Here is a 43057-nt window from a genome sequence, read left to right on the forward strand (position 1 = left end):
GCGCTCAAGAGAAGGGTCTTGGGGGGATGCCGGCGTCCTGCTCACCCGCGGCCCGCAGCACGCCGGGGGTGGCGTGCGGGGCCGGTTCGCGGCGCCGGAGACATCCACAACGACCGGCTGCGCGGGATCATTCCCGGGCGCTGCCACCCGCGTTCGCGTGCTGCGGGGGTGCTGCTGCGGTCGTTCACCAGGTATAACGCCCCGGCCCCGCCCACGATTCCGCCGGGCGGGTGCCACCGACCACCCCGAAACCCGACACCCGCGTCGCCCGCCCATGTCGCGCCCGCCCGCGTCCCGCCCGCGTCCCGCCGCGTCGATCATGAACTTAGCGGCATCCTCTGTCCGGTTTGTCGCCGCCAACCTCATGATCGGCCCTGTGGGTGGGTCCGCGAGGGCGGGACTGGTGGGGCGAGCCCGGCCGGAGCGGGATGCCCGGTGTCGACCCACGCTCGGGGAGATCTTGGTACGAAAAGGCCCCCCAGAGGGGCCCAAACCTTCCAGGATCTCCACCGCCACGCACCTGAAGCCGGCGCGCGCGGCCCGGGCGTCGCCCCACGGGACGCTTTCCATTGGTCGATCATGAAGTTGGCCGGGATTGATGTCCGATTTGTCCAGGCCAACCCCATGATCGACGCCGAAGGGGGCGGAGGCGGGCCGGGAGCCGGGAGCGGCCGGGAACGGGCTGTCGTGGCGGGACGATCATCGGGGGACGTACCGCCTAGGGTGGTCTGCGTGGCGACCCTTCTGCTTCTGCGACACGGCCGGACCACCGCGAACGCCGACGGCGGCCTGGCCGGACGGCAACCGGTGGAGCTGGACGACACCGGCCGGGCGCAGGCCACGGCGGTCGGCGCGCGCCTCGCCGGGCTGCCGCTGGCGGCGGTGGTGACCAGCCCGCTCATCCGCTGCCGGCAGACCCTCGACCTGGCGCTTCCCGGCGCCGAGCCGGTGGTCGAGGACGGGCTGATCGAGTGCGGGTACGGCGACTGGGAGGGGCAGTCGCTGAAGAAGCTGGCGAAGGAGCCGCTCTGGCCGGTGGTGCAGCAGCACCCGAGCGCCGCCGCGTTCCCGCAGGGCGAGTCGATGGCGGCGATGTCCGCGCGCGCGGTCGCCGCAGTACGGGCGTGGGATGCGCGGGTCACCGCCGAGCACGGCCCGGAGGCCGTCTGGCTGGCGTGCAGCCACGGCGACGTGATCAAGGCGATCGTGGCGGATGCGCTCGGCGTACACCTTGATCTCTTCCAGCGGATCGTGGCCGACCCGGCGTCGGTGACGGCGGTCCGCTACACCCCGTTGCGGCCGTTCCTGGTCCGGCTCAACGACACCGGCGGCGATCTGTCGGCGCTGGTCCCGCCGCCGCGCAAGCGGCGCCGGCGACCGGCGCGGGCGGCCGAGTCCGACGCGGCGGTCGGCGGAGGCGCGGGTGCGGCCGGGTGAGACAGGCGTACGCGGCGCGTTCGCTCTGGGCGGATTCGGCGTCGGTGGGCTGCGCGGTGCTTCCACACGCCGGATAGGGTCGTGGGTATGACGCACCAGGTGCACGCCTTCGAGCCGCCGGAGCGGTTCGTCGCCGGTACGGTCGGCCCGCCGGGGGAGCGCACGTTCTTCCTCCAGGCGCGCGGCGGCGGCCGGCTGGTCAGCGTGTCGCTGGAGAAGGTCCAGGTGTCGTTGCTCGCCGAGAAGCTGGAGGAGCTGCTCGCTGAGGCGCAGCGCCGCTTCGGCGTGAAGCTGCCGGAGCCGGTGACCACGGTGACCGGTGACAACGAGCCGCTCGACACGCCTGTGGACGAGGAGTTCCGGGTCGGCACGCTGGGCCTGGCCTTCGACGTGGACACCGCCACGGTGGTGATCGAGGCGATCGCCGTCGGTGAGGCGGAGGTCGAGGTCGAGCTCGGCGACGCGGACGACGACGCCGACGAGGACCCGGACGAGCCGGACGACGACCTCGACCGCCTGCGGGTGCGGCTGACCCCGGAGGCGACCCGCGAGTTCATCGAACGGGCCAAGCGCGTCGTGAACGCCGGCCGGCCCCCCTGCCCGCTGTGCGGCCAGCCGCTCGACCCGGCCGGTCACCTCTGCCCCCGGCACAACGGCTATCACCGGTGACCTCGTCGGAACTGCAGCCCCGACAGGACGGCGCCGAGGCGCTGCGGCTGCTCGCCGACGGTGAGCTGACCCTGGAGGGGCGGCTCGTCGACGCCTCCAACGCGACGCTGCGCGGCGTCATCGCCCTCGGCGACGTGAGCGCGCACTGCGTCTACAAGCCGGTACGCGGGGAGCGCCCGCTCTGGGACTTCCCGGACGGCACGCTCGCCGGCCGGGAGGTGTCCGCCTACCTGGTGTCCCGGGCCACCGGCTGGGATCTGGTGCCCCCCACGGTGCTGCGCGACGGCCCGTTCGGTCCCGGCTCGTGCCAGCTCTGGATCGACGAGCCGGACGACGCCGAGCCGCTCGTCGGGTTCGTGCCGGCGCGGGAGATCCCGCCGCGCTGGTTCCCGGTGGCCGCGGCCCGCGACGACGACGGGGCGGCGTACGCGCTGGCGCACGCCGACGACCCCCGCCTGGCCCGGCTCGTCGTGCTCGACGCGATCATCAACAACGCCGACCGCAAGGGCGGGCACGTGCTCGTCGGCCCGGACGACCGGATCTACGGCGTCGACCACGGCGTGAGCTTCCACGTCGAGGAGAAGCTGCGTACGGTGCTGTGGGGCTGGGCCGGCCGCGAGCTGCCGCCGGACGCGGTGGAGATGCTCGACGGCCTGGCCGGGCAGCTGCGCGGGCCGCTCGGCGAGGAGTTGGCCGAGCACCTGACCATCGGTGAACTGGCCGCGCTGGCGGAACGGGTCGAACGGCTGGGCGACAGCGGCCGGTTCCCGCTGCCGCCGCAGGAGTGGCCGGCGATGCCCTGGCCACCCATGTGAGCTGCTGTCGCGTTGATCACCCGTAGGGCGGCACCCGAGCGTCTGACGGATCGTTAGGCTGGCGGTCATGGAGTCTTGGGCGGGACATGACGTGCCACGGCTGCCCGGCGAGGGCGTGTCGCTGAGGTTGTACGACTCGGCGCGGCAGGGCGCCCATCCCAGCCGGCCCGAGGGCGCGGCCTCGATGTACGTCTGCGGCATCACCCCGTACGACGCGACGCACCTCGGACACGCCGCCACCATGATCACGTTCGACCTCGTGCAGCGGATGTGGCGCGACGCCGGCCTGGACGTGCGGTACGTGCAGAACGTCACCGACATCGACGACCCGCTGCTGGAGCGCGCCGAGCGCGACGGCGAGGACTGGAAGGTCCTGGCCATGCGGGAGACCGCGCTGTTCCGCGAGGACATGGAGGCGCTGCGGATGATCCCGCCGGCGCACTACGTCGGCGCGGTCGAGTCGATCCCGGACATCGCCGAGAAGGTGCTGATGCTGCTCAAGGACGGTGCGGCGTACCGGCTCGACGACGGCACCGGCGATGTCTACTTCGACATCTCCGCCGCGCCCCGCTTCGGCTACGAGTCCAACCTGACCCGCGAGCAGATGATCGAGCTGTTCGCCGAGCGCGGCGGCGACCCGGAACGCGCCGGCAAGCGCGACCCGCTCGACCCGCTGCTGTGGCGCGGCGCCCGCGAGGGCGAGCCGTCCTGGCCCGGCGGCGACCTGGGCCCGGGCCGTCCCGGCTGGCACATCGAGTGCACGGTCATCGCGTTGAACCTGCTCGGCGACCGGATCGACGTGCAGGGCGGCGGCAACGACCTGATCTTCCCGCACCACGAGTGCTCCGCCGCGCACGCAGAGCGGCTGACCGGCGAGGCACCGTTCGCCGACCACTACGTGCACGCCGGCATGATCGGCCTGGACGGCGAGAAGATGTCGAAGTCCCAGGGCAACCTGGTCTTCGTGTCCCGGCTGCGGGCCGACAAGGTCGACCCGATGGCGGTCCGGCTGGCGCTGATGAGCGGGCACTACCGCAGCGACCGCTCCTGGACCGACGAACTGCTCACCGAGGCGCAGGAGCGGCTGGGCCGCTGGCGGCGGGCCGCCGCCGCGCCGGCCGGGCCGTCGGGGGCGGCGTTGCTGGCCGAGGTACGCGAGCGCCTGGCCGACGACCTGGACACGCCGGGTGCCCTGGCGGCAGCCGACCGCTGGGCCGAAGGCACCCTGACCGGCGTCACGGACGACCCGCAGGCCCCGGCGCTGTTCACCGACACGGTCGACGCCCTGCTGGGCATCGCCCTGTAGCTGTTGCGCCCTGCCGCCCTCGCACCCGTCCCTCGCTCACCCGTCCCCCGCGCCGCGCCCTCGCCTCGCGCCGCCTCGCCTCGCCTCCACGATCTTGCACTCGCGGCCCGCGTTCTCACCGTTTCGTCCGGGTTCGCGGGGTCCGAAACTGCAAGATCGCGTCGCTCGGCGGGCGGGTGGAACGTGGTGGGTGTCTCGAGGGCGGTTTGACACCCATCGTGTTCCACCCGGCACGGCCGGCCCGGGAGCTCCGCCCCGGCGTGGCCATTTGCTGGGCTGCGCCCGTTGCCCGGGCCGGGAGTTCCGCCGGGCGTGGCACTTCCGCGGGCCCGCGTGCGTGTGCGCCGGCTCTGCCGGCCCACCTCGACGATCTTGCATTTGCGGTCCCCATGGTGTCGCAAATGCCCCGTGCGTCCGGGCAGCAAGCGCAAGATCGCCGAGGCGGGCGTAGGTGCGTACGCGCGCGCGGGGCGGTCAGCCCAGGACCAGGCCGGGGTCGGGGTTCTGGTCGGGGGTGGGGGCGGGGATCTTGTACTCCTCGGTCAGCGTGGTCATCGGGCCAGGCCAGGTGGCCTGCGCGACCTCGATCGGCTTGTGCCGCTCGTCGTACGCGACGTGCAGCAGGTGCAGCACCGGCGTGTCCGGGCGGATCTGGAGGATCTCCGCCTCCTCCCGGCTGGGCTGACGCGCGCTGATCGTGTCGGTGGCGGTGACGTACCGACGGCCGGTGACCTCCTCCGCCTCCTGGTAGAGCGGCCGTCCGAACGCCTCGGCCCGCTCCAGCGACGTGCCGGCGGTGTCGGCGGGCAGGAACCACGACGCGCCGACCTCGACCGGGGAGTCGTCGGTGCGTACCAGGTGCCGCCGGCAGAGCAGCTCGGTGCCGTCGGTGACGCCGAACGCGTCGGCCACCTCGGCCGGGGCGGGGGAGTGGCCGACCGAGACGAGCTGCTGACGGTACCGGGCGGCCAGGTCGGTGTGGTAGCCGCGGAAGCCACCGTACCGGCCCCGGGACAGGCGGTTGAGGCGGCGCCGGGTGCCCCGGACGTACGTACCGGAGCCGGGTTTGGTGATCAGGATGCCCTCGACCCGCAGCTGGTCGACGGCGCGCTGCACGGTCTGCTTCGCGACGCCGAACATCTCGGCGATGGCCGGGATGGACGGCAGCCGCTCGCCCGGGCCCCAGTCGCCGCGGCGCACCTGGGCCTTGAGCTGCGCGGCGATCTGCCGGTGCGGGAACTCGGCCGCGCCCGGGTTGATCTGCATCCGGACCTCCTCAGAACAGCTAGGTTCCTAGGATGCCCTAGAGGGTGTGACGGCGCCACCCCGGACACGAAGAAGCCGGGCCCCGATCCGAGGCCCGGCTTCAGCAGATCGGGAGAACTACCAGGAACCCGCTGTCGGCCCGGCGGAACCACCGCGACGACGCAGGTACTTCTCGAACTCCTGGGCGATCTCGTCCCCGGTCAACGGGGTGATGCCGGCGTCGCCGACCCGTTCCTCCAGCTCACGCACGTACTCGCCGAGTTCGGCGTCCTGCTCGGCGGCGCTGCGCACCCGCTGCTCCCACTCGGCTGCCTCCTCGGCCAGGTCGGCCATCGGCACCGGCAGGTCGAGCACCTCCTCGACCCGGTGCAGCAGCGCGAGGGTGGCCTTCGGGCAGGGCGGGTTGTTGGCGTAGTGCGGCACGTGCACCCAGAACGACACCGCGTCGACCTCGGCCCGGGTGCACGCGTCGTGCAGCACGCCCACGATGCCGGTCGGCCCGTCGTACCGGGTGGGGGTGAGCTGGTAGCGCTTGGCCGCGTCGGCGTCCGACGCGCTGCCGCTGATCGGCAGCGGCCGGGTGTACGGCACGTCGGCCAGCAACGCGCCGAGCAGCACCACCCGCTCGACCTCCAGGCTGTGGCAGATCTCCAGCACCTGCTCGCAGAACGTCCGCCAGCGCATGCTCGGCTCGATGCCGCGGATCAGCACCACGTCGCGCTCGGTGCCCTCCGGACTGGCCACCATGAACCGCGTGGTGGGCCACTCGACGCGCCGGGTCTCACCGTCGGCCATGGTGATGGTCGGCCGGCTCACCTGGAAGTCGTAGAAGTCCTCCGGGTCCAGCTCGGTCACCTGCCGGGCCTGCCAGACCTGCTCCAGGTGTTCCACGGCGGCGGTGGAGGCGTCGGCGGCGTCGTTCCAGCCCTCGAAGGCCGCGATGGCGACCGGCGAGCGCAGTACCGGCAGCCCGTCGAACTCGGTCACGCCGTCACCTCACCCTGCTCGTCGGGCGCGGCGCCGCCCGGTCGCACTGTCGCACCCCTGTTGTCCTTCACGTCCGTCAGCCTACGTGCCCCCGCGAGGGCCGGCCCGTCGGCCGCGCCGGTCGCCGGGCCGGACCACCCGGGCGAACCGGCGGAAAGGGGTACGACGGCCCGGTGGGCAGAATGTGGGATGGCCCGGTTCGGGTGACTCTGCCGCACTCGGGCGCACTACCCTGGAGCATGTGTCTATCTCGTTGCGTGACCTGCTGGCGGATCGGATCCTGATCGCGGACGGCGCGATGGGGACGATGCTCCAGGCTGCCGACCTCACCCTCGACGACTTCGACGGCCTCGAAGGCTGCAACGAAATCCTCAACGTGACCAGGCCGGACGTGGTCCGCGGCGTGCACGACGCCTACCTAGCCGCCGGCGCGGACTGCGTGGAGACCAACACCTTCGGCGCCAACCTGCCCAACCTCGCCGAGTACGCCATCCCCGGCCGCATCCGGGAGCTGTCCGAGGCGGGCGCCCGGATCGCGCGGGAGGCGGCCGACGCGTACGCGACGCCGGAGCACCCCCGCTTCGTGCTCGGCTCGATGGGCCCGGGCACCAAGCTGCCCACACTCGGGCACGCGAGCTACGCCTCGCTGCGTGACGCGTACCAGGAGAACGCCGCCGGCCTGATCGCCGGCGGCGCGGACGCGCTGATCATCGAGACCTGCCAGGATCTGCTCCAGGTCAAGGCGGCGGTGGTCGGGTCGAAGCGGGCCCGCGCCGAGGCCGGCTGGGACGTGCCGATCATCTGCCAGGTCGCGGTGGAGACCACCGGCACCATGCTGCTTGGGAGTGAGATCGGCGCCGCGCTGACCGCGATCGAGCCGCTCGGTGTCGACCTGATCGGGCTGAACTGCTCCACCGGCCCGGCGGAGATGGGCGAGCACCTGCGTTACCTGGCGCAGCACTCGCGTATCCCAATCTCGGTGATGCCGAACGCGGGCCTGCCGGTGCTGACCGCCGACGGGGCGTACTTCCCGCTCAGCCCGGACGAGCTGGCCGACGCGCTGGAGCAGTTCGTCACCGACTACGGCGTGGCCCTGATCGGCGGCTGCTGCGGCACCACCCCGGAGCACATCCGGGTGCTGGTGGAGCGGCTGGGCGGGCGGGCGCCGGTGGCGCGGGAGCCGAAGCCGGAGGCCGGGGTCTCCTCGATCTACCACCATGTGCCGTTCGCCCAGGACGCCAGCATCCTGATGGTGGGGGAGCGGACCAACGCCAACGGTTCGAAGGCGTTCCGCGAGTCCATGCTCGCCGGTGACTGGCAGGCCTGCGTGGAGGTCGCCCGCAGCCAGGCCCGCGACGGCTCGCACCTGCTGGACCTCTGCGTCGACTACGTGGGCCGTGACGGTACGCAGGACATGCGGGAGCTGGCCGGCCGGTTCGCCACCGCCTCGACGCTGCCGATCGTGCTGGACTCCACCGAACCGGCGGTGATCGAGGCCGGGCTGGAGATGCTCGGCGGCCGGTGCGTGGTCAACTCGGTGAACTTCGAGGACGGCGACGGCCCCGACTCGCGCTACGCGCGGATCATGCCGGTGGTCCGGGAGCACGGCGCCGCCGTCGTGGCGCTGCTCATCGACGAGGAGGGCCAGGCCCGCACCCGCGAGTGGAAGGTACGCGTGGCCAGCCGGCTCATCGACGACCTGACCGGCCGGTGGGGGATGCGCCGGGAGGACATCCTCATCGACGCGCTGACGTTCCCGATCGCCACCGGGCAGGAGGAGACCCGCCGCGACGGCATCGAGACGATCGAGGCGATCCGGGAGATCGCCGCGCGCTACCCGGGCGTCAACTTCACCGCCGGCATCTCGAACGTGTCGTTCGGTCTCAACCCGGCGGCCCGGCAGGTGCTCAACTCGGTGTTCCTGCACGAGTGCGCCCAGGCCGGGCTGACCTCGGCGATCGTGCACGCCAGCAAGATCCTGCCGATGTCGCGGATCCCGGACGAGCAGCGCGAGGTGGCGCTCGACCTGGTGTACGACCGCCGTCGCGAGGGCTACGACCCGGTGCAGCGGTTCATCGAGGCCTTCGAGGGCGTGGACGCGGCGTCGGCACGCGCCACCCGGGCCGAGGAACTGGCCGCGCTGCCGCTGGACGAGCGGCTCAAGCGGCGGATCATCGACGGGGAGCGCAACGGCCTGGAGGCCGACCTGGACACCGCGATGGCGCAGGGGCGTACGCCGCTGTCCATCATCAACGACCTGCTCCTGGACGGCATGAAGGTGGTCGGCGAGCTGTTCGGCTCCGGCCAGATGCAGTTGCCGTTCGTGCTCCAGTCCGCCGAGGTGATGAAGACCGCGGTGGCCTACCTGGAGCCGCACATGGAGAAGACCGACGACGACGGCAAGGGCCGCATCGTGCTCGCCACGGTGAAGGGCGATGTGCACGACATCGGCAAGAACCTGGTCGACATCATCCTGTCCAACAACGGCTACGACGTGGTGAACATCGGCATCAAGCAGCCGATCAACGCGATCCTCGACGCCGCGGAGGAGCACCGGGCCGACGCGATCGGCATGTCCGGCCTGCTCGTCAAGAGCACAGTCATCATGAAGGAGAACCTGGCCGAGATGGCCTCCCGCGGCGTGGCCGAGCGCTGGCCGGTGCTGCTCGGCGGCGCGGCACTGACCCGCGCGTATGTGGAGGACGACCTGCGGTCGATCTACCCGGGCCAGGTGCACTACGCCCGCGACGCGTTCGAAGGGCTGTCCCTGATGGACCGTGTGATGGCGGCCAAGCGCGGCGGCGCGCCCGTGATCGACCCGGAGCGGGAGGCGGCGCTGGCGGCCCGCCGTGAGCGCCGCGAGCGGCAGCGGGCGCAGGTCCGCGAGGCGCTGCCCGAACTGGACGACGCGTCGGTCCGCTCCGACGTGGCGGTGGACGTGTCCGTGCCGAAGCCGCCGTTCTTCGGCACCCGCGTCGTCAAGGGCGTACCGCTGGCCGACTACGCGGCGCTGCTCGACGAGCGGGCCACGTTCCTGGGCCAGTGGGGGCTGCGCGGCGCACGCGGCGGCAAGGGACCGTCGTACGAGGAACTGGTCGAGACCGAGGGCCGGCCCCGGCTGCGGTACTGGCTGGACCGCCTGATCTCCGACCAGGTGCTGGAGGCGGCCGTGGTGTACGGCTACTTCCCGGCGTACTCCGAGGGCAACGACCTGGTGGTGCTGGACGAGAACGGGCACAGCGAGCGGGCCCGGTTCTCCTTCCCGCGGCAGCGGCAGGAGCGGCGGCTGTGCCTGGCCGACTTCTTCCGGCCCCAGGGCGACCAGCTCGACGTGGTGGCGTTGCAGCTGGTCACCGTCGGGCAGCCGATCAGCGAGTACACGGCGAAGATGTTCGCCGGCAACGAGTACCGCGACTACCTGGAGGTGCACGGCCTGTCCGTGCAGCTCACCGAGGCCCTCGCGGAGTACTGGCACCGGCGGATCCGGGCCGAGCTGGTGCTGCCCGGCGGCGGCACTGTGGCCGACGACGACCCGGCCGACCTGGCCGGCCTGCTGCGCACCGACTACCGGGGCTGCCGGTACGCGTTCGGCTACCCGGCCTGCCCGGACCTGGAGGACCGGGCGAAGATCGTGGAGCTGCTGGGCGCCGAGCGGATCGGGGTGCAGTTGTCCGAGGAGTTCCAGTTGGTGCCGGAGCAGGCCACCGACGCGATCGTGGTGCACCACCCGGAGGCGAACTACTTCAACGCCAAGTGACGCCGTAACCCTTCCTGAGCTGCGCAAACACTCTTCCGGCACCCGGCTAGGCCGTCGCCAGGCCGTCTCGGTCGGTTGGGCCGTGTCCGAACGCAGTGTCGATCGCCCGGCGGGTGCGGTCCTCGCTGGTCGGCAGCAGGTGGGTGTAGACGCGCAGCGTGAAGCCCGAGTCGGCGTGACCGAGGTACCGCAACAGCGCCTTAGTTTTCGCCCGCGTCGAGCAGTACCGAGGCGTACGTGTGGCGCAGGACGTACATGCCGTTCTGCCGGGTGTCCTCGACGCCTGCCGGCCAGATGCTCTTCTCCGCTGTCGACTCGTGAGGTGTGGGCCGACTGCGGACCCGAGCGCGGCGCTGACGCACGCGGGGACGGTGGCGAGGATCAGGACGACGGCGTCACCGGCGAAGCTGTGGTGGGGCGAGTTCAGCCATGTGCCGGCGTAGAAGCCGGCCAGCAGTGCAGGGCCGGCATGAACCACCTGCCGCCGTCCCGACGGCCCGACACCAAGCCGACCAACAGCCCGGCACTGCCGAGCCCGACCACCATCACGAGGAGGGCGGTGGGGGCGCGTTGTAGCGATCCGCCGGCGCCAGCCGAAAACCAACCCGAAGCCGATCCGAGCGCGATCGCCAACGCGGGTAACCATGAACGGCTGCCGAATCGCATAGCCGGACCGTAGCAACACGTGTGGCATTGCCCGTCGTGCCGCGAGGCCGGATGGATGTACCGTCCACGGCCATGAGCTATGACGTGATCTTCGTTCCTCGAGGCGGCGACCAGTCCTGGGAGGACGCTCTGGACGCGGCGGAAGGGTCCGACGGCGCGGAGCGTCCGAGCGGCGAGGTGTGGGCCCGACTGGTGGCCGCGTCCCGGCAGGTACTAGGTGAGGTCTCCGTCTTCGAGGGCGCCCACAACTACGAGCTGACCCACGAGCCGACCGGCATCCAGGTCAGCTACTACGCGGAAGAGGCCGGGATCACTGTGCCCTTCTGGTACCGGGGCGATGATGCCCGGTCGGTCGTCGCGGCGATGTACCAACTCGGCGAAGCGGTCCAGGCGGTCACGGGCCTGGCCGGGTACGACCCTCAACTGGAGCTGCCGTTGTCCGATGCTCTCGCGCAAACCGAGCTTGCCTGCGGTGTCTTCGACGAGGTCGCGGTGTCCTTCGCAAGACGCGGGATCTCCAGCCCCAGCAACGGCTGATCGGCGTCGTCCGCACCGAGGAGGTCACCACACGGAACGCCGGCCGTCGGTGACACTTGGGGCGTGCGGCGGTCTCTGGGCGACGGTTGGTCGATCGAGCTGTCCGGCTCCTGGACGCGGGAGACCACCGATGACGGTGTTACCAGGTGGCACGTGCCCGGCCGGGCGATGCGGGCCGGTCCAGGACCGTCGTGGCGGTGTGCCGACGGAGCCGACATCATCGCCTCGCTCGATGCCGAGCTGCCACCGAACCCGACAGCCAAAGTGGGGGAGGGCGGCAGAGACGGGGTGGGGCATCGCGCCGCCTGGCTCTACCACCGTGACGACGGTTTCGAGCTCTACGGCTTCACCTTCGTCGACGGCGCGTACCTGGAAACGGTCTTCGCCGGTGCGGACACGGCCGACCTCGACTGGGCCTTCCACGCCTGGCGTTCGGTGGCCCGGTCTGACGACGCGTGAGGGGACGACTCGTCCACCGTCGGCGCCCGCCGGTTACTCGTGTAGCCACTGACGAGCGCGGGGCGCCCGCCGGGATGGCGGACGCCCCGAAGGTAGGCGCGTCGGTCAGCCGATCAGCGTGACCGAGTAGTCGTACGTCGTCCCGGTCACCGAGTACGTAGCGGTCTGCCCGTTCTCGCAGTACGACACGAAGCTGCTCGGAGTGCGCTGTGCCCCGGCCACCGCGTCGACCACCGGCCGGACATCGGACCCGACGGGCAGCGCGGTGGTGGTGAGATCGATCGTCCGCGACTGGTTGATCGGGTAGGTGTCGGTGTTCGCCGTCTCCAGGCCGTTGCTCGCCTGAACGCTGAAGGACATCACGAAGGCGGCGTTGTTCACCACGGCGATGCGCTGCACGCAGGGTTCGGCCTGCGCGCTGGCCGCGGACGCCCCAGCCAGTGCCGATCCACCGGCGGCGAGCGTGCCTACGAGTGCGGCTCCGACGAGCCTGGCGCGGAAGGTCATGGTGTCACCTCTCGGTCGTACGGCGCCGGGCGCCGACTGGCGGCGCCCGGCGTATGGTCCGTATCGAAGTGCCCGAGTGTCTTGAATCGAACCCTGCAGATCGCAGGAGATTCTCCGGGACGGGCCCACAGCTTCCGGTCCGTCAGAATGAGGGATCGATTTCGATGGCGTGCGAGCGTCCCGGCGCGAGGAGTCCGATGTGGTGATTTCCGCCCTCTCCGCTGTCGTCCACGCGGTCGGAGCCGGCCCGCCACCGGTGGCGGGCTCGGATCTCGACCTCGGCGCGACCTACTCCACCTTCGTCGTCCTGTCCGGCATGTACTTCGCCCCCATTCTCATGTCCGGGTTCGGGTTTCTCTGCGCTGCGGGCATCGGGCTCAGCCGCCGGATCGGTAGGGCTGCCACGATCACGGTCGTCCTGTTCTACGCGTTGTCGCTGTTCGGCAGCGCCTTCACCTGGCCCGACCTGGAGCACCAGGGAGAACCGAGTGAGACGCTGTGGCTGATCGTGATCGGTTGCGGCGGCTTCCTGGTGTTGCCCTGGATCGTCGCGTTCGGCGGCACCAGGGTGGCCCTCCGCCGTCGCGGAGCCACGGCCGAGTAACCGGATGGTCCGCCTGACCACGGGTACACGTCGAGGGTGCAGCTACCCCCGGTCGCCCTTCCTGGGCCACGTGGCCAGCGCCGCCAGGACGGCGCACGGGAGCAGGCAGCCCAACAGGCCGCACAGCGCTACGACGGGCATCCAGAACAGACCCTCCACGGGTGGGGATGGTAGGCGTTCGATCGAAGCCGTCTCGTGGCGGGAAGCGCAGGGACAGCCGCACCTCCGGCTGGAGACAGCAGGTGTCCCGTAGCTGCGATTCGCCGCCGGAGGCGGAGCGTCAGCCGGTCCTCGCGCGCAGGCTCCGCGTCAGGGCGGGGATCATCACCGCCGCCGCGACCAGGTGCAGCCCGACCAGCGCGATCGTCGTGGCGGCGTCGCCTCCGGCGATCAACGGCGGGACCATCGACAGCGCGGTCAGCGACACCGCCGTCCACACGAACCGCCGCGCGGGACGCGCGCTGAACCGCAGCAGTGCGGCGGCGATGACGACGCCGACGAGCGAGAAGAAGCCGGTCACCACGGCGAACCCGCCCAGCGGGATGGTCTCGCCGTCGCCGTCGGGGATCTCGAAGTCCACACCGCCGGCCCGGGCGAGCGCCGCCGCGAGCGTGGTGACCACCATCGCGGCGATCGTGGCGACCAGACCGGTGACGGCGAGCCGCCGGAAGCCGTGCGTACGGCGAGAGACGACGCCGGTGTCGGTGCTGCTGATCATGTCGTTCCTCCAGGAGTCGGGGGTGAGGATCCGTACCGTCGCGGTGCGACGGCCGGGGTTGCGCAGCGCGCGTACGCCGGTGCCGCGCAGCCAGAAACCGGCGTCGCGGCCGAGGACCGGCCCGGGGGTGCCGTCGCGCAGCTCCAGCTGCACCCGGCCGCGCGTGACCACGCCGTACGCGTGATGCCACTGGGCCGCGACCACCGGAACGCGCGCGCCGCCGGGCAGCGCGAGCGTCCGCGCGGGCACTACGGCGTACGGTCGGCGGGCAGGCGCTCGGGCAGCCCGAGCCGCGGGAACCGGTCGGCGTGGAACGTGACGATCTCGGTGATCGCCCCGCCGGTGACGCGCAGGGCGTCGACGGTGAGCGGCAGGTACGCGCCGTCACTGTCCTGCCAGAGGTAGAACGCGACGGCGGGCTGCCGGTTCACGGCGGTGGGCACCGCTCGCAGACTGCCCAGGCTCTCGAAGCCGTCCGCGATCCAGTCGCTCACCACCGCGTCGCGGCCGATCTGCAGCCCCGGGGTGGGCGGCATCGAGCAGCGCACGTCGTCGCGCAGCATGGCGGCGAGCGCGCCGACGTCCTTGGCGACGGCGGCGTCGGTGAAGCGGCGTACCAGCTCGCGGGTCCGGGTGTCCGTCTCGTCGCCGGTCCAGTCCTGCCGCTGGGCGGGCAGGTGTTCCCGCATGCCGGCGCGGGCGCGCTGCAACGCGCTGTTGACCGAGTTGACCGAGTCGCCGAGCAGCTCCGCGACGTCCCTGGCGGGCCAGCCGAGCACGTCCCGCAGGATCAGCACGGCGCGCGGGCGCGGCGCCAGGTGCTGCACCGCGACCAGGTACGCCAGCTCGATCGTCTCCCGCGCCACCGCCACGGTCTCCGGCTCGTCCGCGCCGGCGGCGGGCAGCTCGTCGAGCAGCCGGTCCGGGTACGGCTGGAGCCACCGCACCTCACCGCCGGTCGCCGGCTCGGGCCGGCACTTGGCGAGGAGGTCCAGGCAGGCGTTGGTGGCGATCCGGTACAGCCAGGCCCGGAACGTCGACCGGCCCGCGAACGTCTCCCGCCGCCGCCAGGCCCGCAGGAACGTCTCCTGGACGGTGTCCTCGGCGTCCTCGAACGAGCCGAGCATCCGGTAGCAGTGCACGTGCAGCTCCCGCCGGTGCCGCTGCGCCAGCCCGGTGAACGCCGGTTCGTCGAACCCCGCCAGATCGCGTACGCCCGGCTCCGCCGGCCGCGTCTCCGCACCCATCACGTCATCCTCCCGCTTCGTCGTGTGCCGTCGTCTGTGTGACGGGTACGGGCGGGAGAACTCATCACCTGCGCTCGGCGCCGCCGTCAGCTCGCGCGCGGGGCGTACATGATGACCGCGACGCCGACCAGGCAGATGGCCGCGCCGACGAGGTCGTAGCGGTCGGGCCGGAACTTGTCGACGACAATGCCCCAGGCGAGCGACCCGGCGACGAAGACGCCGCCGTAGGCGGCGAGGATGCGGCCGAAGTTCGCGTCCGGCTGGAACGTGGCCACGAACCCGTAGGCGCCGAGCGCGATCACACCGGCGGCGATCCAGAGCAGACCGCGGTTCTCCCGCCAGCCCTGCCACACCAGCCAGGCGCCGCCGATCTCGGCGAGCGCGGCGAGCAGGAACAGCAGGATGGAACGCACGACCGTCATGCGTCAGACCGTAGCCGGGCCGTGGTCCGGACCGGTGAAGGGCAGGGGACAGTGCGGGCTTTCGGCGCAGGTGACCAGGTCGTCGCAGCCGGCCGAGACGGCGGCCCGGAGCGTGTCGCGGACGGCGGTGAGGTCCGCGAGCCGTCGCTCCACCTCGGCGAGCTTGTCGCGGGCCCGGGTCCGCAGGCCGGTGTCGTGCCGTCCGGCCGTCAGCAGGTCGGCGACCTCGGCGAGGGTGAAGCCGAGACGTTGCGCGGCCTTCACCACCCGCAGCAGGGTGACCGTCTCGGCCGGGTAGAGGCGATGCCCGCCCGGCGACCGCCGGGGCGCGGGCAGCAGCCCGCGCCGTTCGTAGTAGCGCAGCGTCTGCACGTTGACCCCGGCCGCGTCGGCGAGCCGGCCGCTGCGTAGCTCCGGCTCGCCCATCACCGGCCCCGCGCGGCCGTGGCCCGCAGGGCCAGGGCATCGAGTACGGCGACACGGGTCGCCGGAACGCGGATGTCGAGCGTCAGCGTGTCGCCGTCCGGGCGGGCGAGATCGAAGGTGAAGAAGGAGCAGCAGGCGGACTCGCGGGCGATCAGATCCCGGGCGAGCGCTTCGGCGCGGCCGTCGAGGTGCAGCCGCAGATGCCCGGCGGCCGGCCGGTCGGCGCCGCGCAGCGCGTCGTGGAACAGCCCGTCGAACTCGGCCAGCCGCAGCGGCCGTTCGGTGGTCGGCAGCGTGCAGGTGTCGGGCACCCAGGAATCGTCGGTCACCTCTCGACGGTAAGCCCGTACCGGGGTACCGGATGCAACCGCCGGTTCATCCCTTCGTGAATACAGCAGACGCTGTACAGTCACGGCATGCGGACGCTGCACCACTCCCAAGCGCTGTCCCGTTTCGGTCACGCGCTGTCCGACCCGCTGCGCGCGCGGCTGCTGCTGGCCCTGCGCGACGGGCCCGGCTACCCGGCCGAGCTGGCCGAGGCGCTCGGCACCAGCCGGCAGAACCTGTCCAACCACCTGGCCTGCCTGCGTGGCTGCGGCCTGGTCGTGGCCGTCCCGGAGGGGCGCCGCACCCGGTACGAACTGGCCGACGCCCGCCTCGCCCACGCGCTCGGCGACCTGGTCGGTGTCGTGCTCGCGGTCGACCCGGCCGCCTGCCCGGACGCTGCGGACGGATGCTGCTGATGAGCCTGCCGCTGATCCCGGCCACGCCCGCCGGCCCGGCGCCGGACCGCCGCGCGCTGCTCACCCGCCGGGTGCGCCTGCTGGTCGCCGCGACCATCACCTACAACGTCATCGAGGCGGTCGTGGCGATCAGCGCCGGCACCGTCGCGTCCTCGACCGCCCTGATCGGCTTCGGTCTGGACTCGGTGATCGAGGTGGCCTCCGCGGCGGCGGTGGCGTGGCAGTTCGCCGGTCCGGATCCGCGGGCCCGGGAACGGGTCGCGCTGCGCGTCATCGCGGTGTCGTTCTTCGCGCTCGCCGCGTACGTCTCCGTCGAGGCGGTCCGGGCGCTACTGGGCGGCGCCGAGGCCGCGCACTCACCGGTCGGGCTGGTGCTCGCCGGGCTCTCGGTGATCGTGATGCCGGTGCTGTCGGCAGCGCAGCGGCGCGCCGGGCGTGAACTGGGCTCCCGGTCGGCGGTGGCCGACTCGAAGCAGACGTTGCTGTGCACGTACCTCTCGGCGGTCCTGCTCGTCGGGCTGGCCCTCAACGGCCTGTTCGGATGGTCCTGGGCCGACCCGGTCGCGGCGCTGGTGATCGCCGTCGTCGCGGTCCGCGAGGGCCGTGACGCCTGGCGCGGCGACACCTGCTGCGCCACCTGCGGCCCGGTCGGCCCGCAGGCGTGATCACCGGCCGCTACCTGCGGCGACGTCGGGAATACGGCTGTGCTCGGCGGCCCGGCGGGCTACCGTCACCGGAGTACGGGCCGGCGTGGGTCAGGCGCGCCGCGTCCACGCCCGCGCCGTCGGAGTTGACGTGGCGGAAACGCCCGCGGACGAGCATGGGTACGACGAAAGGGGCGGACATGACCGACGAGGTGACGTCGCAGGTCCCGCCGGAGCCGGCTCCCGTGCTGACCACCACGCCCGCCGGCACGGGCCCGGTCGGGCCGCCGAGCAGCCTGGACCTGTGGGCGCGCGCCCAGGTGCTGCACCGCTGCTTCGGCGACGACGACGGCGAGCCGCACATCATGCGCGGCCTGGACTGACCGCCGCCCGGTCAGCGCACCGTCACGCCGGCCCGCGCCAGCACCTCCCACCAGGACGCGAGGTCGGGGACCGGCTCGGCGCGGGCCGTGTACTCCGCCAACCGCCGCCGCTGCTCCGCGCTCGGCGCCGGTGAGACGGTGGCGCCCACGCCGACCAGGGCGTACCGGTGGCCGCCGACGGTGAGCAGCATCGTGCCGACGATCGTTCCCCGGGCCTCGACCCGCCCGGCGGGCGCGGCGAACACCTCCGCGCCGCGCCGGTCGCAGGCGCGCAGCCGGCCCTCGTCGAGCGTCAGCAGCACCGGTACGCACCGCAGGCCGTTCCAGAGGCTGCGTCGCCAGTAGACGATTCCCGCGTACGACCGGCCCACGGCGCCGACCGTACCGTTTCCCGTGCGCCGGTGAACGATTCCCGGCGGTGGCGCGTGAGAGCCGGTGAGCATCACCGGCGGCCGCCGGGGGTACTGCTGCGGGACACGGGAACGAACAGCCGGGAGGTCATGGTGGGGGACAGGGCGGGACGTCAGGGGCGCGGGCCGATCGCCGGACTGGTGGTGGCCGCGCTGGTGGCGGCCGGCTGCATGGCCGGCGGCTACGACCAGGGCGAGCCGCAGCAGCCCGCACCCCCGCGCAGCGCGCAGCCCGAGTCGCAGACCACCCGCGCGGACGGCACGACGAGCGTGGCCGAGTTCAAGCAGGACATCCAGGACGCGGTGCGGCTGGCCGAACGCTACTGGGCGGAGCAGTTCCGCGCCTCCGGTGAGCGGTTCACCCCGATCCGACGGGTGGTGGCCTACAGCCGCGAGGGCGAGGTGGCCTGCGCCGGGCAGGGCCTGCCGCGCAACAACGCGGTCTACTGCTCGGCCGGCGACTTCATCGCCTACGACGTGAACTGGTCGGTGGCGGCGTTCCGCCAGATCGGCGACGCGTTCCTGTTCTACCTGCTCGGCCACGAGTACGCCCACGGCATGCAGGTGCGGCTGGGCATCCGCTACAACTTCACCATCCAGCAGGAACTGCAGGCCGACTGCATGGCCGGGGCGTACCTCGGTGACAGCGTGCGGTCCGGGGCGCTGGAACTGGAGGACGGTGACCTGGAGGAGTTCCGGGAAGGGCTGCTGGCGGTCGGCGACGACCCGGACCAGCCGTGGTTCGCCGAGGGCTCGCACGGCACCGCCGAGCAGCGCAGCGAGTCGTTCTTCCGGGGGTACGAGAAGTCGCTCGGCGCCTGCGGCCTCGGCTGATGCCGCGGGTCACCGGAGATCGGGGACGGTGACGGGCGCACCGGACGCGGCTGGCAGGATCGGCGGGGTACGCGTACCGAAGGAGGCCCCCGCTGAGCAGCAAGCACCCCGCCGCCGTGCTCTTCGACATGGACGGCACCCTGGTCGACAGCGAGAAACTGTGGGACGTCGCGTTGCAGGAACTGGCCGCCGTGTACGGCGGTGTCCTGTCCGAGGACGCCCGCCGCGCGATCGTCGGCACCGGGATGGCCGACGCGATGCGGATCGTGCACGACGACCTGGGCCAGCCGGGGCGGGACGTGCAGGAGAGTGCCGACTGGATCAGCGCCCGGATCCTGGAGCTGTTCCGTACCGGGCTGCAGTGGCGCCCGGGCGCGCTGGCGCTGCTGCGGGCGGTACGCGACGCCGGCATCCCCACCGCGCTGGTCACCTCCAGCGGCCGGTCCCTGGTCGAGGTGGCCCTGGACACGCTGGGCCGGGACAGTTTCGACGCGGTGGTCTGCGGCGACGAGGTGGACTCGGCGAAGCCGCACCCGGAGCCGTACCTGACCGCCGCGCGGCTGCTGGGCGTGCCGGTCGAGCGGTGCGTGGCGATCGAGGACTCACCGACCGGGGTGGCCAGCGCGCTCGCCGCCGGGGCGGCGGTGCTGGCCGTACCGGCCGAGGTGCCGCTGGCGCCCGCCGACGGCGTGCACCAGATGGAGAGCCTGCTCGGGGCGGACCTGGAGCTGCTCGCGGCCCTGCTCAACCGTTAGGAAGGGCCCCTTCTTATGCACGAGGCGTTAAGAAGGGGCCCTTCCTTTCACGTCAGTCGTGGGCGATGGCACCCAGGACGTTGATCCGCGCGGCCCGGATCGCCGGCAGTACCGCGGCGACCACACCGATGATCGCGGCCAGGATCAGGAACGTCACCATCTGACCCCACGGCAGGACCAGGTCGGTGATGCCCTCGTCCTTGAGCGCCTCGACGACCGCCGCGCCGAGACCCGTGCCGACCACCACGCCGAGCAGCGCGCCGAAGATGGAGATCACCACCGCCTCGACCGTGATCATGCGCATGGTCTGGGCGCGGCGCAGGCCGATCGCCCGCAGCAGACCCAGCTCGCGGGTCCGCTCCAGCACCGACAGCGCGAGTGTGTTGATGATGCCCAGCACCGCGATCACGATGGCCAGCGCCAGCAGGATCTGGATCATCTGGAGCAGGGAGTCCAGCTGACCGGTCTGCTGCTCGATGAACCCGGCCCGGTCGGCCACCGACACCTCGGGGCTGTCCGCCAGCAGCCGCTCGATCTGCGGCTGCACCGCGTCCACCGACGTGCCGGGGGCGAGCTGGAGGAAACCCTGGATCGGCTGCGGGATGGCGAAGTCCGCGGCGGCCTGCGGCGGCAGCGTCACCGGGTTGGTCAGCTGCGAGCTCTCGTAGATGCCGCTGACCGTGTAGGTGCGGGCGTCGCCGCGGGACAGCTGCACCGGCACCGTCGAACCGACGCTGAGGTTGCGTGCCTTCGCGGTGTCCGAGCTGACCAGCATCTGGTCCGGTGCCAGCTTGCTGATGTCACCGGCGGTGGCCTTCGCCCCGAAGATCTGCTGGAGCGCGGCCACGTTGCTCGACACGGCCACCCAGGTCCGCTCGCCGCCGACCACTGCCATGTCGCCGTACTCGCCGTCGACCATCCGCACGCCCGGGATCGCGGCGGCCTTCTCCAGCACCGCCGGGTCGAAGCTCGCCGGACGCGGCCCGGACGACGCCCCGGAGATCACCAGCTCCGCCTTGATGGTGTCCTCGGCCAGCGCGCCGATGCTGCCCTTGGCCGAGTCCAGGATCACCGTCACGCCGGTGACCAGGGCGATGCCCACCATCAGCGCGGCGGCCGTGATCGCGGTACGGCGCGGGTTGCGGCCCGAGTTGAGCCGGCCCAGCTTGCCCGGCACCGACCAGGAGAACATCGCGCCGAGCAGCGCGACCACCGGCCGGCTGATGATCGGCGTCAGCAGCGCCACGCCGATGAACGCGAACAGCACGCCGCCGAGGATGGTCGCCAGGGTGCTGTCGCCGGCGTGCCCGCCGAGACCGAGGAACAGCAGCACCGCGCCGATGCCGGTCACCACGGCGCCGCCGATCGTGACCTTCGTCAGCGGCCGGTCCGGCGTGGCGACGTCCTGCATCGCGGCGATCGGCGGGATGCGCGAGGCACGCAGCGCCGGCAGCAGCGCGGCGATCACCGTGATCAGCATGCCGACCGCGAACGCACCGATCACCGCCGAGGCCGGCACGCCCAGCCCGGCCAGGGTCAGACCCCCGGCGAGCTGACCGAACAGGTACGCCAGCAGCGCACCCACGCCGATGCCGGCGGCGAGCCCCAGCACCGAGGCGATCAGGCCGACAGCGAGCGCCTCCAGCACCACCGAGCCGATGACCTGCTTGCCGCTGGCCCCGATGGCCCGCATCAGGGCCAGCTCACGGGTGCGCTGGGCCACGATGATCGAGAACGTGTTGAGGATCAGGAACGTGCCGACCAGCAGCGCCACCGCGGCGAACCCGAGGAGGATCTTGTTGAAGAACGACAGCCCCTCCTTGAGGCCGGCCGAGGCGTCGGCGGCGAGCTGCTCGCCGGTCTTGACCTGGTAGTCGGCGCCCAGGGTGCGGGCCACCTCGTCGCGCAGCGCGTCCGGCGTGGTGCCGCCGGCGGCCTGGACGCTGACGTTGCTGAACACGTCCGGCTCGCCCAGCATCAGCTGCTGCGCCACCGGGGTGGTGAAATAGACCTCGTTGGCGCCACCGATCGAGTCCCGGCCACCGCTGTAGCCGAACACGCCGACGAGCGTGAACTCCTTCTTCGGGGCGAGCGTCAGCACGCCGACCCGGTCGCCGACCTTGACCTTGCCCGCCTCGGCCAGCGCGGCGTTGATCACGATCTCGTCGTCGGCCTGCGGCGCGCGGCCCTCGCGGATCTCCACCAGGTCGCTCTCACCGAGCCAGTTCTGGCCCAGCTGCGGCGGACCGAACGAGGTGACCACCTTGCCGTTGCTGCCGATCATGCGGGCGCCGTCGGCGGCCACCACACCCTTGGCGTCGGCGACGCCGGGCACCGCCTTGATCCGGTCGAGCACCGACGCCGGCATCGGGGTGCTCAGCGGCATGCCCTCCGCGGTGGAGACGTCGATCTTCGGTTTCGCCTCGACGCTGACGTCGACCTCGGCGTACGCGTCGGCGAAGACCGCGTCGAAGGACCGCCCGAGCGTGTCGGTGAGCACGAACGCGCCGGAGACGAACATGACACCGAGCACCACCGCCAGGCCGGACAGCAGCAGGCGCAGCTTGCGCGCCAGCAGGCTCTTGAGCGTTGCCCGCAGCATCAGTTGCCCACCTCGACCGGGGCGTCCAGCTTCTTCATCGTGTCCAGCACCGTCTCGGCGGTCGGCTCGATCAGCTCCGAGACGATCTGCCCGTCGGCGAGGAAGACCACCCGGTCGGCGTACGCGGCGGCGGTCGGGTCGTGCGTGACCATCACGATGGTCTGGCCGTGCTCGCGGACCGAGTTGCGCAGGAACTTCAGCACCTCGGCGCCGGAGCGGGAGTCCAGGTTGCCGGTCGGCTCGTCCGCGAAGATCACCTCGGGGCGGGCGACGAGCGCGCGGGCGCACGCCACGCGCTGCTGCTGGCCGCCGGAGAGCTGCGCCGGGCGGTGCCCGAGCCGCTCCCGCAGGCCGACCGTGTCGATCACCGTGTCGTACCAGGCCGGGTCGGGCTTACGCCCGGCGATCGACAGGGGCAGCAGGATGTTCTCCTGCGCGGTGAGCGTGGGCAGCAGGTTGAACTGCTGGAAGATGAAGCCGACCTTGTCCCGGCGCAGCTTCGTCAGACCCGCGTCGTTGAGACCGGTCACCGGCGTGTCGCCGATCATCACGGTGCCCTTCGTCACCGTGTCCAGACCGGCGAGGCAGTGCATCAGTGTGGACTTCCCGGAGCCCGACGGCCCCATGATCGCGGTGAACCGGCCGCGTTCGAACTCGGCCGTCACGCCCCGCAGCGCGGCGACCTGCGCCTCGCCGCTGCCGTACACCTTCCACACATCGTTCGCCCGGGCCGCGGCCTGCTCTCGGCCTACCGTCGCGGTCACGTCATCTACCTCTTCCGTATGGTCGTTCTCATGCCGCACCGCCCCCGCTGGCCGGTGCGGCGGAATCCATCCTCGGGGCCGCGAGGCCGAAAGCCCTCCGACCTGGGGTGGAATCCGCGCCGATCTTCCGGTGAGGGTCGCCCCCCATCCGGGCTCAGGGTGACCCCTGACCGGTCGGCGGCGCCGACGTTAGGGCCTCACCCGGCGTGATGGTCAACACATCGGCCCCACCGCTGGTCACGGTAGGTGAGCCGTACCACCTCAGCCGCCGGGACGGACCAGTCCCGTCTCGTACGCGAGCACGACCGCCTGGACCCGGTCGCGCAACCGTAGCTTCGTCAGCACATGGCCGACATGGGTTTTCACAGTCGTCTCGCTGACCGACAGCACCCGGGCGATCTCCGCGTTGGACAGTCCGCGCGCCATGTGGGTGAGCACCTCGCGCTCCCGGTCGGTCAGCGGGGCCAGCGCCCGCGCCGGCGCGGCAGCCGGGTCCGGCAGCACCTGGGCGAAGCGGTCCAGCAGCCGGCGCAGGACACGCGGGGACATCACCGCGCCCCCGGCGGCCACCGTGCGGATCGCGGCGACGAGATCCTCGGCCGGCACGTCCTTGGTGAGGAAGCCGCTCGCCCCGGCCCGCAGTGACCCGACGACGTGTTCGTCCTGCTCGAACGTGGTGAGCACGAGCACCCGTACCGGCAGCCGGGCCGACACGATCGCCCGGGTCGCGGCCACCCCGTCCAGGCGCGGCATCCGGACGTCCATCAGCACCACGTCGGGCAGCAGCCGCCGGGACAGGTCCACCGCCTCCGCGCCGTCGCCGGCCTCACCCACCACGTCCAGGTCGTCCTCCGCGCCGAGCACCATCCGGAATCCGGTACGCAGCAGCGGCTGGTCGTCGGCGAGCAGAACCCGCACCGGCCGGGACACGGCGTCCTCGGTCATGCGTCCCCCCTCGTCGTCCGGGCGGGTGGTCCGGCCGGGACCCGGGCACCGGCACGCGCCCGCGATCCGTCCGGGTGGAACCGGGCCGCCGCGAACCACCGTAGAGGGCGACGGCCGCCCGGCCGCCGATCAGGCCGCCCGATCCCGCGGGTTGGCCGGGCTCTGCGCGCCCGGCCAACACGGGATCGCGGGGCACCACGGTGACCCGGCGCCGCATTCGTCCGAGGGTGACCGGCATCCGATTCGCCCCGCGGTGACCTGCCACGGGACTCGCCCGGCTCGGGGAGCGCGGCGCGCCGGCTCGGCGAACCCGTCCCGGCCGGTGGTGCACGCCTCACACGCTCGATCGACTCCATTTCGCCGAGGTGGCTGCATCCCACCCCCGTCGACCCCGCCACCTCCCCGAGGTGGCGCGTCCCGCTCCCGTCGACACCGCCACCTCGGCGAAGTGGCCGCATGCGCCCAGGCGGCGGGAAGCGGGCGGTCAGGCGGGGGTGGTTTCCCAGCGGGATCGCGGGCGGCTTTGCGTGCTGGCCCTGCACGGGAGCGCCTGCCGATCCGGTGCCGCCCGGCCCGGCGTCAGCCCGGGCATCCTCCGGCGGGAACGGAGGTCACTCGTCGGCGCCGGGGGCCGCGGGGCGGGAGCGGGCGTCCACGAGCGGATCGGGCGCGGCGGCGGCCATCGGGAACGGCGGCGGCGTCCCGCCGTAGCTCGGGCACAGCGCCTGGTGGTTGCACCAGTCGCACAGGCGGCTCGGCCGGGGACGGAAGTCCTGCCGGGCGGTGGCCTGCTCGATCGCTCGCCACAGCGCCACCACGGTGCGCTCGAAGCGCACCAGCTCGTCGGCGTCCGGCGCGTAGTCGCAGACCTCGGCGTCCTTGAGGTAGAGCAGGCGCAGCACCCGCGGCACCACACCCCGGGTGCGCCACAGCACCAGGGCGTAGAACTTGAGCTGGAACAGCGCCCGTGCCTCGAACGCCTCGCGCGGCGCCCCGCCGGTCTTGTAGTCGACCACCCGCAGCGCGCCGTCCGGCGCGACGTCGAGCCGGTCGAGGTAACCCCGGATGAGCAGTTCGTCGTCCACCACCGCGGAGATCAGCGCCTCGCGCTCGGCCGGCTCCAGCCGGCGCGGATCCTCCACCGCGAAGTAGCCGTCCAGCAGCGCCGTCGCCGACCGGAGGAACTCCTGCGGCCCGACGGCGTCGCCGTCGGCGAACAGCGTGGCCAGCTCCGGCTCCTCGGTGAGCAGCCGGTCCCACTGCGGGGCGACCAGGTCGCCGGCCGACTCGGGAGTGCGCGCGGCGGCCGGCAGGTCGAACAGCCGCTCCAGCACGGCGTGCACGAGCGTGCCCCGGGCCTGCTCGACGGTCGGCCGCTCGGGCAGCCGGTCGATGCTGCGGAACCGGTAGAGCAGCGGACAGGTCTTGAAGTCGGCCGCCCGCGACGGCGACAACGAGGCCCGTACGGTGACCGGCGCCGCTGCCGCCGTCTGGTCGCCGGGACTGTCGATCATCGGTTCCGCCGTCATGCCCGGAAGGTTAGGGCACGCGTGTGACAGGGCCCCCGTCGCCGCACCGCAGCATGATCGGAACCGTGCGACCGCGGCGGCTCGCTCCCCGCGCTCACGTAGCATCGGGCCGGTGCAGCAGCGGAGCCGAGGATCCCGCCGGCCGGGCCTCAGCCTCGGCCGGGTGCTCGGGGTGCCGCTGCGCGTCGACGCCTCGATGCTGCTGCTCACGGTCGTGGTCACCGTGCTGTACGCGGCGCTGGCCCGCCGCCAGCTCGACCTCGGCCCGCTCGGCGGCTACCTGGTCGGGCTCGGGTTCGTGATCTCGCTGCTCGGCTCCGTGCTGCTGCACGAGCTGGGGCACGCGCTGACCGCTCGCCGGTACGGCATCGGTGTGCGGGGGATCACGCTGGAACTGCTCGGCGGGTACACCGAGATGGACCGCGACGCCCCCAGCCCCCGGGTCGAGCTGCTGATCTCCCTGGCCGGGCCGGCGGTCTCCGCGGTGCTCGGCGCGGGCGCGGTCGCCGCCACCCTCGCCCTGCCCGCCGGCACGCTCGGCCACCAGCTCGCCTTCCAGCTCGCGGTCAGCAACGTCGTGGTGGCGATCTTCAACAGCCTGCCCGGGCTGCCGCTGGACGGCGGCCGGGCGCTGCGCGCCGCCGTGTGGGCGCTCACCCGCGACCGGCACCGCGGAACCGAGGTGGCCGGCTGGGTGGGCCGGGCCGTCGCGCTGGGCACGCTGGCGCTGGTCGTGGTGCTCACCATGCGCCGGGCGCTGGCCCCGCTGGCCCTGCCGCTGCTGCTGCTCGTCGCGCTGACGCTGTGGCGCGGCGCCGGCCAGTCGATCCGGCTGGCCCGCATCGGCCGCCGGCTGCACCTGGTCGACCTGGCCCGGCTGGCCCGCCCGGTGCTGCCGGTGCCCGCCGGCACCCCGCTGGCCGAGGCGCAGCGCCGCCGCGACGAGGCGGGCACCCCCGACGCGGCGCTCGGCGTGGCCGACCCGGCCGGCCGTACCGTCGCCCTGGTCGACCCGGCGCGCGCCGCTCGCGTACCCCCGGAACGGAGGCCGTGGGTCGCGGTGGACGAGGTGGCCCGCGACCTGGCCGCCGTGCCGGCCCTGCCGCTCGGAGCCGACGGCGAGCGGGTGCTGGAGACGGTGCGCACCCACCCGGGCGCGCAGTACGTCGTGACGGCAGGCGAAGATGTGGTCGGCGTGCTGCACATCGCGGATCTCGCCCAGCTCCTGGAACCCGAACGGAAGACGAACACGTGACCGCAGAGATCTCCACCGTCCCGGCGTTGCCCCCGGTGCACCGTGGGCCGTTCCGGCCCGGCGACCGGGTCCAGCTGACCGACCCGAAGGGCCGGATGCACACCGTGACGCTGGAGCCCGGCAAGGAGTTCCACACCCACCGCGGGATCCTCAAGCACGACACCCTGATCGGCCTGCCCGACGGCAGCGTGGTCACCACCGCCGGCGGCGGCACCGCGTTCCTGGCGCTGCGGCCGCTGCTGTCGGACTACGTGCTGTCCATGCCGCGCGGCGCCCAGGTGATCTACCCGAAGGACTCGGCACAGATCGTCGCGATGGGCGACATCTTCCCCGGCGCCAAGGTGCTGGAGGCCGGCGCCGGATCCGGCGCGCTGTCCTGCTCGCTGCTGCGGGCCGTCGGCACCGAGGGCGAGCTGCACTCGTTCGAGGTACGCGACGACTTCGCCCAGATCGCCCGCCGCAACGTCGAGGCGTTCTTCAACGGCCCGCACCCGGCCTGGAACCTGCACGTCGGCGACGTCGCCGACTGCGCCGAGACCGGATTCGACCGGATCATCCTGGACATGCTCACCCCGTGGGAGATGCTCGACATGGTCGAGCGGGCGCTCGTGCCCGGCGGCGTGCTGATCGGCTACGTGGCCACCACCCCGCAGCTGTCCGAGCTGGTCGAGGCGCTGCGCGAGCGCGGCGGCTGGACCGAGCCGCGCGCCTGGGAGTCGCTCGTGCGCGACTGGCACGCCGAGGGGCTCGCCGTCCGCCCGGACCACCGGATGATCGCCCACACCGCGTTCCTGGTGTCCGCGCGCAAGCTCGCCCCCGGGGTCACCGCGCCGCCGCGCCGCCGCAAGCCGAGCAAGGGCGCCGAGGCGTACGCGCAGCGGCGCGACGCCCTGCGCGCCGCCGCCGCGGCCCGGGCGGCGCAGGAGCCGGAGGAGTCCTGACCCCCGCCGCGCGGGCGCGCGCGCACGGGCGGATCATGTGTGCCGGTGGGGACGACACCTGAGCGGGTGGAGACGGTGGCATGAGCGAGCGGATCGGGGCGCGCGTCGGGCGGCGCGCCCGTGCCGGTGACCGGAACCGATGGCGGCGCCGCGGCGCGCTCCGGCGGGAGGCGGCGTGAGCAACCCCGGCTACGGCAACGGCGACCTGCCCGCCGTCTTCCCGGACTGGTCGCCCTACACCGACCTGGAGTCCGCCGCCCGGGCGTACCTGCGCGACCCGGACATCGCGCTGGAGGCGCTCGACGGCGTGCTGCGCGGCGCGTCCGTGCTCGGCTTCACGCTGGAACGCTTCGTCAACGAGGTGAACGGGGTGTGGCAGGAGGTCGTCGTCTGCGACGGCAGCCGGCTGGTGCTCTGGCACGGCGAGGACGTGCCGCCGGGGGAGGGGCCGCCCGGCGCGATGACCTCCTCGCTGCGGGTGGTGCCGCTGTCCACCGTCACCGAGGTCGGCTGCCGGCGGCGGCTCATGCGCGCCGACAACGGCAGCGTCCGGGTCGACAGCATCGACGTATACCTGCTGCTCAGCTCGCTGGACGAGGCGCCGCCCAGCGACGAGGCGATCGGCGCGCCCCGGCACGACGCGCTGCGCTTCGGCAAGACGCTCGACGACGGCGGGGCCGGGCAGATCGCCCGGCTGGAGAAGTTCGCCCGGCTGGTCGCCTCGGTGGTCGGCCGGCCCCTGCTCTGAGGCGGACGCACGACGGGCCGGGGACGTGTCGTCCCCGGCCCGTCGTGTCCGTCTCCGCCTCAGTCGTCGGCCTCCGGGCCGGCCACCTCCACGCCGTCGCTGCCGCGCACCACGTGGATGCACTCGCCCGGGCACTCCTTCGCCGAGTCGATCACCTCGAGGCGCAGGTGCTCCGGCACGTCCACCCGGGCGCCCGGGGCCTGCCGCAGCTCGCCGTCCGGGCCCTTGACGTACGCCAGGCCGTCGACGTCGAACTCGAAGACCTCCGGCGCGTACTGCACGCAGAGCCCGTCACCGGTGCAGAGGTCCTGATCCACCCAGACCTGCAACTGGTCGGTCGCGACGTCGGTCACGAAGCACCCCCCATGTTCTCCCGTCCCACACTCCGACGGTACCCGAACGCCCGTACCCACCCCGCGACCAGCCCTTCGCGATCAAGCTTCGGTGACGAGCGCGTTGCTGTGGACCGAATCGGGCTCATAGCGGCTAGTGTTAGGTCAGAACGTTCAAGCCCCCCGGGGAGGTGGGACGTGGCACGCAGCGACGACGCGGACTCGCGCGCCGCACGGTGGGAAAAGGAAGCCCACGATCTCTCCACGCAGGTCGCGTTCCTGCAAGAGGAACTCGCTCTGGTGCGGCGCAAGTTGACCGAAAGCCCCCGACACGTCCGGCAGCTCGAAGAGCGGCTGGCGGCCACTCAGGCACAGTTGGCGCGGCTGACCGAGAACAACGAACGGCTCGTGAGCACCCTCAAGGAGGCTCGCGCGCAGATCGTGACGCTCAAGGAGGAGATCGACCGTCTCGCCCAGCCGCCGAGTGGCTACGGCGTCTTCCTGGCCAAGCACGACGACGGCACGGTGGACGTGTTCACCGGCGGGCGCAAGCTCCGGGTGGCCGTCTCGCCCTCGCTGGAGGTCGACGAGCTGCGCCGTGGCCAGGAGGTCCTGCTCAACGACGCGCTCAACATCGTCGACGCGTTCGGCTACGAGCGGGTCGGCGAGGTGGTGATGCTCAAGGAGATCCTGGCGGGCCCCGAGGGTGCTCCGGGTGACCGGGCGCTCGTGGTGTCGCACTCCGACGAGGAGCGCATCGTGCATCTCGCCGAGACCCTGATCGGCAGCGCGATCCGGGCCGGCGACTCGCTCATGATCGAGCCCCGCTCGGCGTACGCGTACGAGCGGATCCCGAAGAGCGAGGTCGAGGAACTGGTGCTGGAGGAGGTGCCCGACGTCAACTACGAGGACATCGGTGGCCTCCAGGCGCAGATCGAGCAGATCCGCGACGCGGTGGAACTGCCCTTCCTGCACTCCGACCTGTTCCGCGAGCACCAGCTCCGGCCGCCGAAGGGCATCCTGCTCTACGGCCCGCCCGGCTGCGGCAAGACGCTCATCGCCAAGGCGGTGGCGAACTCGCTGGCCAAGAAGATCGCCGAGCGGGAGGGCAAGGAGCGGCACACCAGCTTCTTCCTCAACATCAAGGGCCCCGAGCTGCTCAACAAGTACGTCGGCGAGACCGAGCGGCACATCCGGCTGATCTTCCAGCGGGCGCGGGAGAAGGCCGGCGAGGGCACTCCGGTGATCGTGTTCTTCGACGAGATGGACTCCGTGTTCCGCACCCGCGGCTCCGGCGTCTCCTCCGACGTGGAGAACACCATCGTCCCGCAGCTGCTCAGCGAGATCGACGGCGTCGAGGGCCTGGAGAACGTCATCGTCATCGGCGCCTCCAACCGGGAAGACATGATCGACCCGGCGATCCTGCGCCCCGGCCGGCTCGACGTGAAGATCAAGATTGAGCGGCCGGACGCCGAGGCGGCGAAGGACATCTTCTCCAAGTACATCCTCGCCGGCCTGCCGCTGCACGCCGACGACCTGGCCGAACACGGCGGCGACGCCCAGGCCACCGTCGCGGCGATGATCGACGCGGTGGTCCTGCGGATGTACTCCGAGACCGAGGAGAACCGCTTCCTCGAGGTCACCTACGCCAACGGCGACAAGGAAGTCCTCTACTTCAAGGACTTCAACTCCGGCGCGATGATCCAGAACATCGTCGACCGGGGCAAGAAGATGGCCATCAAGGAGTTTCTCACCTCCGGCCGCAAGGGTCTGCGGCTGCAGCACCTGCTCGACGCCTGCGTCGACGAGTTCCGCGAGAACGAGGATCTCCCCAACACCACGAACCCCGACGACTGGGCGCGCATCTCCGGCAAGAAGGGCGAGCGGATCGTCTACATCCGCACGCTCGTCTCCGGTGGCAAGGGCGCCGAGGCCGGACGGTCCATCGAGACCGCCAGCAACACCGGCCAGTACCTGTAGTCCGGCCCCCTCGACGAAGGCCCGTGGCGCGCACGCCACGGGCCTTCGCGCGTACCCGGGGAAGCCGCCACACCGGACCCGGCGCTGCCGCCACGCCCCCGGCGCGCGTGACGGCGACTACGCTCGACGTGACGGGGACCGGGACGGCGAGCGGAGCGGGCAGGTCGATGAGCGTTAGACGGATCATGGGCACCGAGGTCGAGTACGGCATCTCCGTGCCCGGTCAGGCCGGAGCCAACCCGATGGTCACCTCCTCCCAGGTGGTGAACGCCTACGGGGCGCGACCGGAACTCAACCGGGGCGGCCGGGCCCGCTGGGACTACGAGGAGGAGTCGCCACTGCGCGACGCCCGCGGCTTCACCTACTCCGGCGCCGCGTACGACCCGGCCGAGGCGCTCGCCGACGAGGACCTCGGGCTCGCAAACGTCATACTCACCAACGGCGCCCGCCTCTACGTCGACCACGCGCACCCGGAGTACTCCACGCCCGAGGTGACGAACCCCCTCGACGTGGTGCGGTGGGACAAGGCGGGGGAGCGGGTGATGGCCGAGGCGGCCCGCCGGGCCGCGACCATCCCGGGCACCCACCCGATCCACCTGTACAAGAACAACACCGACAACAAGGGCGCCAGCTACGGCGCGCACGAGAACTACCTGATGCGCCGGCAGACGCCGTTCGCCGACATCGTGGCGTACCTGACGCCGTTCTTCGTCACCCGGCAGATCGTCTGCGGCGCCGGGCGGGTCGGCATCGGCCAGGACGGCGGCCAGGCCGGTTTTCAGATCTCCCAGCGGGCCGACTTCTTCGAGGTCGAGGTGGGGCTGGAGACGACGCTCAAGCGGCCCATCATCAACACCCGGGACGAGCCGCACGCCGACGCCGACAAGTACCGCCGGCTGCACGTCATCATCGGCGACGCCAATCTCTCCGAGATCTCCACGTTCCTCAAGGTCGGCACCACCTCGCTGATCCTTGCCATGATCGAGGAGAAGGCGCTCGGCGCGGATCTGGGCATCGCCGACCCGGTTGCCGAGCTGCGCGCGGTCAGCCACGACCCGTCGCTCAAGCACCTGATGCGGATGCGCGACGGCCGCAAGCTCACCGCGCTGGACGTGCAGTGGGCATACCTGGAGCGGGTGACCTCCTTCGTGGACGACCGTTACGGCAAGGATGTGGACACGCAGACCGCCGACGTGCTGCGCCGCTGGGAGAGCGTGCTGGACCGGCTCGGCCGGGACGCGTTCGAGTGCGCCGACGAACTGGACTGGGTGGCCAAGCTGCGGCTGCTGGAGGGGTACCGGGAGCGGGAGAAGCTCGCCTGGGGCTCGCACAAGCTGCAACTGGTCGACCTGCAGTACTCCGACGTGCGGCCGGAGAAGGGCCTCTACCACCGCCTGGTGCAGCGCGGCTCGATGAAGACGCTGCTCACCGACGAGCAGACGCGCACCGCGATGACCGAGCCGCCGGAGGACACCCGGGCCTACTTCCGGGGCCGCTGCCTGGACCGGTACGCCTCCGAGGTGGTCGCCGCGAGCTGGGACTCGGTCATCTTCGACGTGGGCCGGGAGTCGCTGGTCCGGGTGCCGATGATGGAGCCCGAGCGGGGCACCCGCGCGCACGTCGGTGAGCTGTTCGACCGTTGTGAGAGCGCCAAGGATCTGCTGGAGACGCTCACCGGCGGGTGACCCCGATGCCGGAAGGCCCGCCGGGTGCCGGAAACGGGCACGCGACGGGCCTTTCGTCGCTCCCGCGAGGTAAGTTGATCGCAGGCGATCGTGGAGGAGGCACCACCATGGCGACGCAAGAGGGTGGGCAGACCCAGTCCGGCAAGTCCCGCGAGGAGGTCGAGGAGGTCACCGCTGAAGCCAACCCCGAGGTGGCCGAGCGGCACGCCGAGATCACCGAGGACGTGGACGACCTGCTCGACGAGATCGACTCCGTCCTGGAGGAGAACGCCGAAGAGTTCGTGAGAGGTTACGTACAAAAGGGAGGCCAGTGATCAAATCGGGTCGAAACGGACATGCCGCTTCCCCTTGATGATCACGACGGTCGACGTCGTTGCCGCGACTGCGGGGACTGGAAGCCGCTCGATGAGTTCTGTGCGAGCAGCAAGCGCCCCAGTGGCCGCGGCAGCTACTGCAAGCCCTGCTTCAATGCTCGGTCCAAGGCCAGCTACGCGAAGCGGGTGAAGCAGCGGTACGACCGCGAGGTGAAAACGCCCAGAGACGTTCCGGAGGGCCATCGCTTCTGTGCAGACTGCGGAAGTGTGAAGCCCGTGGGCGACTTCCCTCGTAACCGCTCCGACAGCACGGGCTACGCAACCTATTGCAAGCCGTGCCACAACCTTCGAACTCGTGAAACCAAGCAGCGGCTGTACGGCGGTAGCCGCGAGTACCACCTGCGTCGCCGTTACGGGGTCGGGGAGAAGGAGTTCCAGGAGCTCCTGGCCGAGCAGGGCGGCGTCTGCGCGGTCTGCCGGCGCCCCGATCCGGAACATCTGGACCACGATCATCGCACCGGATGGGTGCGCGGGATACTCTGCTTCAACTGCAACGGTGGTCTTGGTCAGTTCAAGGACAACCCCGACGTCCTGGCCAGGGCGATCACGTACCTGAGAGGAACCACGTGGCAGCGGGTTTTGATCCATCCGGGCGTCTTCCAGATGTGTTCACCAACGCGGGGACGTCCTCCTTCACAGCGTTCCTGAGCAAGGTGGCCCCCGAGATGCTGCCCGGCCGTCGGCCGCTGCCGCCCGGCATGGCCGCCGACATGGCGCCGCACGCCACCACCATCGTGGCCATCTCGGCCGCCGGCGGTGTGGTCATGGCCGGCGACCGGCGCGCCACGATGGGCAACCTGATCGCCCAGCGCGACATCGAGAAGGTGCACCCGGCCGACGCGTACTCGCTCGTCGGCATCGCGGGCACCGCCGGCATCGGCATCGAGCTGATGCGACTGTTCCAGGTGGAGCTGGAGCACTACGAGAAGATCGAGGGCGCGATGCTCTCGCTCGACGGCAAGGCCAACCGGCTGGCCTCGATGATCCGCGGCAACCTGGGCGCGGCCATGCAGGGCCTGGCCGTGATCCCGTTGTTCGCCGGCTTCGACCTGGCCGCGAGCGACCCGGCGCGGGCCGGGCGGATCTTCAGCTTCGACGTGACCGGCGGCCCGTACGAGGAGACCGGTTACGACGCCATCGGCTCCGGTTCGCTGTTCGCCAAGTCCGCGCTGAAGAAGCGGTTCCGGGCCGGCCTGTCGGTCGAGGACGCGACGCGGCTGGCGGTCGAGGCGCTCTACGACGCGGCGGACGACGACACCGCCACCGGCGGCCCCGACCTGACCCGGCGGATCTACCCGGTCGTGATGACCGCTACCGCCGAGGGCACCCACCGGCTCACCGACGCCGAGACGGCGGCGATCGCGGAGAGCGTGGTGTCCGGCCGGATGGAGAACCCCGGCGGCTGATGCCGCCCCGCACCGTCCACCGAGTCAGCAGTCCCGCAGAAGGAGAACCGCCGCCGTGGCCATGCAGTTCTACGCCTCGCCCGAGCAGATCATGCGCGACCGCTCCGAGCTGGCCCGCAAGGGCATCGCCCGGGGCCGCAGCGCGGTGGTCCTGAGCTACGCGGGCGGGGTGCTCTTCGTCGCCGAGAACCTGTCCAGCACGCTGCACAAGGTCAGCGAGATCTACGACCGGATCGGCTTCGCCGCTGTCGGCCGGTACAACGAGTTCGAGAACCTGCGTCGCGCGGGCGTGCGGATGGCCGACCTCAACGGGCTCAGCTACGACCGCCGGGACGTGACCGGCCTGGCGCTGGCGAACGCGTACGCGCAGACGCTGGGCGCGATCTTCACGGAGCAGTCGAAGCCGTTCGAGGTGGAGATCTGCGTGGCCGAGGTGGGCGCGACCGCCGAGGACGACTCCCTCTACCGGGTGACCTACGACGGCTCGGTGAACGACGAGCCGGGCCGGATGGCGATGGGTGGCCAGGCCGAGGCGATCAGCGGGGTGCTGAAGAACGAGCACCGGCCGGAGATGTCGCTGTCGGAGGCGGTCCGCGCCGCCATGAAGGCGCTGAGCAGCGTCGGCGGCGAGGGTGGTGCGGCCCGTACGATCGCCGCGAACCAGCTGGAGGTGGCGGTCCTGGACCGGCGCCGGGTGGGGCGTACGTTCCGGCGGGTGACCGGCGCCGCGCTGACCGCGCTGCTGGAGGGCGACGCCGAGGCCGACACCGCGCCGGCGCCGGGCCGGGCGAAGACGCCGACGGTGCCGACGGAGGAGGCGAAGAAGCCGACCACGTCGGCGGGTTCGGCCGATCTGGAGGGCAACGCGGAGGACAAGCCCGCCGAGTGAGATCCGCGCTCGCGGACCCCGCCACCTCGCCGAGGTGGCGGGGTCTTTCGTGTACGGAGCCCGCCACCTCCCCGATCCGGTGGGGGAGATCGCAAGCGGCGAGCGTCGGCGCTGCCCATCGGAGGCTCCGGGCGGCTAATGTCTCATCATGGAGCGGCGAATCTTCGGCCTCGAAACCGAGTACGGCGTCACCTGCACCTATCGCGGGCAACGCCGACTGTCCCCCGACGAGGTCGCGCGGTACCTGTTCCGGCGGGTGGTGTCGTGGGGCCGGTCGAGCAACGTGTTCCTCCGCAACGGCGCCCGCCTCTATCTCGACGTCGGTTCGCACCCGGAGTACGCGACTCCGGAGTGCGACTCGGTGACCGACCTGGTGGCACACGACCGGGCCGGTGAACGGATCCTGGAAGGGCTGCTCGTCGACGCGGAGAAGCGGCTGCACGACGAGGGCATCGCGGGCGAGATCTACCTGTTCAAGAACAACACCGACTCGGCCGGCAACTCGTACGGCTGCCACGAGAACTACCTGGTGTCCCGGCACGGCGAGTTCGGCCGGCTGGCCGACGTGCTCATCCCGTTCCTGGTCACCCGGCAGTTGATCTGCGGTGCGGGCAAGGTGCTGCAGACGCCGCGCGGCGCGGTCTACTGCCTGTCCCAGCGGGCCGAGCACATCTGGGAGGGCGTCTCGTCGGCGACCACCCGCAGCCGGCCGATCATCAACACCCGGGACGAGCCACACGCGGACGCGGAGCGCTACCGCCGGCTGCACGTGATCGTCGGTGACTCGAACATGAACGAGGTCACCACACTGCTGAAGGTCGGCACGGCCGACATCGTGCTGCGGATGATCGAGGCCGGCGTGGTGATGCGTGACCTGACGCTGGAGAACCCGATCCGGGCCATCCGCGAGGTGTCGCACGACATCACCGGCCGGCGCAAGGTGCGGCTGGCCTCCGGCAAGGAGGTCTCGGCGCTGGAGATCCAGCAGGAATACCTGGCCAAGGCCACGGAGTTCGTGGAGCGCCGGGGTGGCGACCAGACCGCGAAGCGGGTTGTCGACCTGTGGGGCCGGGTGCTGCGCGCGGTCGAGACCGGCGACCTGGACCCGGTGGCCCGGGAGATCGACTGGGTCACGAAGCTGAAGCTGATCGAGCGTTACCAGCGCAAGCACGATCTGCCGCTGTCGCACCCGCGGGTGGCGCAGATGGACCTGGCCTACCACGACCTGCGGCGCGGGCGTGGCCTGTACGGGCTGCTGGAGCGCCGCCGCGAGGTGGACCGGGTGGCGACCGATCCGGAGATCTTCGAGGCGAAGGAGACGCCGCCGCAGACGACCCGGGCGCGGCTGCGCGGCGAGTTCATCCGTCACGCCCAGGAGAAGCGGCGCGACTTCACGGTGGACTGGGTGCACCTGAAGCTGAACGACCAGGCGCAGCGCACGGTGCTGTGCAAGGATCCGTTCCGGGCCTACGACGAGCGGGTGGAACGGCTGATCGCCAGCATGTGATCGTGCGGGTGGCCGGTGCCCGGCACCGGCCACCCGTCCACGGGTACGCTGGCGTCGCGATGAACACTTCCGAATCCGCCGGTGGGCCCGGCCGCGAGACGTCCTCGGACCGTGACGGCACCGAGAAGCTCAACTGGATCGACCGCCGGCGGGAGAAGATCCGCGCCGAGATCGAACGCAACAGGCGCGGCGACTACACGGTGCCGACGTGGGTGCTGGCGGTGGCGCTGGCGCTGATCGTGGGCGCCTGGCTCGGGCTGATCCTCTTCCTCGGCTGAGCGCCGCGCCGGTCAGGTCAGCAGGCCTGCCGCGTACCGGCCGGCGGCGGCCGCGGCCAGGAAGTAGGCGTGGTCGGCGTCCAGGCCCCGGCCCATCGTGGACAGGCCGACCGGACTTGCCCGCAGCGCCGCGTCCAGGCCGTCGGTGGGCACGGTGACGATCCGGTGCCGGTCGGCCAGCGGCGTCAGCGCCGCGGCGACCTCAGCGGCCAGGCCGGAGTCGAGGCCGTCCGGCACGACCAGTTCCGCGGGGGCCAGCGCGACCCGGCCGTACGCGGTCAGGCTGTGGTGGGAGACGCCACGGTGCCGGGGCCGGGCGTCGGCGTCGGAGATGCGCAGCGAGCCGACCGGGCGCCCGCCCAGCGCGGCGATCGCGTTCACCGCCTCGCCGACGGCGACGCCGGAGAAGCCCCACCGGGTGCCGGTGCCGAGGTTGCCGGGCCCCTGGGCGACGATCGTCAGGTCCGCATCGAGCACGTGCCGGGCGGCGAGCAGACCGCTGTGCAGTGTGCTCGCCTCCAGGTCGCCGCCGAACGCCTGGCCCACGCTCACCGTGCCCACGAGGTGCCCGGCCAGCCCGGCCAGGGTGCGGGAGAACCAGGCCGGCAGCGCCCCGCCGTCGGTCAGCACGTATGCGACCCGGGCGTCGGGCGCGTCGGCGCGTACCCCTGCCAGGATCGCCGGCAGCGCGGAGTGCAGGTCGGCGGTGACCACCGGCATGCCGTCGACGGTGTCGGCGGCGGCGAGCCGGTCGTGGTGCGGTGAGGCCTCCTCGTCCACGCCGAGCAGGATCGGTTGCAGCGGCGTGTAACGGGCCTTGACCAGGTGCCCGGCGTCGCGGCTGTCGCCGGCCTGCGGCGGGTCCGGGGGCAGCCGGTCGGGCAGCGCCACGACCAGCGCGTAGCCGCCGGTGCCCAGGCCCATCAGCAGCGCGCCGGCGTTGAGCAGCACCCGGTCGCCGGGCTCCGGCTCGCCGACCAGGGCCGGGTAGGCCAGGGCGCGCATCCTGGTGCCGTCGGGCAGGTCGACGTCGAGTTCGACGGCGCCGGTCCACCGTCGCCGTACCATCGTGACCGTGCCGGACCGCCATCGCACCATGCGGTGCACGTTATCGGCCGCCACCGGGACGGGCGCCGGGCGGGTCAGGCGTCCGGGTCGTCGACCGGGCGGCCCGCCTCGTCCTGGGTGGTGCGGGCGGGCCGGCCGGCGGAGCGGGACCGGGTGGGGTCGAGGAAGACGTACGCGATCTCCGGGAAGTGCCCGGTGAGCCGGCGTTCGGCCTCGTCGGCGGCGGTCTCGATGTCGGCGCCGGTGGCGTCGTCGCGGAAGTCGACCTTGGCGGCGACGAGGATGTCGTCCGGGCCGAGGAACATGGTCATCAGCGTGTCGACCCGGTCCACCGTCGGCACGTCGGCCAGTTCCCGTTCGATGCGCCGGTGCAGCCGGTCGGAGACGGAGCGGCCGACCAGCAGCGAGATGTTGCTGCGGGCCAGGACGGCGGCGACCACCAGCAGCAGCACGCCGATGAGGATCGAGGCGATGCCGTCGTACAGCTCGTCGCCGGTCAGGTGCGACAGGGTGAGCCCGCCGGCGGCGATCAGCAGGCCGATCAGCGCGGCGCTGTCCTCCAGGAAGACGGCCTTGACGGTGGTGTCGGCGGTCAGGCGCAGGTAGCGGCGCGGGGTGGTGCCCCAGCGGCGCGACTCGCCGCGCACCTGCCGGACCGCCCGGGCCAGCGACACCGACTCGATCGCGAAGGAGACCGCCAGCACCACGTACGCGACGAGGTATTCGCCGCTGTGCTCGTGCACCAGGATGGTGGTGACGCCGTGCGTGATGGCGAAGCCCGCCCCGGCGACGAAGGTGAACAGCGCGGCGAGGAACGCCCAGACGTAGCTCTCCTTGCCGTACCCGAAGGGGTGCCGGGTGTCGGCGGGCCGCGCGCCGCGGCGCAGCGCCAGGTAGAGCAGCACCTCGGTGGTGGTGTCGGCGAGCGAGTGGGCGGCCTCGGAGAGCATCGCCGCGGAGCCCGAGATCAGGCCCGCGACCAGCTTTGCGACCGCGATGGCGAGGTTCGCCGCGCCGGCCACCACGACCGTGCCGACGCTCTCGGTCTTGACCTCCGGTTCCGCCATGCGATCACCCTATGACCGGTCGATGTCCGCCGCCGGACGGGAAGACACCCGCGCCGCGCCGCGCGGGTGCCCGCGCCCGACGTGCGGGCTGCTAGCGTTTGGGCCGTGTCCCGGACCCGTACCGAACGCCTGGTCAACCTGGTGATCTGCCTGCTGTCGACGCGACGCTTCCTGACCGCCGCGCAGATCGCCGCGACCGTGCCCGGCTACGAGCACGACCCGGACGACGCCAAGGACCACGAGGCGTTCCAGCGCAAGTTCGAGCGCGACAAGGCCGAGCTGCGTGAGCTGGGGGTGCCGCTGGAGACCGGCACGGCGAGCGTCTTCGACGCCGAGCCGGGTTACCGGATCGCGCCGCGCGCGTACGCGCTGCCCGACATCCCGCTCGAACCGGACGAGGCCGCCGCGGTGGGCATCGCCGCCCGGCTGTGGCAGCACGCCGGGCTGGCCGCCGCCGCGTCGTCCGGGCTGGCGAAGCTGCGCGCCGCCGGCATCGACGTCGACCCGCAGGCCACGCTGGGCCTGGAGCCGATGGTGACAGTCGACCCGGCGTTCGCGCCGCTCACCGCCGCCGCGCGGGACCGCCGCGAGGTCCGCTTCGACTACCGGGTGCCGGACCGCGACGCGCCCACCCGCCGCCGGGTGCAGCCGTGGGGCGTGGTGTGCTGGCGCGGCCGGTGGTACGTCGTCGGCCACGACCTGGACCGCGCGGCGACCCGCTGCTTCCGGCTGTCCCGGGTGGTCGGCACGGTCCGGGCGACAGGTGAGCCGGGCGCCTACGAGCCGCCCGCCGGGGTCGACCTGATCAGCCACGTGGCCCGCTGGTCCGGGCCGGTGGAGCGCACCGGCCGGGCCACCGTGCTGGCCACGCCGGGCCGCGCCGCCGGGCTGCGCCGCTGGGCGGTGGAGTGCCAGGCCGGCCCGGACGGCGACCGGCTGGTGCTGCCGTACGCCGACGCCGACTACCTGGCCGGCCAGATCGTCGGGTACGGCCCGGACGTGCGCGTGCTGGAGCCACCCGAGGTACGGGAGGCGGTCATCCAGCGCCTCAAGGAGGTCGCCGCCCGCCACGACGAGCTCGTAGTGGCCGGGGGTGCCCGGTGACCCGCCCGGCGGCCCGCGCGGGCCGTGCGTCCGCCGACCGGCTGGCCCGGCTGCTCAACCTGGTGCCCTACCTGCTGGCCCGCCCCGGCATCGAGATCGCCGAGGCGGCGCACGACCTCGGGGTGACCGAGAAGCAGCTCCGGGAGGACCTGGAACTGCTCTGGGTGTGCGGGCTGCCCGGCTACGGCCCCGGCGACCTGATCGACATGGCGTTCGACGGCGACCGGGTGACCATCACCTACGACGCCGGCATCGACCGGCCGCTGCGGCTCACCCCGGACGAGGCCCTGGCCCTGGTGGTGGCGCTGCGGATGATCGCCGAGACGCCGGGCGTGGCCAACCGGGAGGCGGTCGAGCGGGCACTCGCCAAGATCGAGAACGCCGCCGGTGACCTGGCCGGCGCGCCGGTCGAGGTCCGTCTTCCCGGCGACAGCGCCCGGGTACGCGAGCTGCGCGCCGCCGTCGAGCGCGGCCGGGCACTGCGGATCACCTACTACACGGCGGCGCGGGACGAGACCACCGAACGCACCATCGACCCGCTGCGGATGCTGATGGTCGGCGGCCGGGCGTACGTGGAGGCGTGGTGCCGCCGCGCCGAGGCGGTGCGGCTGTTCCGGGCGGACCGGATCGACGCGGTGACCGAGCTGCCGGAGCAGGCGGTCGTGCCGCCGCAGGCCCGCCCGCACGATCTCAGCGACGGGGTGTTCCGCCCGTCGGCCGACCTGCCGCTGATCACGCTGGGGATCGGCCGGGGCGAGCGGTGGATCACCGAATACTATCCGTGCGAGCGGGTCGAGGCCGACGGTGAGCAGTGGGTGGTGTCGTTGCGCGTCACCGACCTCGGGTGGGCCCGGCGGTTCGTGCTCGGGCTCGGCCCGGAGGTGACCGTGGTGGCCCCGGCCGAGCTGGCCGAGCAGGTACGCGCCCAGGCCGTGGCCGCGCTCGACGCGTACGCCACCCCGGCCGGCAGCGCCGACCCGGCGGCCGCCGGCGTCACCCGATAGGCTGACCGCCGTGGTGACGTGGATCGTGCTCGGGGTCGTGGTGTTCGCGCTGGTCGTACTGGCCCTGGCGATCCGTCCGGTGGTGAGCCGCCTGCCGGGGCTGCGCCGCTCCGCGCTGGCGTTGCAGCGCCGGGCGGGCGAGGCGGAGTCGCTGCGGTCGGCCGCCGAGCAGTTGCAGGCGCGGGCCGAGTCGCTCCAGGAGCGGGCGGCGCTCGCGCAGGAGCGGATCATGTTGATCAAGGCCAAGCGCGGCGACTGATCGACGGCTGTCGGCCCGGTGAGCGTCGTCTGCGCGTTCCCGGCCGGTTACGCGCAGGAATGCGCGGACCTGGACGGTTGACGGGACACTTCGGGTTGGTCGAAACTTCACCGATCGGGCCCGCACGAGCAGGCCCGCGGGGGTGGCAAGCCGCTGCGACACACGTACGATGGGCGACGAACCACCCCTCACCGACACAGAGCGACTGGAGCTTCCCATGGGTGCCCTCAAGCCGTGGCACATCGCCGTACTCGTGGTCGTGCTGATCCTGCTGTTCGGCGCGAAGCGGCTCCCCGACGCGGCCCGCTCGCTGGGCCGTTCGCTGCGGATCATCAAGGCCGAGACCAAGAGCCTGCACGACGACGACCGCGATCTCGCCGAGAAGGCCGACGCGCAGGCCGGCTACCAGCCGCTCCAGCCGCAGCAGCCCGTGCAGGGGCAGCCGTACGTGCAAGGCCAGCAGCAGTACGCCCAGCAGCAGCCGTACGCGCCGCAGCCGCAGCAGCCCGTGGCCCCGCCGGCCGACCCGGTGCAGCGCGTCCGCGAGAACTGATCCGAGAGGGCCTCAATCACCGTGGCCTTCGGGTTGAAGAAGCGCGGCCCGAGCAACTTCGCGCGAGCCGCCGACGGCTCGATGACGCTCATCGAGCACATCCGTGAGCTGCGTAACCGGCTGTTCCGCGCATCGCTGGCGATCCTGGTCGGCTTCGGCTTCGGCATCTGGCTGGCCACGCCGGTCCGGGTGTTGCTGTCGAAGCCCTACTGCGACCTGCCGCAGTCGATCGATCCGGAAACCGGCAAGTGCCTGTTCGTGCAGCTCGGCGTCGCCGACGTCTTCCTGCTGAACCTCAAGATCGGTCTCTGGGTCGGTCTGATCATCGCCGCGCCGGTCTGGCTCTACCAGCTCTGGGCGTTCATCGCTCCCGGCCTGCACCGGCACGAGCGGCGTTACGCGTACGTCTTCACCGCTCTGGCGGCCCCGCTGTTCGCGGCCGGCGCGGTGCTGGCGTTCTTCGTCACCACCAAGGGACTGGAGTTCCTGCTCAACGTCTCCGGCGACGACATCGCGACCAACCTCGAGGTGACCCGCTACATCTCGTTCGTCACGAACCTGATCCTGCTGTTCGGTGTGGCGTTCGAGTTCCCGCTGATCGTGCTGATGCTCAACTTCGTCGGCCTGGCCAGCGCCAAGCGGCTGCTCAGCTGGTGGCGGGTGGCGGTGTTCGTGTTCTTCGCGTTCGCCGCGGTGGTCACGCCGACACCCGACCCGTTCGGCATGACCGCGCTGGCGATCTGCCTCTGCGCGCTCTACTTCGCCGCCGTGGGGGTGGCGTTCCTCAACGACAGGCGGCGCGGTCGCGGGCGTGAGGCCTACGCCGGCATCGCCGACGACGAGGTGTCACCGCTGGATCTGTCGGACGAGCCGGTGCCCACCGGTGGCCGGATCGAGGCGTCCGAGCCGATCGGCGCACCCGAGCCGATCGTCGCCCCGAAGCCGATCGAGCGCCGCTACGACGACATGACCTGACCGACCCCGCTCACCGCCGGACGCCGTCCCCACCTCACGGGGGACGGCGTCCGTGTTCCACGGCAGCCCTGCCGAGCCCTCCGGCCCTCCACCCCACCCCACCCCATCCCACGTCGATCTTGGACTTTGTGCCCCTCCAGTGCCCGATATGAACCCTTCGCACGGGCCGAGACTGCAAGATCGCCGGGGCGGGGCGGGGC

46 protein-coding genes are annotated in these 43057 nt (G+C 72.2%); 29 read left to right on the forward strand and 17 right to left on the reverse strand.

Translation table 11 applies throughout. The features are described 5' to 3' along the window. The first annotated feature begins 723 nt into the window (after positions 1 to 723). The 4 genes from NMK34_RS15185 to mshC all read left to right on the forward strand — a co-directional run bounded on the left by NMK34_RS15185 (position 724) and on the right by mshC (position 4227). Complete coding sequence (locus NMK34_RS15185) at positions 724 to 1437, forward strand: histidine phosphatase family protein (RefSeq protein WP_318336351.1); 714 nt, start codon at positions 724 to 726, stop codon at positions 1435 to 1437. Positions 1438 to 1524: 87 nt separating this feature from the next. Continuing rightward, entirely contained in the window at positions 1525 to 2106 is a 582-nt protein-coding gene (locus NMK34_RS15190) for a DUF3090 domain-containing protein (RefSeq protein WP_013286077.1), read from the forward strand. Next, positions 2103 to 2921, forward strand: a complete 819-nt coding sequence (locus NMK34_RS15195) for an SCO1664 family protein (protein ID WP_318333948.1) — start codon at positions 2103 to 2105, stop codon at positions 2919 to 2921. The genes NMK34_RS15190 and NMK34_RS15195 overlap by 4 nt, the downstream gene beginning before the upstream one ends. A gap of 67 nt (positions 2922 to 2988) precedes the next feature. Beyond that, positions 2989 to 4227, forward strand: a complete 1239-nt coding sequence (gene mshC / locus NMK34_RS15200; protein ID WP_318333949.1) for a cysteine--1-D-myo-inosityl 2-amino-2-deoxy-alpha-D-glucopyranoside ligase — start codon at positions 2989 to 2991, stop codon at positions 4225 to 4227. A gap of 474 nt (positions 4228 to 4701) precedes the next feature. Here mshC and NMK34_RS15205 read toward each other — a convergent pair whose 3' ends face one another. Together NMK34_RS15205 and NMK34_RS15210 are read right to left on the reverse strand one after the other, a co-directional pair. Then, on the reverse strand, positions 4702 to 5493 hold the full coding sequence (locus NMK34_RS15205) for a GntR family transcriptional regulator (protein WP_318333950.1): 792 nt from the start codon (positions 5491 to 5493) through the stop codon (positions 4702 to 4704). Positions 5494 to 5610: 117 nt separating this feature from the next. Further along, the gene (locus NMK34_RS15210) at positions 5611 to 6480 is read right to left on the reverse strand and encodes a PAC2 family protein (RefSeq protein WP_030504102.1); all 870 of its coding nucleotides are present in this window, start codon (positions 6478 to 6480) and stop codon (positions 5611 to 5613) included. Between the two features lie 241 nt (positions 6481 to 6721). On the opposite strand from NMK34_RS15210, the gene metH reads away from it, so the two are divergent. Next, positions 6722 to 10237 carry a methionine synthase gene (gene metH, locus NMK34_RS15215; RefSeq protein WP_318333951.1) on the forward strand — a complete coding sequence of 1172 codons (3516 nt, stop codon included), beginning with the start codon at positions 6722 to 6724 and terminating at the stop codon, positions 10235 to 10237. A 200-nt stretch (positions 10238 to 10437) separates the two neighbouring features. On the opposite strand, the gene NMK34_RS15220 is transcribed toward metH, so the two are convergent. Then, positions 10438 to 10599, reverse strand: coding sequence for a hypothetical protein (locus NMK34_RS15220; RefSeq protein WP_318333952.1), 162 nt, complete (start codon positions 10597 to 10599; stop codon positions 10438 to 10440). Positions 10600 to 10975: 376 nt separating this feature from the next. Between NMK34_RS15220 and NMK34_RS15225 the strand changes: the two genes are divergently transcribed. After that, complete coding sequence (locus NMK34_RS15225; protein ID WP_318333953.1) at positions 10976 to 11440, forward strand: hypothetical protein; 465 nt, start codon at positions 10976 to 10978, stop codon at positions 11438 to 11440. A gap of 153 nt (positions 11441 to 11593) precedes the next feature. Next, complete coding sequence (locus tag NMK34_RS15230; protein ID WP_318333954.1) at positions 11594 to 11899, forward strand: hypothetical protein; 306 nt, start codon at positions 11594 to 11596, stop codon at positions 11897 to 11899. 105 nt (positions 11900 to 12004) lie between these two features. Here NMK34_RS15230 and NMK34_RS15235 read toward each other — a convergent pair whose 3' ends face one another. Then, positions 12005 to 12406: a hypothetical protein gene (locus tag NMK34_RS15235; RefSeq protein ID WP_318333955.1), complete on the reverse strand. Its 402-nt coding sequence runs from the start codon at positions 12404 to 12406 to the stop codon at positions 12005 to 12007. Between the two features lie 169 nt (positions 12407 to 12575). On the opposite strand from NMK34_RS15235, the gene NMK34_RS15240 reads away from it, so the two are divergent. Beyond that, positions 12576 to 13010: a hypothetical protein gene (locus NMK34_RS15240; RefSeq protein WP_318333956.1), complete on the forward strand. Its 435-nt coding sequence runs from the start codon at positions 12576 to 12578 to the stop codon at positions 13008 to 13010. Positions 13011 to 13290: 280 nt separating this feature from the next. Here the strand turns inward: NMK34_RS15240 and NMK34_RS15245 are convergent, their stop codons facing one another. The 5 genes from NMK34_RS15245 to NMK34_RS15265 all read right to left on the reverse strand — a co-directional run bounded on the left by NMK34_RS15245 (position 13291) and on the right by NMK34_RS15265 (position 16152). Beyond that, a complete protein-coding gene (locus NMK34_RS15245) occupies positions 13291 to 13977 on the reverse strand; it encodes a DUF6069 family protein (RefSeq protein ID WP_318333957.1) in 687 nt (228 codons plus the stop codon). After that, positions 13977 to 14975 carry an RNA polymerase subunit sigma-70 gene (locus NMK34_RS15250; RefSeq protein WP_318333958.1) on the reverse strand — a complete coding sequence of 333 codons (999 nt, stop codon included), beginning with the start codon at positions 14973 to 14975 and terminating at the stop codon, positions 13977 to 13979. The genes NMK34_RS15245 and NMK34_RS15250 overlap by 1 nt, the downstream gene beginning before the upstream one ends. An 86-nt stretch (positions 14976 to 15061) precedes the next feature. Further along, positions 15062 to 15397, reverse strand: a complete 336-nt coding sequence (locus NMK34_RS15255; RefSeq protein ID WP_318333959.1) for a YnfA family protein — start codon at positions 15395 to 15397, stop codon at positions 15062 to 15064. Between the two features lie 3 nt (positions 15398 to 15400). Beyond that, the gene (locus tag NMK34_RS15260; RefSeq protein ID WP_318333960.1) at positions 15401 to 15823 is read right to left on the reverse strand and encodes a MerR family transcriptional regulator; all 423 of its coding nucleotides are present in this window, start codon (positions 15821 to 15823) and stop codon (positions 15401 to 15403) included. Next, complete coding sequence (locus NMK34_RS15265; RefSeq protein WP_318333961.1) at positions 15823 to 16152, reverse strand: hypothetical protein; 330 nt, start codon at positions 16150 to 16152, stop codon at positions 15823 to 15825. The genes NMK34_RS15260 and NMK34_RS15265 overlap by 1 nt, the downstream gene beginning before the upstream one ends. 87 nt (positions 16153 to 16239) lie before the next feature. Between NMK34_RS15265 and NMK34_RS15270 the strand changes: the two genes are divergently transcribed. The 3 genes from NMK34_RS15270 (at position 16240) to NMK34_RS15280 (ending at position 17593) form a co-directional block, all read left to right on the forward strand. Next, positions 16240 to 16566, forward strand: a complete 327-nt coding sequence (locus NMK34_RS15270; protein ID WP_013476961.1) for an ArsR/SmtB family transcription factor — start codon at positions 16240 to 16242, stop codon at positions 16564 to 16566. Beyond that, complete coding sequence (locus NMK34_RS15275; protein WP_318333962.1) at positions 16566 to 17231, forward strand: cation transporter; 666 nt, start codon at positions 16566 to 16568, stop codon at positions 17229 to 17231. The genes NMK34_RS15270 and NMK34_RS15275 overlap by 1 nt, the downstream gene beginning before the upstream one ends. Positions 17232 to 17410: 179 nt before the next feature. After that, positions 17411 to 17593 (forward strand): hypothetical protein, encoded by a 183-nt coding sequence (locus NMK34_RS15280; RefSeq protein ID WP_013286093.1) that lies wholly within the window; start codon positions 17411 to 17413, stop codon positions 17591 to 17593. Positions 17594 to 17604: 11 nt separating this feature from the next. Here the strand turns inward: NMK34_RS15280 and NMK34_RS15285 are convergent, their stop codons facing one another. Beyond that, the gene (locus NMK34_RS15285) at positions 17605 to 17964 is read right to left on the reverse strand and encodes a hypothetical protein (protein ID WP_318333963.1); all 360 of its coding nucleotides are present in this window, start codon (positions 17962 to 17964) and stop codon (positions 17605 to 17607) included. 132 nt (positions 17965 to 18096) lie between these two features. Here NMK34_RS15285 and NMK34_RS15290 point away from each other — a divergent pair, with 132 nt between their 5' ends. Both NMK34_RS15290 and NMK34_RS15295 read left to right on the forward strand, forming a co-directional pair. After that, a complete protein-coding gene (locus NMK34_RS15290) occupies positions 18097 to 18837 on the forward strand; it encodes a neutral zinc metallopeptidase (protein WP_013286095.1) in 741 nt (246 codons plus the stop codon). 116 nt (positions 18838 to 18953) lie between these two features. After that, positions 18954 to 19592, forward strand: coding sequence for an HAD family phosphatase (locus NMK34_RS15295; RefSeq protein ID WP_318333964.1), 639 nt, complete (start codon positions 18954 to 18956; stop codon positions 19590 to 19592). 52 nt (positions 19593 to 19644) lie between these two features. Here NMK34_RS15295 and NMK34_RS15300 read toward each other — a convergent pair whose 3' ends face one another. The 4 genes from NMK34_RS15300 to NMK34_RS15315 form a co-directional block, all read right to left on the reverse strand. Further along, on the reverse strand, positions 19645 to 22194 hold the full coding sequence (locus NMK34_RS15300; RefSeq protein WP_318333965.1) for an ABC transporter permease: 2550 nt from the start codon (positions 22192 to 22194) through the stop codon (positions 19645 to 19647). Continuing rightward, positions 22194 to 22958, reverse strand: a complete 765-nt coding sequence (locus tag NMK34_RS15305) for an ABC transporter ATP-binding protein (RefSeq protein ID WP_318333966.1) — start codon at positions 22956 to 22958, stop codon at positions 22194 to 22196. The genes NMK34_RS15300 and NMK34_RS15305 overlap by 1 nt, the downstream gene beginning before the upstream one ends. A 261-nt stretch (positions 22959 to 23219) precedes the next feature. Further along, entirely contained in the window at positions 23220 to 23903 is a 684-nt protein-coding gene (locus NMK34_RS15310; protein WP_318333967.1) for a response regulator transcription factor, read from the reverse strand. A gap of 611 nt (positions 23904 to 24514) precedes the next feature. Next, on the reverse strand, positions 24515 to 25432 hold the full coding sequence (locus NMK34_RS15315; protein ID WP_412098884.1) for a RecB family exonuclease: 918 nt from the start codon (positions 25430 to 25432) through the stop codon (positions 24515 to 24517). Between the two features lie 196 nt (positions 25433 to 25628). Here NMK34_RS15315 and NMK34_RS15320 point away from each other — a divergent pair, with 196 nt between their 5' ends. From NMK34_RS15320 to NMK34_RS15330, 3 genes are all read left to right on the forward strand, one after another. After that, complete coding sequence (locus NMK34_RS15320) at positions 25629 to 26687, forward strand: M50 family metallopeptidase (protein WP_318336353.1); 1059 nt, start codon at positions 25629 to 25631, stop codon at positions 26685 to 26687. Further along, the gene (locus NMK34_RS15325) at positions 26684 to 27628 is read left to right on the forward strand and encodes a tRNA (adenine-N1)-methyltransferase (protein WP_318333968.1); all 945 of its coding nucleotides are present in this window, start codon (positions 26684 to 26686) and stop codon (positions 27626 to 27628) included. The genes NMK34_RS15320 and NMK34_RS15325 overlap by 4 nt, the downstream gene beginning before the upstream one ends. A 175-nt stretch (positions 27629 to 27803) precedes the next feature. Beyond that, positions 27804 to 28376: a hypothetical protein gene (locus NMK34_RS15330; protein WP_318333969.1), complete on the forward strand. Its 573-nt coding sequence runs from the start codon at positions 27804 to 27806 to the stop codon at positions 28374 to 28376. A gap of 59 nt (positions 28377 to 28435) precedes the next feature. Here the strand turns inward: NMK34_RS15330 and NMK34_RS15335 are convergent, their stop codons facing one another. Further along, the gene (locus tag NMK34_RS15335) at positions 28436 to 28729 is read right to left on the reverse strand and encodes a ferredoxin (RefSeq protein WP_043324386.1); all 294 of its coding nucleotides are present in this window, start codon (positions 28727 to 28729) and stop codon (positions 28436 to 28438) included. A gap of 177 nt (positions 28730 to 28906) precedes the next feature. Between NMK34_RS15335 and arc the strand changes: the two genes are divergently transcribed. From arc to NMK34_RS15375, 8 genes are all read left to right on the forward strand, one after another. Next, complete coding sequence (arc, locus tag NMK34_RS15340; protein ID WP_018784497.1) at positions 28907 to 30688, forward strand: proteasome ATPase; 1782 nt, start codon at positions 28907 to 28909, stop codon at positions 30686 to 30688. 167 nt (positions 30689 to 30855) lie between these two features. Further along, positions 30856 to 32373 carry a depupylase/deamidase Dop gene (gene dop, locus NMK34_RS15345; protein WP_412098885.1) on the forward strand — a complete coding sequence of 506 codons (1518 nt, stop codon included), beginning with the start codon at positions 30856 to 30858 and terminating at the stop codon, positions 32371 to 32373. A 107-nt stretch (positions 32374 to 32480) separates the two neighbouring features. Further along, positions 32481 to 32687: a ubiquitin-like protein Pup gene (locus NMK34_RS15350; protein WP_013286106.1), complete on the forward strand. Its 207-nt coding sequence runs from the start codon at positions 32481 to 32483 to the stop codon at positions 32685 to 32687. A gap of 21 nt (positions 32688 to 32708) precedes the next feature. After that, positions 32709 to 33395 (forward strand): endonuclease VII domain-containing protein, encoded by a 687-nt coding sequence (locus NMK34_RS15355; protein WP_318333970.1) that lies wholly within the window; start codon positions 32709 to 32711, stop codon positions 33393 to 33395. Beyond that, positions 33314 to 34153, forward strand: a complete 840-nt coding sequence (gene prcB, locus NMK34_RS15360; protein WP_181726645.1) for a proteasome subunit beta — start codon at positions 33314 to 33316, stop codon at positions 34151 to 34153. The genes NMK34_RS15355 and prcB overlap by 82 nt, the downstream gene beginning before the upstream one ends. A gap of 55 nt (positions 34154 to 34208) precedes the next feature. After that, positions 34209 to 35042 carry a proteasome subunit alpha gene (prcA, locus tag NMK34_RS15365; RefSeq protein WP_318333971.1) on the forward strand — a complete coding sequence of 278 codons (834 nt, stop codon included), beginning with the start codon at positions 34209 to 34211 and terminating at the stop codon, positions 35040 to 35042. Positions 35043 to 35190: 148 nt separating this feature from the next. Further along, positions 35191 to 36549, forward strand: a complete 1359-nt coding sequence (gene pafA, locus NMK34_RS15370) for a Pup--protein ligase (protein ID WP_013286109.1) — start codon at positions 35191 to 35193, stop codon at positions 36547 to 36549. A gap of 59 nt (positions 36550 to 36608) precedes the next feature. Beyond that, complete coding sequence (locus tag NMK34_RS15375; protein WP_262016167.1) at positions 36609 to 36827, forward strand: hypothetical protein; 219 nt, start codon at positions 36609 to 36611, stop codon at positions 36825 to 36827. 12 nt (positions 36828 to 36839) lie between these two features. On the opposite strand, the gene NMK34_RS15380 is transcribed toward NMK34_RS15375, so the two are convergent. Next, positions 36840 to 37925: a DUF3866 family protein gene (locus NMK34_RS15380; RefSeq protein ID WP_318333972.1), complete on the reverse strand. Its 1086-nt coding sequence runs from the start codon at positions 37923 to 37925 to the stop codon at positions 36840 to 36842. Positions 37926 to 37969: 44 nt separating this feature from the next. After that, positions 37970 to 38962, reverse strand: coding sequence for a cation diffusion facilitator family transporter (locus NMK34_RS15385; RefSeq protein WP_318333973.1), 993 nt, complete (start codon positions 38960 to 38962; stop codon positions 37970 to 37972). A 105-nt stretch (positions 38963 to 39067) separates the two neighbouring features. Between NMK34_RS15385 and NMK34_RS15390 the strand changes: the two genes are divergently transcribed. From NMK34_RS15390 to tatC, 5 genes are all read left to right on the forward strand, one after another. After that, positions 39068 to 40066, forward strand: a complete 999-nt coding sequence (locus NMK34_RS15390) for a helix-turn-helix transcriptional regulator (protein ID WP_318333974.1) — start codon at positions 39068 to 39070, stop codon at positions 40064 to 40066. After that, complete coding sequence (locus tag NMK34_RS15395) at positions 40063 to 41070, forward strand: YafY family protein (protein WP_318333975.1); 1008 nt, start codon at positions 40063 to 40065, stop codon at positions 41068 to 41070. The genes NMK34_RS15390 and NMK34_RS15395 overlap by 4 nt, the downstream gene beginning before the upstream one ends. Positions 41071 to 41080: 10 nt before the next feature. Next, positions 41081 to 41329 carry a hypothetical protein gene (locus tag NMK34_RS15400; protein WP_318333976.1) on the forward strand — a complete coding sequence of 83 codons (249 nt, stop codon included), beginning with the start codon at positions 41081 to 41083 and terminating at the stop codon, positions 41327 to 41329. 217 nt (positions 41330 to 41546) lie between these two features. Then, positions 41547 to 41882 carry a Sec-independent protein translocase subunit TatA gene (tatA, locus tag NMK34_RS15405; protein WP_318333977.1) on the forward strand — a complete coding sequence of 112 codons (336 nt, stop codon included), beginning with the start codon at positions 41547 to 41549 and terminating at the stop codon, positions 41880 to 41882. Between the two features lie 21 nt (positions 41883 to 41903). Continuing rightward, on the forward strand, positions 41904 to 42857 hold the full coding sequence (gene tatC, locus NMK34_RS15410) for a twin-arginine translocase subunit TatC (RefSeq protein WP_318333978.1): 954 nt from the start codon (positions 41904 to 41906) through the stop codon (positions 42855 to 42857). The last annotated feature ends 200 nt before the right edge of the window (positions 42858 to 43057 follow it).

This window comes from Micromonospora sp. BRA006-A (assembly GCF_033433935.1).
GTDB lineage: Bacteria > Actinomycetota > Actinomycetes > Mycobacteriales > Micromonosporaceae > Micromonospora > Micromonospora aurantiaca.

Bases quoted from the DNA above. Each gene is read 5' to 3' on its own strand.
- NMK34_RS15270 (WP_013476961.1), top strand. From the start codon at position 16,240: ATGCGGACGCTGCACCACTCCCAAGCGCTGTCCCGTTTCGGTCACGCG.
- dop (WP_412098885.1), top strand. From the start codon at position 30,856: ATGAGCGTTAGACGGATCATGGGCACCGAGGTCGAGTACGGCATCTCC.
- NMK34_RS15355 (WP_318333970.1), top strand. From the start codon at position 32,709: ATGCCGCTTCCCCTTGATGATCACGACGGTCGACGTCGTTGCCGCGAC.
- NMK34_RS15250 (WP_318333958.1), bottom strand. From the start codon at position 14,975: ATGGGTGCGGAGACGCGGCCGGCGGAGCCGGGCGTACGCGATCTGGCG.
- NMK34_RS15190 (WP_013286077.1), top strand. From the start codon at position 1,525: ATGACGCACCAGGTGCACGCCTTCGAGCCGCCGGAGCGGTTCGTCGCC.
- NMK34_RS15255 (WP_318333959.1), bottom strand. From the start codon at position 15,397: ATGACGGTCGTGCGTTCCATCCTGCTGTTCCTGCTCGCCGCGCTCGCC.
- NMK34_RS15235 (WP_318333955.1), bottom strand. From the start codon at position 12,406: ATGACCTTCCGCGCCAGGCTCGTCGGAGCCGCACTCGTAGGCACGCTC.
- NMK34_RS15350 (WP_013286106.1), top strand. From the start codon at position 32,481: ATGGCGACGCAAGAGGGTGGGCAGACCCAGTCCGGCAAGTCCCGCGAG.
- mshC (WP_318333949.1), top strand. From the start codon at position 2,989: ATGGAGTCTTGGGCGGGACATGACGTGCCACGGCTGCCCGGCGAGGGC.
- NMK34_RS15310 (WP_318333967.1), bottom strand. From the start codon at position 23,903: ATGACCGAGGACGCCGTGTCCCGGCCGGTGCGGGTTCTGCTCGCCGAC.
- NMK34_RS15375 (WP_262016167.1), top strand. From the start codon at position 36,609: ATGAACACTTCCGAATCCGCCGGTGGGCCCGGCCGCGAGACGTCCTCG.
- NMK34_RS15385 (WP_318333973.1), bottom strand. From the start codon at position 38,962: ATGGCGGAACCGGAGGTCAAGACCGAGAGCGTCGGCACGGTCGTGGTG.
- tatA (WP_318333977.1), top strand. From the start codon at position 41,547: ATGGGTGCCCTCAAGCCGTGGCACATCGCCGTACTCGTGGTCGTGCTG.
- NMK34_RS15380 (WP_318333972.1), bottom strand. From the start codon at position 37,925: ATGGTGCGATGGCGGTCCGGCACGGTCACGATGGTACGGCGACGGTGG.
- NMK34_RS15315 (WP_412098884.1), bottom strand. From the start codon at position 25,432: ATGACGGCGGAACCGATGATCGACAGTCCCGGCGACCAGACGGCGGCA.
- NMK34_RS15260 (WP_318333960.1), bottom strand. From the start codon at position 15,823: ATGGGCGAGCCGGAGCTACGCAGCGGCCGGCTCGCCGACGCGGCCGGG.
- NMK34_RS15300 (WP_318333965.1), bottom strand. From the start codon at position 22,194: ATGCTGCGGGCAACGCTCAAGAGCCTGCTGGCGCGCAAGCTGCGCCTG.
- NMK34_RS15225 (WP_318333953.1), top strand. From the start codon at position 10,976: ATGAGCTATGACGTGATCTTCGTTCCTCGAGGCGGCGACCAGTCCTGG.
- NMK34_RS15275 (WP_318333962.1), top strand. From the start codon at position 16,566: ATGAGCCTGCCGCTGATCCCGGCCACGCCCGCCGGCCCGGCGCCGGAC.
- NMK34_RS15320 (WP_318336353.1), top strand. From the start codon at position 25,629: ATGCTGCTGCTCACGGTCGTGGTCACCGTGCTGTACGCGGCGCTGGCC.
- pafA (WP_013286109.1), top strand. From the start codon at position 35,191: ATGGAGCGGCGAATCTTCGGCCTCGAAACCGAGTACGGCGTCACCTGC.
- NMK34_RS15280 (WP_013286093.1), top strand. From the start codon at position 17,411: ATGACCGACGAGGTGACGTCGCAGGTCCCGCCGGAGCCGGCTCCCGTG.
- NMK34_RS15205 (WP_318333950.1), bottom strand. From the start codon at position 5,493: ATGCAGATCAACCCGGGCGCGGCCGAGTTCCCGCACCGGCAGATCGCC.